Consider the following 57,671-nt stretch of genomic DNA (forward strand, 5'->3'; position numbering starts at 1 on the left):
TAATTTATGGTTCTTATTGTCTTAAAAGTTTATAAACGAATAATTAAAATTATACAAAAAACTTTCTCTACTATTTATTTTATTCAAATCTTTAGATGTGCAAAAAATGGCCGTGCAATTTCTCCTTATAATTCTCTTTTTTTGATAAAACTTTTATCTCTTACTATCAAACATTTCCTTAAATTTGCTACCGTTATTATAAAAGTTAGCGTTTAAAAAATCAAGCTATGTTACAAATTGCATTTATTAGAGAGAATCAAGAAAAAGTAATCAATGCTTTGGCCAAAAAAAATTTTGATGCCAAGAGTGTTGTTGAAGAAGTGGTACAACTAGATGAAAAACGTCGCACTGCGCAAGTAGAGCTTGACACTATTTTATCTGAATCTAATAAATTATCCAAAGACATTGGCGAATTGATGAAAGCGGGTGAGAAATCAAAAGCCGCAATCCTAAAAGAAAAAACAGTTTTAAACAAAGAAAAAAGCAAAGCACTAGCCGAAACCGCTGAGGCACTTGCCGCTGAACTTTTAGAAAAATTATACACACTTCCTAATCTTCCAGCTGATATTGTTCCTGAGGGAAAAACTCCAGAGGAAAACTTAAACGTTTTTGAAGAAGGCGCTGTTCCAGTTTTGCATGAAGGAGCACAACCACATTGGGATTTGGTAAAAAAATACGACATCATTGATTTTGAATTGGGAGTAAAAATCACTGGAGCAGGTTTTCCAGTTTATAAAGGTAAAGGTGCTCGTTTGCAACGTGCCTTAATCAATTATTTCTTAGATAAAAATACGGCAGCGGGTTACAATGAAGTTCAGGTTCCGCACATGGTCAATGAAGCATCTGCTTATGGAACTGGTCAATTGCCAGACAAAGAAGGGCAAATGTACCATGACAAAACCGATGATTTGTACTTGATTCCAACGGCTGAGGTTCCTGTTACTAATTTGTTTCGTGATGTAATCCTTAACGAAAATGAATTGCCAGTATTGACTACGGCTTATACGCCATGTTTCCGTCGTGAAGCAGGTTCTTACGGTGCGCATGTACGCGGTTTAAACCGTTTGCACCAGTTTGACAAAGTCGAAATTGTACGTGTAGAGCATCCTGACAAGTCTTACGAAGCACTTGACGGAATGGTAGAACATGTTAAAGATATCTTAAGAGATTTGAAATTACCGTATCGTATTTTACGTCTTTGTGGCGGTGATATGGGTTTTGCTTCAGCATTGACGTATGATTTTGAAGTTTTTTCTACTGCACAAGACCGTTGGTTAGAGATTAGTTCGGTTTCTAATTTTGAGACTTTTCAATCGAATCGTTTGAAATTGCGTTTCAAGGACAAAGACGGAAAAAACCAATTGGCACACACCTTAAACGGAAGCGCGCTGGCCTTACCAAGAGTTATGGCTGGAATATTAGAAAATTACCAAACTCCTGAGGGAATTGTAATACCAGAGGTATTACGTCCTTACTGCGGATTTGATATTATAAATTAATTAGTTTGCAGTTATCAGTCACAGTTGACAACGCTGTGACTGAAAACTGTGACTGCAACTAAACACGAATATTGACAATGAAAAAGCTCTTTCTATATATCACTTTGTCATTCTCGCTATTTGCTTTTGCCCAAAACGAGCAATTGGCACAGTATTATTATGACAAAGGCGATTTTGAAAAAGCCAAAATCAGTTATGAAGAACTTTTAAAAGAGACACCTCAAAATTCACTTTATTTTTTAAGATCAATAGATTGTTTGCAACAATTGCAGCAGTTTGAAAACGCTCAAAATGCACTTCAGCTGAGGTATGATAAGTACCAGCAGTCAACTATTTTAGTGGAACTTGGCTATAATTATCAGTTGCAAAAAAACGAAAGTAAAGCAACGCCATACTACGAAAGAGCTTTAGAATCCATAAAGAAAAATCCAAATGATGTTTATGGTGTTGCCAATGCGTTTGAACGTAAAGTGCTCCTTGAATATGCATTAAAGGCCTATAAAACGGTCTCTGGAAAGGATGAAAATTATAATTTCAATTATCAAATAGGGTTGCTCTACGGACAAATGGCAAATATGGAGCTCATGGTGGCTACTTTTCTAGACGAAGCGTATACAAATCCAGAAAACTCCATCCGAATTCAAAACCAATTAGTACGCTTTATGGTTGATGAAGGTGATGCTAATTTTAATGAAATTTTGCGTAAAGCATTGATAATAAGAACTCAAAAAACGCAAGATATTTTCTGGAATCGTTTTTTAAGTTGGTTTTATGTGCAGCAAAAAGAATTTGATAAGGCATTTATACAAGAAAAAGCTATTTACAAACGCAATCCCGAAACGCTTGCTAATATTGTAAGTCTAGGGCAACAAGCCATTCAAGAGGATAAAACCGATGCCGCTATTGAGATTTTAAATTTTGTGTTGCAAAACTCACAGGACAAGGAGTTATTGGTCCAAGCCAATACGTACTTAATTCGAATGAAAATTGAAAAAGCAACAGCTACTGATTACCCAGCAATCAATCTGGCACTAGAGGATTTGTTAAAACAATTTGGAATAAGTCCTTTTACGCTATCTTTGCAGCTTATTCAAGCTCATTTTACAGCATTCAATTTAAAAAAACCAGAAGAGGCTAAAAAAATTATTAAGTCTGCCCTAGAAATGCAACTTAATGAATATGAAATAGCACAAACAAAAATGGAGTTGGCTGATATTTTACTTTATGAAGAAAAATTTAACCAAGCATTATTGTACTATTCTCAAATTGAATTGGATTTAAAGAATGATGTTGTAGCTCATGAAGCCAGTTTGAAAGCAGCCAAAACAAGCTATTTTAAAACTGATTTTGAATGGGCCTTAAAACAATTTAAGGAGTTAAAAGCAGCTAGTACACAGTTGATCGCAAATGATGCCTTAGAGTATTACTTATTGATAAATGACAATACGGTTGCTGATTCTACTCAAACGGCCTTAAAACAATTTGCAAAAGGAGATTACCTTTTGTATCAAAATAGAGATGAGGAAGCCATTGTTCAATTTCAATCACTGTTACAAAAAAATACCGTGGAGCAAGCTAATGAGATTGAAGCGATTACGTTGTTGAGATTGGGTAAAATTTATGAAAAAAAATCCGATTTTGTTTTGGCTTTAAGCCAATACCAAAAAATAATAGAAGCACACAAAGAAAGCATTTACATTGACGAAGCCTTATTTTATGCCGCCGAGATAAACAATAAAAAACTACAACAACCTGAAATTGCAAAACCACTGTATGAGAAAATAATTTTTAACCATCAAGACAGTATTCATTTTGTTCCGGCCCGCAAAGAATATCGCATGCTAAGAGGAGACACTATAATACAGTAAATGAGGGTGCAAAACTAGGCTTTACAAGATGGCAACCGTTGTTCTAGAATATTAATTTTTTTTAACCCTACTATCCCTGGTAGGTTTTCCCTTTTTTTAGGGTCAGGGTCAGTTTATGATTATATACAATGTCACTACAAACATACATGAAAGTGTTCACGATCAATGGATGATCTGGATGCAACACAAACACATTCCTGAAATCCTTGCAACTGGATTGTTTTCATCAGCCCGATTGGTTCGCGTATTGGTTGAAGAAGAAATGGGAGGAGTAACCTACTCTGTACAATATGAAACAGAAAGTAAGGAGACCTTGCAGCGCTATTATCAAGAGCATGCACCTGGTTTCCGTGAAGAGGGCGCTCGATTATTTGGAGATAAAATGCTAGCTTTTAGAACTGAACTTGAGTTAATTGGGGATTATAAATAAGTAGCGTAATCTAGTAAACACGTAGTATCCAGACTATAAAACGGATCACAGATACAATATAAACTTTATGCCTCAGTGGCAAAACAAATACATACTGAAATAAGTTCAGCAAAAAAATGGAAAAAGTAACCGCCAAAAAACACTTAGGACAACACTTTCTCAAAGATGAAAGTATAGCTAAGGATATTGCTGACACGCTAAACCTAGAAGGGTATGAGGATGTCTTAGAAATAGGTCCGGGAATGGGAGTTTTGACAAAATATTTATTGGATAAACCTGTAAACACATACGTTATTGAAATTGATACCGAATCAGTAACTTATTTGGATGCAAATTATCCAAAATTGAAAGATAAAATTATCTCTAAAGATTTCTTGAAATACAACATCAATGAAATTTTTGAAGGGAAACAGTTTGCTATAATTGGGAACTTCCCGTATAATATTTCAACGCAAATTGTATTTAGAACATTAGAATACAAAGAACAAATACCAGAGTTTGCAGGTATGTTTCAAAAAGAAGTAGCACAACGTATTTGTGAAAAGAAAGGAACAAAGGCCTATGGAATTCTCTCGGTATTGGTACAAGCTTTTTATGATGCAGAGTATTTGTTTACCGTAGACGAAAATGTTTTTAATCCGCCACCCAAAGTCAAATCAGGAGTCTTAAGGTTACGCCGTAAAAAAGATTATAGTTTGCCTTGCGGCGAAAAATTATTTTTTACAGTAGTTAAAACCGCTTTTCAGCAAAGGCGAAAAACTTTACGAAACAGCTTAAAGACCTTAAATTTGTCAGATGCTTTACGTGAGGATGAAATTTTCAACCTTCGTCCAGAACAATTAGATGTAGCACAATTTATTTCCCTTACTCAAAAAATAGAAGCCGATGGAGTTTAAAATCAGCAAAGTACTAATACAAGAATTAGAGCAACTCATTCAAAACAAGAACGACCAGCAACTGGAAGTGTTATTGAATGACATGCACCATGCTGATATTGCCGAAATTCTGGACGAGCTGGACTTTAACGAGGCTACTTACATCTTTAAAGTTTTAGACAGTGAAAAAACCGCCGAAATTCTTCTGGAATTAGAAGATGATTTGCGTGAAAATATATTAAGCAGGCTTTCGCCAAAGGAAATTGCGGAGGAATTAGATGAACTAGAAACCAATGATGCTGCGGATATTATTGCAGAGCTTTCGCAAGACTTAAAAGCCGAAGTAATATCAGAGCTTCAGGATGTGGAGCATGCCAAAGATATTGTTGATTTATTGCGATATGATGAGGACACCGCGGGTGGAATCATGCACAAGGAGTTGGTTAAGGTCAATGAAAACTGGAATGTGCTTACATGCGTGAAAGAAATGCGCATTCAGGCCGAAAATATTTCCAGAGTACATTCAATTTATGTGGTAGATGATGAAGATCGTTTAAAAGGGCGTTTGTCACTTAAGGATTTGTTAACTACCTCGTCAAGAACACCTATCAATGATGTTTATATTCGAAAATTAAACTCGGTAAAAGTAGATACTGAGGATGTTGAGGTGGCTCGTATCATGCAAAAGTACGATTTAGAAGCCATTCCAGTTGTGGACGAATTAGGAAGGTTAGTAGGTAGAATTACCATTGATGACATTGTAGATGTAATTAAGGACGAAGCAGACGAGGATTATCAGTTAGCAGCGGGTATCTCACAAGACGTAGAAGCTGATGATAGCATATTTGAACACACAAAGGCGCGTTTGCCTTGGCTAGTTTTAGCTTTATTAGGTGGTTTTATTTCTGTAAAAGTATTGGGGCTTTTTGAAGGTGCCATGCTACAACACGGAAACTTGTTCTTTTTTACACCACTTATTGCGGCTATGGCGGGGAATGTAGGTGTACAATCTTCGGCTATTATTGTTCAAGGTTTGGCTAATAATACCTTGAGTGGTTCCTTGTTTAATAGGTTGATAAAAGAAGTTTCATTGAGCTTATTAAACGGCGTAATACTGGCGTCTATATTGTTTATAGGAAGTCATTTTTTATTAAATGTTGAGATTATTATTGGGGTTATTGTAACCACTGCACTCATATCAGTAATAATTATTGCGTCATTAATTGGAACTTCTATTCCGTTATTGCTTGATAAATTTGGGATTGATCCAGCTTTAGCAACAGGACCTTTTATTACCACTAGCAACGATATTTGCGGAATTTTAATTTATTTTTCCATAGCAAAAATGATTTTAGGATTCTAAAAAAGCTTAATCATTTAACTAAACAACACTTTTCCATGATAATTCCCTTTCTTTTGGATAGGGTTAGGGAGGGTAAAACCACAACTACTATGAAAGTACATATTATTGGAGGAGGAAACCTAGGTGTAGCAATCGCTTTGGGATTATCTCAATTCTCACCAGAAAACAAGATTACTATAACTAGAAGAAATGTGACTTCAATTACATATCTGGAAAAATTAGGTGCCACTGTTACCAGTAATAATGTGCATCAAATAGAAGAGGCTGATGTCATTATTTTGACCATAAAACCATACCAAGTAGATACGGTTTTGAGTGAAATTCTACCTTTTGTGTCTCAAAAAATTGTAGCATCAGCAGTGAGCGGATTATCCATTGAGAAATTACAAGAAAAAATAGGAAATACAAACAGTGCCATTCGAATCATGCCCAATATAGCGGCGCAATTTGGTGCATCGGCAACCTGTATTGCTTTTCATGAAAAAGATACGGATCAAGCGCAGCAAGTTGTATCGCTATTCCAAACATTAGGTACAGCACCTATTATTGATGAAAAATTGATGGATGCTGCAACTGTTCTTGCAGCAAGTGGAACTGCATTTGCCTTGCGCTACATTCGTGCTTCTATGCAAGCGGGTATCGAAATAGGATTTGATTGGCAAACTGCCCTTGCTATTTCGGCACAAACCGTTAAAGGTGCATCACAAATGCTTTTAGAAGAAAAAATACATCCTGAACAATTAATTGATAGAGTTACTACGCCTCAGGGTTGTACCATTGCCGGGTTAAATGAAATGGAAATGCATGGTTTTAGTTCGTCCTTAATCCGCGGAATTAAAACTTCTTTGAAACAAATTAAAGGATAAAATGTATTTGATTTCATTACGTAAGAAATCAAAAAAAACCTCATTTTTAGTTCAAAAAATGAGGTTTTTTGGTTTTGAAGCATATAGATAATCTTATATAGCTTTTTTAATTTTTAGGGGTTTCAAGTTAAATTTTAACCATAAAAACCCAATGGTTCCTGCAATAAAAGAGGCTATTAAAATGGCAATTTTTGAATAGGTAATGACTTCTTCACCATCGTTTTTAAAAGCCAGTAAGGTTATAAAAATAGACATGGTAAATCCTATGCCTCCTAGCATTCCTGCGCCCAGAATACTACTCCATTTTAAATCCTTGGGCAGAGTACAAATACCCAAACTTACCGCTAGAAAGGAGAACAACCATATTCCTAAAGGCTTTCCTACTACAAGTCCTAAGATGATTCCTATCGTGTTTGCATGATTTAAACCTTCTTGCCAGTTTGCACTAATTGCAATTCCTGTATTTGCAATAGCAAATAATGGTAGGATAAAAAACGCTACCGGATAATGCAAAAAGTGTTGCAAACGGTAAGAAGAAGTTTTTTTGCTTCCATCTCCAAACGGGATCACAAAGGCCAATAATACTCCTGTTATGGTAGCATGTACTCCTGAATTTAGCATGAAGTACCACATGGCTGCTCCTCCTATTAAGTATGGATAGAGTTGATGCACGTTGCGTCTGTTAAAAATGAATAAAACTCCCATAATGGCAAATGCAATTCCAAGATTGATGTAGTCAATACTTTCCGTGTAAAATACAGCAATGACTATTATGGCTCCTAAATCATCAATGACTGCCAATGCGGTTAAGAAAATTTTTAATGAAGTAGGAACTCTTTTGCCTAAAAGCGATAAAATTCCTATTGCAAACGCAATGTCTGTAGCCATAGGAATTCCGGCTCCGTTTTGTGTAACCGTACCAAAGTTTAGCAGTAAAAAAATTCCTGCCGGCACTAGCATTCCTCCCAAAGCCCCAAAAATGGGTAAAGCCGCATCTTTAATACTCGATAATTCTCCTTGATATATTTCTCGTTCTAATTCTAAACCTATCAATAAAAAGAAAATGGTCATTAAACCATCATTAATCCAGTGGGTAATGGAATGGCTTGCCACTTCGGTTTCCCAAAATGCAATATAATTGTTTTGTAAGGCTGAGTTGGCCAATGCAATGGATAGTAAAGTCACAAAAAGTAATAAGATACCTCCTGCTTTTTCACTTTCAAAAAAGGCTTTAAATGTTTTAGTTACTTTCATTATTTATTTTGAGTTTGTTTTGTAGGAGTGTAAAAAATACAAAGTACAAATTTACAATTTTAAAGGCTTATGGCATTCGTTTACTCCATAAACCGTATTTTTTTTGTTTATTTGAGTAATCAAATTTTAGAACATATGGCTATCAACATCCTTCACATAGACAGCAATCATCCTGTACTCTGGGATCAACTTCAAGCTGCTGGTTTTCATAATCACAGTGATTATGTTTCTTCAAAAGAGGAAATTGAATCAAAAATTGAGGATTATCATGGAATCGTGATTAGAAGTCGTTTTAAAATTGACAAAATATTTTTAGACAAGGCAATAAATTTACAGTTTATAGCTCGTGTTGGGGCTGGATTAGAAAGTATTGATTGTGAATATGCTACGCAAAAGGGTATTGTGCTTATTGCAGCTCCCGAAGGCAATAGGAATGCAGTTGCAGAGCATTCGTTAGGAATGATTCTGTCATTGTTCAATAACTTGAATCAAGCTGATCAAGAAATTAGAGCAGGGCAGTGGAATAGAGAAAGCAATAGAGGTCATGAGCTAGATGGTAAAACGGTAGGTATTATTGGCTACGGAAATATGGGGAAATCTTTTGCCAAAAAACTTCGAGGTTTTGATGTAAAAGTACTTTGCTACGACATTCTAGAAAACGTAGGCGATGTCAATGCGAAACAAGTAACACTCGATACTTTTCAGCAAGAAGTTGATGTGCTGAGCTTACACGTTCCTTGGACTCCAGAAACAGATAAAATGATCAACGCATCCTTTATCAATAACTTTGCAAAGCCATTTTGGATTATCAACACCTCACGCGGGAACAATCTAGTCACCCAAGATTTGGTAGCAGCTTTACAATCAGGAAAAATTCTTGGTGCTGGACTTGATGTTTTAGAATATGAAAAACTTTCCTTTGAAACTCTTTTCAGTGACAAAAATACTCCCGAAGCGTTTCAATATTTACTAGAAGCCAAAAATGTAATTTTAACACCTCATATTGCCGGTTGGACCTTAGAAAGTAAGGAACGATTGGCACAAGTTATTGTAGATAAAATAAAAGCAAAGTATTTTGGTCAAGCCAAAGATATCGAGCCAGAAGAGCGCGTAACTGGAATTGGAGGTTTCTTTTTTAAGTCCAATGACCCTAAAGGTTTAACGGCTTGGTACGAAAAGCATTTGGGTTTAAAAACAGATCAATACGGATCTACTTTTTGGTGGAAAGATAAGAACGGCGCGGATTGTTCTACCCAATGGTCTCCATTTGCGGCAGATACTACTTACTTTGAGCCAAGTAAAAAAGAGTATATGCAAAACTTTAGAGTGCTTGATTTAGAGGTGTTATTGAAAAAATTAATACAAGAAGGTGTAACAATTGTGGGTGATATGCAGACTTATGAGTACGGTAAATTTGCTTGGATACTGGATTGCGAAGGAAATAAAATTGAACTTTGGGAGCCTATTTAATCGGTATTTTTATAAACTAGAATACATAAACTACTTAATTAACCAATATTGACTAACAATGGAAAATCAAAAATACGAAGCTTGGAATCAACCCCAGCATAACCGACAAGATAATAAGAAAATCGCAGCTGGGTTGCTCGCTATTCTTTTAGGACCTTTAGCAATTCATAAGTTTTTTTTGGGTTACACCACCGAAGGGATAATTTGGTTGGTGATTAGTTTGTGTAGCTGTGGAACAGTAACTACTTTGTTAGGATTTATTGAAGGGATTATTTATTTAACAAAATCAGACGAGGAGTTTTATCAAACGTATCAACTAGGTAAAAAAGCATGGTTTTAAAACATAGAAAATCCCGGTTGTACCGGGATTTTTTTTATAGATTTTTCGAGTTTAGCTATCTAAAGGATCAAAACCTAATCTTCTTTGTCGTTAAGTTTGCGTTCTAGTTCAGCCTGAAATTCTTCCATTACCGGTTTCATAGTGCTTTCGGGAATGTCTGCTATCCTTATGTACATGAGGCCATCGACAGCATTATTAAACAATGGATCTACATTAAACGCAACAACTTTGGCGTTTTGTTTTATGTATTTTTTTATCAAAACAGGCAAGCGTAAACTTCCTGGTTCGAGTTCGTCAATTATTTTATCAAATTTATTCAAATCAGATTCGGCTTCATCAAAAATGAAATCTTTATCGGCATCTTTTAGCTTGACTTTATATGCTTTTTTAGGATGAATATATTGAGCAATATACGGATCGTAATAGTTTGATTTCATGAACTCAATCATCAACGATTTTGAAAAATCAGAAAATTGATTGCTGATACTTACCCCGCCCAATAAAAATTTATGCTCTGGATAACGTAATGTAGTATGCATAATTCCTTTCCATAGCAAGAAAAGCGGCATTGGTTTTTGTTGGTATTCTTTAATGATAAACGCACGACCCATCTCTATGGATTTATGCATCATATCATACAATTCAGGTTCAAATCTAAATAAATCGTTGAGGTAAAAACCATTTATACCGTATTTAGGGTAAATTTCGGCTCCTAATCCCATTCGGTATGCACCTGCAATTTTGTTAGCTTCGTTATCCCACAAAAATAAGTGGTGGTAATATTGATCATGCTTGTCAAGATCTATAGATTCATTGGTACCTTCGCCTACTTCTCTAAATGTAATTTCGCGAAGACGGCCTATTTCATGAAGAATATTTGGAATTTTTGAAGCTCTTGCAAAAAACACTTCATAGTTTTTGCTTTGCAGTAAGCGGCAATCTGTGGTGCGTAATCCTTCTACTTCCTTGATCATTTTGTCTTGGCTTGCAGCCGTGACAATCGTTTTTGGACTTTTAGGAATTTTTAAGGTAGGAGTAGGTAAAAATGGGCTTTCCTTTTCAAAAGGATTAGCCAGCATATAGGTCTTCTTTCTTAAAAACTCAGAGTATTCCTCAAGAGTAGTGTGCTCGTTTTGCTCATTTACAGAGATTGGTTTGCCTATACGTACTTTAATAACTCTACGTTTTTGACTAAAAACTTCAGAGGGTAATTTTGCGGTTCTAAAAGTCCCACTAATCTTAGAAAGCAAATAAAATAACCTGCTATTTTTAGCATGAAAATAGATAGGGACAACGGGAACTTGTGCTTTTCTGATGACTTTAATAGCACCTTCTTCCCACGGTTTGTCTACCATTAATTTTCCATCTTTGTAAGTAGAAACCTCACCTGCAGGAAACATACCTAAAGGCTTGCCATCACTTAAATGACGCAGTGTTTCTTTAATGCCAACCACACTTGATTTTACATCCTTATGATTTTCAAAAGGATTTACAGGCATGATGTATTTTTTTAGCGGAGCTATTCGGTGTAATAAAAAATTAGCTATAATTTTAAAATTGGGCTCGCGTTCTAGCATTAATTTTAATAACAAAACCCCATCAATTCCTCCAAGAGGGTGGTTTGAGATGGTTATATATGCGCCTTCTTTTGGTAATCTTTTTAAGTCTTCTTCGGGGATTTCGAATTTTATTTTTAAATCATCAAGAACTCCATTCAAAAAAGCGACCTCTTCTAAGTGTTTGTTTCTATTATACACTTTATTCAAAGTGGAGATTTTTAGCACCTTCATTAATATCCAGCCAGAAAAGGTACCCAAAACGCCGTACTTGTCTGCATTGATTGCTTTTGCAACTTCTTTTGCGGTAACTAGACCCATGTATTTTTTTTCTTTATTTTAGTGCAAGAAACAAAGATAGCAAAAAACTCCATTTTCTCTATTTTTCTACATCAAACTTCTACTTTTTTGTTACATTTGAAACGTATATTTTTAAACAAGATTTTAAAACTAGTACATTAAATAGGGTTTTAAGGTTGTAAATTAAGCCTGATGATTTTTAATGTTAATTTCAATTTTTTTTCCTGATGAGAATTATTTCATACAATGTAAATGGTATTAGAGCAGCCATTACAAAAGGTTTTCTAGAATGGTTGCAGCATGCAAATCCTGATGTTATTTGTCTGCAAGAAATTAAGGCTACTGAAGATCAAATTCCAGTTGATGCCATTACGCAAGCAGGTTATCCCTATCAATATTACTATCCAGCTACAAAAAAAGGGTACAGTGGTGTAGCCATTTTGTCTAAAACAAAACCTAATTCTGTTTTTTATGGTACCGGAATTGAGCATATGGATTTTGAGGGACGTAATCTTCGAGCTGATTTTGATTCAGTGTCTATTATGAGTTTATACTTGCCTTCTGGAACAAATATGGATAGATTGGATCATAAATTTATGTTTATGGATGATTTTCAAAACTACATCAATGAACTCAAAAAAGAGATTCCAAACCTAGTAATTTGCGGTGATTACAACATTTGTCATGAAGCAATAGATATTCATGATCCTGTTAGAAATAAAAATGTTTCTGGATTTCTGCCTCAAGAAAGAGCTTGGCTTGATCAGTTTATGAAATCAGGATTTGTAGATAGTTTTAGACATTTTAACAGTGAGCCGCATCAATATTCATGGTGGAGTTACCGTGCTGGAGCAAGAGGAAATAATAAAGGATGGCGGATTGATTACAATCTTGTAAGTGAAAATTTAAAACATAAATTAAAAAGAGCTTTAATTTTAGCCGATGCTGTTCACTCAGATCATTGTCCTATTTTGGTTGAAATCGACTAACAATCAGGAGCTTGTTCCAGTCATTCGATACAAATATAATTCACTGAACTCCTATGTAAATAAAGGTTGAGTGAAGTAATTTTATTGCTTTTAAAAAACAACAAAAAGGATTTTTACTGCTAACGGGGCTACAAGAATGCTCTTAGCTTAATGATTTCGGTCTATTAAACAATTGAATCAACATAAATACTAAAACAAATGATAAAAAAAATTTCAATCGGATTGTTGGTACTCGCATTATCAACATCTTGTGTTTCCAAGAAAATATACAATGATCTAGAAAGTAAATTTACAGATCTTAAAAAAGAAAATAGAACTTTAGCTGATGAAAACGCAACGTTATCGCAAGCTAAAAACCAACTTGAAATAGACCGAGACGCCTTAAAAGCTGATCTTGATAAATCTACAGTTGCTCTTGCCAAAGCAGCAGCAGATTTAGAAGCAAGTAAAAACAAGTATAAAGTGCTTCAAGATTCCTATACCGCTCTAGAGAAAAATAGTGGTGATGCGCTACAAAGCAACATGAAGAAAAATAGGGATTTGCTGGATCAACTAGATGAAAAAGGAAGAGCGCTAGCACTAGAGCAAGAACGTTTGAGTAAAAGCGCACAAAGACTTAAAGAGCTTGAAGATTTGATTGCTGCTAAGGAAGCGAGTATGAAAAAACTAAAAGAAACCTTGTCTAAGGCCTTGAATAGTTTTGAAGGAAAGGGTCTTACTGTTCAACAAAAAAACGGAAAAGTATATGTATCTATGGAGAATAAACTTCTTTTTAACTCTGGGAGTTGGGCAGTAGGATCTGAGGGTAAAAAAGCAGTTGTTGAATTAGGAAAAGTATTGGGAGATAATCCAGATATTTCCGTGCTAATTGAAGGTCATACAGATGATGATGCCTTTACAGCATCCGGTCCTATCGCAGATAACTGGGATTTGTCTACAAAAAGAGCTACAGCAATTGTGGGTATTTTGAGCGAGAATAAAAAAATCAACAAACAAAATCTAACTGCGGCGGGAAGAGGAGAGTTTTCACCTCTAGGAAGTAATTCCACTGCTGAGGGCAAAGCTAAAAACCGTAGAATTGAAATTATCTTAACGCCAAGATTAGATGCTATTGCAGATATGTTGAATGAGATTAATTAATTTGTCCACAGTCAAAAGTCATAAAGTCGTCAATTTAAATAACTGACTTTATGACTTTTGACTTTATAACGTTATGACTTTATGAAATACACTACTTTACCCAATTCTGATGTAAAAGTCAGTAAAATTTGTTTGGGTACAATGACTTTTGGTCAACAAAATACTGAGGCTGAGGGTCACGCCCAAATGGATTATGCACATGAAAAGGGAATTAATTTCTTTGATACAGCCGAGATGTACTCTGTTCCAGCACGCGAGGAAACTTATGGAAGTACCGAGAAAATCATTGGCTCTTGGTTCAAAAAAACAGGAAAGAGAGACGAGGTAATCTTGGCATCTAAAATAGCAGGTCCTAATGTCAATTTTGGTTATATGCGAGAGAACTTAGATTTTTCACCTGCAAGTTTAACCCATGCCTTAGAGGCAAGTCTTACGAGATTACAAACAGATTATATAGATCTCTACCAATTGCACTGGCCAGAAAGAAAAACTAATTTTTTTGGTCAACGTGGTTTTAAATCCCAAGATGATGCTTGGGAAGATAACATTCAAGCTGTACTAGAAACCCTGGACGGATTTATAAAACAAGGAAAAATCAAACACATTGGTCTTTCTAACGAAACTCCATGGGGAATTATGCGTTTCTTAGAAGAGGCGAAGTATAAAAACTTACCTAAAATAAAAACCATTCAAAATCCGTATTCTTTATTGAACAGACTTTTTGAAAATGGTTCAGCTGAGATTTGTACTAGAGAACAAGTAGGGTTGCTGGCTTATTCGCCAATGGCTTTTGGAGTTTTGTCAGGTAAGTTTCTTACTGGTGAAAGTCATCCAAATGCTAGACTTTCTTTGTTTCCACAGTTTTCAAGATATAACAGTGCACAAAGTACGCAAGCTACTCAAATGTATCAGGACATTGCGGTTAAAAACGGACTTACGCTTACGGAATTATCATTGGCATTTGTCGCGCAACAATCGTTTGTTACCAGCACCATTATTGGCGCGACCAGTCTAGATCAATTGAAAGAAAATTGTAATACCATACACGTAACACTTTCAGATGATATTTTAAAAGCTATTGATGAGGTACAAGCTTTAATTCCGGATCCGGCTCCTTAATTTAATATTAGTATTTTTTTAAGAACAACATTCGTGGTGAGTATTGCAAACTTTGTTTTATTACTTGCTATTCGAGCCTTCCTTAACAAAAACTCCAGCAGAAAAATGAATCTTTTTTGCTGGAGTTTTTTCATTTCTAGGAGAGATTTAAAAATCAAATTCAGTCCCTGCGGCAAGTGAATCTACTTTCATCAAGGTTGAATCTAGTACTTTGAACTTTATAAAAGAGCGTGCAGGTCCAGAGATAAAAATAGGTATTGAAGTATATAAGGTATCTTCTGGAGTCAAGAGTCCTCTTCGTAGCATTATTTTTGTCAATAAAAGTTCTTGTTTTGTAGCAAAATCTTTCAGTAATCCTTGATCGTTAAACTGATACATGAATTTCTTTGGACTTGGAATAATTCGAGCCAAGTATAGGCATTCGTTTAAAGACAACTCCGCAGGTGTTTTTTGGAAATAAAACTGACTCGCTTCGCCTATTCCATATACATTTGGACCCCATTCGATAATGTTAAAATACACTTCCAGCATGCGTTCTTTGCTCACAATCTTGTTGTTTTCAAGGATGTAAACTAATAATATTTCTTCAAGCTTTCGCGAAAGCGTTTTTTCTCTGCTCAAAAAAGCATTTTTCACGAGTTGCATACTGATAGTGCTTGCGCCACGAGCAAACTTTTTGGTTCTAATGTTTTTTACAATCGATTGTTTGAAGGCCTCACTGATAAAGCCGCGATGTGAGAAAAACGAAGGATCCTCAGTTGTTAAAACTGATTTTTGCAGGTAAGGCGAAATTTGATCTAATGGGGTGTAGTTAGGGTTTGCGGTACCCACAAGAACTGGTCTTTGTAAAACGTTATTAATCAAGGCTCGGTACACAAACTCTCCATTGAGCTTGGTTAAGTTCGCGTCGCCATATTTTGTAATTTTTAAGTTTTCTTTCTTTAAAGTACTATCAAAAACCAAGCGGTTGGGTTTGTTTTGATTGAAAGCAAAATCCAATTTATATGTAAACGTTCCGCTTGCTTCCATGCCTTTGAAATGCGTAAACAAGCCTTCGGGCAAAGAGGTTATGAAATCCTGAGCCTTCATTTTTGGGATGTTTACCTTGAGTTTGTAGAGCGTGTCAAGAGCAGTGTCATAGGCTAGGTAAGGATGGAATTTTATCTTATTGAGTTGTACGGTGGAGGTACTGTCAATAGAAATAAAATCAGATCCTAATAAAAAACGGTAGTCAAACTTAGCATTTTGCAACACTACATCTTTATTGGCTATTTTAGGATGATTGATTTTTAAATTGGCAATAGCCATAAAACCATCAATGTGTAGCTCATCACCATCTTTGTCAATGTTTTCAAGATTTAATCGTATGGTGTTGAAACTAGTTTTCAAGTTGAAACGTTCATCAAAATACGGGAGTTTAATGGCGCCAGTATCAATGTTTACAAACTGAATGTCTGCTTTTTTATTTCTTGGATCTGCAAAACCTTTAATTTTCCAACGTTGTGAGATGGTATTGGTTTCTACTTTTATGGATGTTTCCAATTGTTTATTGGCCAAACGTAGTTTTTGAAAATTGATGTTTGTTTTATTACCGTTATCATCTATTTTAAATGCAAGATTGTCCAGCACCATATCTGTAGGTACTAAATTCAATATTTTGGTGATAAGGGCATAAGCAAATTCGGCGTAATCCTTTTTTTCATTCGTTTTTTCGGTGGAGGGATCCTTTTTTAAGAACGCATCAAAGTTTCTTTTTTTTCCTTTTTTTACCAGTTGGATGTAACCGTTATGTATGTCTAATGTTCCCAGTTGCACCTCGCCCGAAATTAGTTTCAAGAGGTTCACCGTTGTTTTTATTTTTTCAATTTTAAAAAGCGTATCAGCATCTTTAGGAACTAGCGTAATTCCAGTCATGCTAAGGCCAGACAAACCATCAAATGAGGCTTTTTTAACGGTGAAACCACTGTTGTATTCTACCGTCATTTCATTTGAAATTTTATCTAGAGTTTGTTGTAAAACGGCATCTCTAAATACAAAAAACCCTCCAACAATAAGGCATATTACCACGAGGAGTATCTTAAAAAAAAGACCAATTTTTTGTTTTGTGGTTCTCATGTTTACTGTATTGATTTGGGGTGGCTAAAATAGCAACTTTTTTCATCAATAGTAGGTTTAATTGTAAAGATTAATAAACTATTAGCGATTTCGAAAATTACTTTTATTAATTCTGTTAGTTGTTTTTTTGTAATTATGAATTTTGGCAAATAGCCTAAAAAATTAAAAATATTTCATTAGGTTAGTTTAATGTTTTTGGATAATTAAAATCGTTCTGTATACTCAAAATACTTTATTACATGTTTTTTAAACAAACAAGTCTAGGTATAAGATACTTTAAATTTTTTTTTTTTTGTAATATTCATAACACGAATTTTTTGATTTTTTTAATTTTAATTATTTAAGGTTATTTTTACAATTTAAAAATCACCTATTTGTTTAATAGCATTTTTTTTAAAATTTATTATGATTATTCTTAATATATTTTTATAATTTTGCCTTTTCAAAAATGTATTAACTACAATAAAAAATGTAATGAGGTATCTAATTTTAATAGTAATAATTAATTTTAATTTTTTATGTTCTGCTCAAAATAAAATTGAATTTAGTTATGACGCAGCGGGTAATCAAATAAGAAGAGAAATTTGTCTTGGTTGTAAAATGGTTTCAGGTAAAGAAGTCAAAGACGAAAACACGGTTAATGATTCTGATATGATGCTTGTGGATCAAGATCAACTGGATATAAGTAGTTCAGATAAGATATCTTATTATCCTAATCCTGTAAGAGAAGAATTGTATCTAAGTTGGGAAGCCAACTCAAATAAAAGCGTAACAGCTATACAACTATTTAGTCTTAATGGGCAATTATTACAAACTTTCATTAAACTTAATGGTGTTAAACAAACCATACCTTTTTTTAATTATCCTACAGGAATGTATTTAGTAGTTTTTCAATATAGTAATGGAGAACAAAAATCTATTAAAATTATGAAAAAAAATGAATAGAACATTTTTTAGCAGTTTAGTTCACTCGTTTAAAATTATGAGAAATTTTCTTTTATTGTTGATACTTTTAATAGTTCCAACTTTTGTTCTATCTGCCCAACAAATAGGAGACGGTTATCAGAGTATAATACCAAATTTTGGTACACCGCTATTATCAGGGGGTTACAATGGTGTTAACGCTGAAGGTATGACTCCTGATACTTCACATCCTTGGCAACATTTATTTGCTTTAAGACATCCTAATCATACTAATCATCATCAAATGCAACTTTCATCTTCATTTGCAGAAAATGATCGATTGTTTTTTAGGAAAATTGCACAAGGTGGTTTACCAACTATTAATCCTGTGTGGAATGAAATAGCTACCAGAGGTGCTAATAATTTTTTAGGTAATCAAAGTATTAGTGGTAACCTTGCCGTAGGTGGTATTAAAAATAATAGCAACATTAATTTTGAATCTCAAGATGGTTTTCACAGAATAGCATTTCATGAATTACGTTTTTGGGATTGGCAAACGGGAGAATTAATGACTATTAATAATGGTAACATAGGTATTGGAACTACAAATCCCGCTCGAAAACTAGAAGTAAAAGGTAATCATTCAACTTCAACTTTTAGAGTGTATTACCCTGATGAAAATGTTAAAGGCCAAGATGCATCTATTGATATTTGGGCTTCTGAGCCTGGTGTAACTTATAATGGGTCAGGTATTGGCGCTAATGTAAATGGTCAACCCTATTACGGTAGAACAAATACTGCTTTAGGTCAGGAGTTTATTAGATTTATAGATGGGACTACTGCATTTCATAATAGTTCAGGTGATGCGGTCTATTCTGAACGAATGAGAATAATGCCAGCAGGCAATGTAGGAATTGGTACCACAAAGCCTGATGAGAAACTTACAGTAAATGGTAATATTCATGCTAAGGAAGTAAGAGTAGATTTAAACATACCGCCAGATTATGTTTTTGATCATTATTATTCTGGTATTTCAAAGCTTAAACCTTCTTATAAGATGCCATCGTTACTTGAGGTAGAAGAGTTTGTGAAACAAAATCATCACTTACCTGAAATTCCATCAGCCCAAGAAATAGTAGAAAATGGATTGCGTCTTGCGCAAATGAATGGTCTACTACTTCAAAAAGTTGAAGAACTTACCCTTTATGCTATCGAGCAGCAAAAAACGATATTGACTCATAATAAAATTATTGAAAACCAAAATTTAAAATTGCAACAAGTAGAGAAAGATTTATTGCTACTTAAAAAAAGCATAACTAGTAAAAAAAATAATAATGATAAATAAAAAAGAGTTTAGCAATTGTTTGTTACTTGGATTGATCCTAATAGCTAGTACACAAAGTTTAAATGCTCAAAATATTAATAGTAATGATTTTTTGAGTAAGAAATTACCATCGATTTCTTCAGGGGGGTGGGGAGGATTTACTTCTCCTGGTTCTGTTGATGATTTTGTAAATGGGTATACTTTCTCATATGCAACAAGTGGAAGTCCTTGGAATGGGTCATTGTTAAGTTTTGGAGGCTTTGGTAATCAATATGATACACAAATTAATTCAGATTACGGACCAAATGGAGGTAATAGAATGTCTTTTAGATCTAGAAATGGCGATATTGGCAAATGGAACAACTGGAATGAAATATGGCATTCTGGCAATTTGAATAATGTTTCAACTGATTTTAATGCACGTTCTATTTTTACTTCTGGCAACGTAGGTATTGGTACTAGTAGCCCTGAAAATTCAGAAAGTTGGGAAAAGGTTTTAGAGGTAAAAGGCAATAATCATGCTAAAATTATTTCAAGTTCGTCAACTGTACAAACAGGTGTCTTTTCGCACGATTCGGGTTATTACGGAGCTCCAGTTGGTGGTATTGTTGGTACCACTACCAATAATCCTTTTAGTATAATGACTAATAAAAGTACCAAATTAACAGTAGCGACTAATGGAGATATTGGTATTGGAACTACAAATCCTGAAAATTCAGAAGGTTGGGCAAAGGTTTTAGAGGTAAAAGGGAGCACTGATTCTAAAATAATTTCAAGTTCGTCAAGTGTACAAACAGGTATCTTTTCTCATAATTTTGGTTTTTACGGAGCTCCAGTTGGTGGTATTGTTGGTACCACTACCAATAATCCTTTTAGTATTATGACCAATAAAAGTACCAAATTAACAGTAGCAACTAATGGCAATGTTGGTATTGGTACCACAAATCCTGATGAGAAACTTACAGTAAACGGTAACATCCATGCTAAGGAAGTAAGAGTAGATCTAAAAATACCGCCAGATTATGTTTTTGATCATTATTATTCTGGAGTTTCAAAGCTTAAACCTTCTTATAAAATGCCATCGTTACTTGAGGTAGAAGAGTTTGTAAAACAAAATCATCATTTACCAGAAATTCCATCAGCCCAAGAAATAGTAGAAAATGGATTGCGTCTTGCGCAAATGAATGGTTTACTACTTCAAAAAGTTGAAGAACTTACTCTTTATGCTATCGAGCAGGAAAAGAAGCAAAAGTCTCTAGAACAAGAATTAGCTGAATTGAAAACACAAGTAAAGGCTATTTTGAAACAAAAGTAACTTTCTGTCAAGATTTTTAAATTATGAGGTTATTCATATCGCCTCTTTGATAATGATATGTTGTTTCCCAATACATTAGAACACTAAATTCCTTTAAATAAAGGTTTTAGTTCTATAAAAATAAATTCTATATGAAGTATTACTTTGCATTATTTTCATTATTGTGCTTACATTCAGGTTTCTCACAGCAAATACTTAATACAGCTGAGACCGCTTCACGAACAGTCTCCGATCCTAAAACTGTTATTTTATCCCCAGGATTTACAGCAAATTCGCAAACTGTGAATCCATTTATAGCCAAGATTGGAGAAAGTTCGGTTCAATCTGTAAATGCTGGAACTACAAATTCAACTGCTGGAGAGAATAACCTTTCGGGTCAAATTGGATTAGGAAATTTTCATGATACAAAAGGAGATATCTCTGTTAGTGGAGGTGGGCAATTATTGTTTTCATTACCAATTGCATTACCACCAAGTATTAATGGTGTAGCACCACAAATGAATTTATCTTATTCTAGTGGAAGCGGAGCAGGTATAGCTGGTATGGGGTTCTCTATTTCAGGGATTAACAATATTAGTAGAGTAGGTAAAAATATAGAAAAAGATGGCGAGTCTAAGGGGGTTCAACTTGATTACTCCGATTATTTTGAATTTAATGGGCAACGCTTATTATTGAAAACACCTGGAGATATTAATAGTTATGGCAAAGACGGTACAGAGTATGTAACAGAAAAATTATCAACCCTAAAAGTTAAATCAGTAGGGATGATTAATGATCAAAACTATACGGGACCCAACTCTTTTGAAGTAACTTTTGATAATGGTTCACAAGCGTGGTATGGTACAACTCCAGACTCTAAAAACCCTGTAGAGTACAATATTGTAAAATGGAAAGATGCACAAGGTAATTATATAACCTACAATTATTCAAAAACAAATAATGTAGTTGTTGTTTCAAGCGTAGAATGGGGAGGGAATGAAGTAATGGGAACGCCTCATTTTAACTCGATAATTTTTAATTATTCTAGTCGTAATACAAAGGAGGTTTCTTTCATACACGGTGTGAAATTCGTGCAGGATAAAATCCTTACAAGTGTTATTGTAAATGCTAATAATCAGCAATTTAAAAAATATGTAATAAGCCATGGTATAGATGAAGTTGTAAGTAATATCATTGAGTACAATTCTCAGAATCAAGCTGCAAATCCAGTCTATTTTTCTTATCAAAATTCATTAGATTCAAATCGTTCTGGTGTTAAAAATTACGATGATAATGAAAATAATAAAGTTGTAGGTGATTTTGATGGAGATGGTGTGTTAGATTATTTGAAATATTTTGATGGAAAACCAGAAACCACGATATGTCTAGATTTTGGTGAATCAAGCTCTAATAGACCTGAATGTACTAAATGGGGTACATCTCCAGCTATAGCAAAAGGTGTACAGCTAATTAAATCCTTTTTAGACGAAAAAACTGCTCAAATGTTAAGCGTAGATGTTACTCAATTCAGCAAAGAGGAGTTTAATAAAGCCGTTGCAATTACATTTAAAAATAGTAAAAATGAAATTAGTGCAAGGCAGGGAATCTTTATAACTAAAGAAAAAGAGGAGAACGGAGAATTTTTTATTGAAGGACAAATTTATGCGGTTAATGATAATAATCAATTAGTTCCTCAATTTGATAAGCCTTTTGTTTTCAAAAATTCACATAAAAATCTATTTACTGAAAATCAAAATGGGGATTATTATAGTAGTACAACTATAACCTCAATGTTGATGGAAACTAGACAACTTGATTTAGATGGTGATGGGGTTTCTGAAATAATTTTAAATTTCAATGATTTTACTTCTATTGAACATCGTTCAAATAGCGATGAGGTATTACAAAGAAAAGCATCTACCAAAAGAGTTGCAATTAATCAAGTTATTAATACATATAACTATTATCGATATTTAATTTTAAACCTAAATCCTACTTCAAGTCCTTCAAACACCTTTAAGGAAACCGCTACTTTTCATATTAATATCTTTGATAAACCATTAATTGGGGATTTTAAAGGTGATGGAAAAATATCAATACTTAAAATTCACGGTAATAGTAGTTATGCCCAATTATTTTCATTTAAAAAAGATAAAGTTTCAAATGATTTTTCATTGGAAACTACAGAAGTACCTTTTGTATTTAAAGGTTTGTTTGATAATGCTATAGTGGGCGATTTTAATGGAGATAAAAAATCTGATCTTATTATTCCGCAAGCAGATAATTCTGCAACTTGGAATTTATATTTAGCAAATGGTAAGGGTTTTAAAGAAGAGGTAAAAACAAACCTAGTAGTTTTTAATAAAACTATTGAAGCAAAAGATAGTTGTGGTTTTTTTGATCTACAATGTAAGAAATTCAACGAAAGAAAGGTCCAATCCTATCAGGCGCTAGATATAGACAAAGACGGAAAGAGTGAATTGATTCAATTTAAATACGATACAAGAAACTATGACAATACCAGAAAGCTATCCTATTCAGATAATACTGTTAGAGTATTTAGAAATAGTGGATTTAACGGGACAAGTGATGTTAATTTTAGTATGATGTATCAAGACTACTTTAGAGAAAGTGGTTTCCATATTTTTAGTGAATTGGTTGGTGATTTTCAAATAAATCAGGTTAATAACAGTATTGTTCTTATAGGTAGAGAAGCTTATAATGGTATTAGTGGTAAATTGTACACCTACAATTTTGCCGATAGGTCAAAAAAAGCACTTGTAAAATCTATTACTCAAGGAAATTTAACTACTACAATAGAGTATAAGGAATTAGATTCAAAAGTAAATCCTAGTTTTTATGCCCCTATTAAAAAGGAGAGGTATCCTATTGTAGAGTTAGAGAGAGTTTCGCAATCTTTTGCAGTAGCCCGTTTAACTCAATTAGACCGTAAACAAGATTTTATTTATCGAGGTCTTTTAGCTCATGTAAATGGGAGAGGAATGATAGGTTTTCGTAAAATAGCACGTTCTAATTGGTATGCCGACGGATTTGAAAATACTAAGGTATGGTCAGCCACAGAGATTGATCCTTTACAAAATGGGATGGTCATCAAAGAGTGGAATACTAGAAACGCAAGCGATATTTTTCCAGAAGATGTATCGCTTAATACTACTCAGTTACTATCCCTCAAACTAATGGAGTATACTACTGAAAAGTCAGTTACTGGTGTAGAGTCAATATTGCCTTATCGATCTATTGAAAAAGATTTTCTTAAAAACGTTACTAAGGAGTCTACTATATTTTATATTGGTAATTTTAAAGTGGTTGATAGAGTAGAAACAAGTATTAATGGAGGGTATGCTACAACTATTTCCAAAAATGAATATTTTAATGACAACCTGTCTGGTGTTGGAAAAGATTATTATGTTGGAAGAATAGATTCTAAATCAGAAACTATAAAAGCTTATGGCGACACTAAAAAATCTAAAACAGCCTTTACTTTTGAAAATAATTTACCTAAAACGATAACTACTTTTAATCAAGACGAATCGCAAACCACAACAGAAACCTATACATATGATGGTTTTGGAAATGTGATTGAAAAAAATGTGAGCAATAGTCAAGATGCTCAAACGCAAAACATCAAAAATCAATATGATTCTAAAGGATTATTTGTAATTAAAACTACTGATAATCTAGGTTTAATTGCAGAAACTACCTATAATAATTATGGGCAAGTACTCACACAGTCTGACCCACTAGGGAATATTAATACTAATACCTATGATGCTTGGGGTAAACTTACTAAGTCTAAAAGTAATCTTTCTGGTACAACCACTTACACTTATGAAAAACAAGGGGATGATATTGTTACGTCACAATATGATCCTACTGGCGATATAAAAGAAACCCGAACCAACAAATTAGGGCAACAATATCAATCAATGACAAAAGGCTTTGAAAACGGTACCTATGTGTTCAAGAAAGTAGAGTACGATCTTGTAGGGCGAAAAATCAAAGAAAGTGAGCCTTATTTTGCTAATGAAGCTCCAAAATGGAATACTATTACTTATGACGACTCTGTATTTCCAGCAAAAGCAACCGTCTCTAGTTTTAACGGAGCCATTACTGAAACTCAAGTTTTAGGTACAACAACTCTTATAAAAGAACTGAACGGATACAATCGTACTACTCGCAAAACAACTGATGTTCTTGGTAATCAAATGGAATCAGAGGACAAAGGGGGTATTATAAGTTTTACTTACAATGCAGCGGGACAAAATCTTAAGGCTATTTATGGCCAAAATGTAGTTACTACTAAGTATGACACTTGGGGTAGAAAATCAGAATTTCACGATCCTTCTAATGGTAAATATTCTTATGCTTACAATGGTTTTAGTCAATTGCTAAAAGAAACTAGCCCAAAAGGGATTAAAGAATATATTTATAACAACAAAGGACAGCTTACTGCACAAAAAGAAATGTCTACAGATGATAGTGCAAAGGCAACTAATAAATCAATAACCTTTACGTATAACTCTAAGGGGATGATTACTGATAAAAAAGGAACTGCTAATGGCAAAGACTATCTTACCTACCTTACCTATGATGCCAGTGGGCGAGTACTAACAGTTAGTGAAAATAGTAACGGCAAATACTACTTTAAAAAGAACATTGCCTATGATGACAAAGGCAGAGTAACGTCTTATGATAAAGGGCTTTATTCAAGTGGCATTTTAACTCAAACGACACTTGAGAACGTATACAGTTCTTGGAGTGGTGCACATTACCAGCTGAAAGACAAAAATGCCTCAAAAATTTTGTGGCAACTTAACACGGCCAAAGCTAACGGACTAGTTCTTAAAGCTAACTTGGGCAATGTAGCTATAGAAAACCAATATGATGGTAACAATTTCTTGACAAAAGTAGTACATGCATCAGCAGTACAGCCTAATGTTTTGCAGCTTACCTATGCATTTGATGCCATAAAAAACGAACTAAAAAGCCGTTCTAGAGCTGGTATAATAGCTATAAATGAAGTTTTTTCTTATGATGACAACAACCGTTTAACCAACTGGACCAACCCAAAAACGGGCTTGATCTCTAGCAATGGCTATGATGAAAAAGGTCGAATACTAAACAATGACCAAACAGGAACAACCACTTTTAAAAATGATAAGATATATCAAGCAGCATCCCAGCAGTTGAATGCAGCAGGAATACAAAACTTTAGTAATGATATACCGCAAATTATAACTTATAACGAGAACAATGACCCAGTCTATATAGATGGACAAAAAGGAGATGCTTTTTTTGGTTACGGACTTACAGAAATGCGCCAAAGCGTAACCTACGGTGGTAACTTTAATCCTGAACAAGGGCAACAAGGAAAGTTTACTAAATATTATAGTGAAGATGGCAGTTATGAAATAACAACAAATAATACTACAGGTCAAGAAAAACACATTTTATATCTAGAGGGCTCACCCTATGAGAGTGATATTGTTTTTGTAAAAAATTATAGTGACACCGCTGCAAAATACTTATTTTTACATAAGGACTACATAGGTAGTATTTTAGCCATTACTGATGAGGCTGGTACAGCAGTGGAACAACGCTATTTTGATGCTTGGGGTAACTTAAGCTCATACGCCACTGCAAATGGTCTCACTATGCCATCTACTGTTGCAGGCAGTATGCTTATTGACCGTGGCTACACAAGCCACGAGCATTTTACAGAGCTAGGTATTATACACATGAACGGTCGTTTGTATGATCCCTTGCAAAGGCGTTTTTTAAATGCAGATGAAAACATACAAGACCCTAACAATACACAGTGTTACAACAAGTATGGGTATGCCATGAACAACCCATTGTTGTATAACGATCCAAGTGGGGAAATAATACCTCTATTGGTAGCAGTAATTATTGGAGCTGCAGTGGGTGTTGCTAGTTACGCCATAGGAAGTTATTTTACTTATGGAAGTTGGGAAAAAGTAGGCTTATCAGGGGCACTCAAGGCAGCGTTTTGGGGCGCGGTATCAGGAGCAGTAACCTTTGGTATAGGAGAGTGTTTTACAACAGTTACTGGAGGAATTAAGGCAGCAACTGCTTTTTCAAAAACCTTTGGTGGAGTACTGGTTAAAGCCGCAGCTCATGGTATTTCTCAGGGTACACTAGCCATGATGCAAAATAACGGAGCAGGATTTTTGAGCGGTGCATCAGGAGGTTTTTTTGGTAGTCTTGGCGCAACGGCTTGGGGCGGTGCAGGCGGTAAATGGGGCGGTATTGGCGGCAAATATGCCAGCACTACAGTAGGTACCATAGCTTTTGGTTCACTTTCGGGAGGAGTAGGAGCAGAGCTTTCTGGAGGTAACTTTTGGAAAGGTGCTGTGACTGGTGGTATAGTTAGTGGACTGAATCACGCGTTGCATCAGATTGACCCACCAGGCAAAAAAAGAGACCCTTTAGTTAGAGCCGATGGTTCTCGAATTACAAATGCTGATGTTAATGGAGATGGAAAAGTTGCACTTATAGAATTAGAATACTGGTACAGAAATGGAGGAGGAACTGCAATTAATATAAATGCATCTTCTTTGAGTATGGAAGGCGTTGATCCAAATTTATTTAAAGGGATGGCTGTTGGAGATCATATTGGAATAAATTTATTGTTTTCAGATTTTTGGGGAGGAGAAGGTGCTTTATACGGAGAATTAGATTTTGAATATAGGGGAGGAAATCAGGTGCGAATTGCCTCTAATGAATATAATTTTGATGTTGGTGCTGATGTTGGTCATCCTTGGTTTAATTCTTGGTCTGGTTTTGCTAGAAATGTTAGTACTGTTCTTGGAAATATCGCCGCAGGTTTTGGGACTGGTTTTATGATAAACTTTAAAGGTAATGCAACATTAAATTTTAATCCAAACAAATAATTAAAAATGAAAAAGTCAATTCTAATTATTTATCTTTTATGCTGTTCATGTAAATTTAATAGTGATGATATTAATGTAAATCTTGGTAAAGATTATTTATGTATCAAAAAAGGAACTTTAACAGAAATATACGCAAATAATAGTTATGGATTTGGACAAGGAATTTATCCTTTTGTAAAGCAATATGCTTTTGATAAAGATTTCATTATAGTTAAACAAGAGACTAAAAAAAAGGAGATTGAAATTTCTTTTGCTGAAAAATTGAGAAGCTGTTACGGTACTTTACTTTACAACAAAGACTCTATAAAAATGACTAAAGATGTTGAAAAATTTATTCAATCAAAAATTTGGACAGATTCGATTTGGCATAAAGAAATATCTAGGGAAGTTTTACCTGAAAATAATGTGAGAAGTTTTGACACTTTGAGTATAATTGTTTCTAAAATAGTAAAGGAAGACCCTTATTTTAAAGAAATGTTTTCAAGAAAAATTAATTATTACATAATTGATAAGCAAAAGCAGGAGGTTTATGGACCTTTTTCAAAAGAAAATTATCTAACTAAAAGGAAAGAATTAAAAGTTTCTGAAACATTAGTTTTTGAATGAACACAGAAAAGCCGAGCATCGCTCGGCTTTTGTTATTTATATGCTAATCTAGTTTTAGCATCTCTTAAAAGTCCATCAAGAGTATAAAGAATGCATTTTTTGTTATCTTCTGGCAAAGCTTCTATATCCCCCCTGCTGGCGCAAGCATTAGGTAACACAATCGCTAGTGCGAGTTTCCAAACTCGTACCTGTCTCGTGTCTCGTCATAAAATAAGTTTACATATTTTAGGACGAGAGAGGGGGCGGTTTAGCTTCTGCTTCTGCAAATATTAGTGCTACTAAACTATATTATTCAGGTTCTAGTAATTTTAAACACGATGTTTTTATGGGGGGCACCCAACTGGCGCTCGTTTGTTCAGGTTATCTGGTGCTCGATTTCATCGAGTACCAACTTACCTTATGAAAATGAATTGTAGCGTTTGCAACGCGACTTTCCTTTGTAATTTGAGTCATGAACATTTCTAGGCTAAATCTAGCAGTAATAGATCTACTTTTTGTTTTTGTGTTCCGTATTTTATTTGCAGTGTAGAGCCTTCGCCCATTCGAGTGTAATATTCCAGTGCTTTATGGGCAAAAAAACGTTTGTGAAAATGAGATAGTTCGGGAACTTGCGGGTAATGTTCATGAAAAAGCATTTCATAATAGGCCTGCCATTCCCTTTCGTTTTTATCATGAATCGTGTTTTCAGGCGTTTTTTGTGCCACGTGAATCATCTCATGAAGGAGTAAGTTGAGCATTAAGGGAAGTGGATATTCAAAAGTATTCTCCGGTATCCGAATAATTTGTGGTTCACCCAAAGCACCTTCGGTAGTCATTAGGATGAATTCAGGCTTTGCTTTTTCTCTGAGTTCAAAACCTTTAAAGTTGGGGTGCGTAAGGCCGTATTCTTCCATCAAGAACTTTGCTGCAGCAATAGTTTCCCCCATTTCATGAAAGGAGTTTACAATTTGTAGTTGGTCTTGATAGATTTTCATTGTAAGGTAGTAGTGCGGTTTATTTCGGTTTTTATAGATGCCAAATGCATGGTAAATATACTTTATTTGTTTTTATTAAATAGGCTGCAATCAAAATGTAGTTGATTTTTATTCCTAGTCAAGTTATTATTTGATCTTCTCTGACTACAAATAAAAAAGCCTAACAAAGCAAAAGTTTGTTAGGCTGTCTTAGTATGTATTTTTGTAGGTTACAGGATCGCTTTGGCTCCAAAGTCAGCTACAAGGTGATCGTCTTCTACGGTGCTTCCGCTTACTCCAATAGCTCCTATTACTTCACCAGCATTGTTTTTAATAACAACACCTCCAGGAAATGTAATCAACCCGCCATTGCTGTGCTCAATGTTGTATAACGGAGCATCAGGTTTTACTAACGGTGTTAAAGTTGCAGTGTCCATAGTGAACCATGCTGATGTTTTTGCTTTTTTGAATGAAATGTCAATAGATCCTATCCATGCGCCATCCATTCTAGCAAAAGCAACTAAATTTGCACCTGCGTCTACTACGCAAATGTCCATTTTAGTTCCAATTTCTTCTGATTTGTTTTTTGCTGCAGCGATTACTGCTTCTGCTTGTTGTAATGTAATGTTCATTTTTGTATTCTTATTTAATTTTAAATTGGGTACGTAATTCAATTGGGGCAGCACTTAAAGCTTCGCTACTTGTGCATTTTAGTTTTAGTGCTTCGGCTAATTCGTTAAATTGTACTTCGGTCATTCTGCTGACTTCACCAGTTAAATATAGTTTGATTATGGAGATTTCAAATCTATCGCAAGCAGCGTCGAGAGCTGCTTTGACTTCACATTTATTATCTTTTATAGTGTGCTACAATAGTTGCTTTTGCAAGGGTGTTGGCCCATAAATTGTAACCAACTAACTCTGGGTTTGCAGTAGCGTCTAGTCCTAGTTTGTCTGTTTTTAGTGCGTAAACTGTAAAAATATAGGTGTGTATGCCATGACCAACTGGCGGACATGGACCTCCAAAACCAGTCGCTCCAAAGCTTGTAGTACTTTGTACAGTTCCCGCTGGCATTAAATTTAAGGCTGGATTTCCTGCTTTTGAAACAATTTCATTCACATTGGTAGGAATGTTAAATGCTACCCAATGCCACCATCCTGCTCCTGTAGGTGCATCTGGATCGTAACAAGTAATGGCAAAACTCTTTGTTCCCTCAGGAGCATTTTCCCAACTTAATTGTGGCGATGCATTGTTTCCGTTACAGCCAAATCCATTAAATTCATTTTGAATGGTAAAGGATCCGCCCATATCTTTACTGCTTAGTGTAAATGTTTTTTGAGCAAAAAGCGTACTTGTAAATAGAAGTACTGCTGATAAAAATAAAATTGATTTTTTCAAGGTGAATGTTTTTAAATTTCAATGCAAAAGTCATTAATATAGAGGTAAACTCTAAAACTAAAAAGTTCAAAAAATGTTGCTAAAAGTTCAAATATTGATTTGCGATTGTTTGGGAGTGGTTCCAAATTTATTTTTATACGCTTGTACAAAACTGGACAAATTTTCAAACCCTATTTGTTCGTACACATCAGACGCGCGCATTTTTTTGGTTTGCAACAAGTAAGCTGCATGTTCAAGTCTTTTTTCTTGAAACCATCGGATTGGGCTTGTTTGAAATTCTTTTTCAAAGTTGCGTTTAAAAGTAGAAACGCTCATGTTACATAAAAACGAAAGTTCTTGTATGCTTAAATTGTTCAAAGCGTTCTTGTGCATAGTATCTACAAATGTTTTTGCCGATGGGTTTTGATGATGAACAAAATTCAATAAAAAATCGATACCCTTCATTTGTACAAGATACAGTAGAATTTCCTCAAATTTTAACGGCAGCATTTTGTTGATAAAATCAATAGGTTGCGTCTGGAGGTGAATCAAACTCTTAACAATATTTTGAATCACACGATCATATTCTGTAATTATAAATGGATCGTTATTTTGAGTCGTATTGTTTTTATAATCATACTTTTTTAGAAAGTCTTCAACGGCTTTGTCCGAAAAAAACAGCAACATACTTCGGTAATTTTGACTCAAAGAAATGCTTTCGCTCATCAAACAATTACCTGCTTTAATAATCACAAATTTATCGTTTTCGATGCGCGTTGTGTGGTTTTGGGTAATGAGTTCTTTGGTTCCGTTGAGTAAAAAACTAAAAACATTTTTAGAAAGTTGCACCTTGTTTTTATTGATACTTTTTGAAATAAAATATTCATACAGTTGTAGTTCACTATCGCTGTTGGTTTCTATTTGCTCAGGTAAATATTGAATTTCCATTTTATAATTTAAATTTTTCTACAATAAATATAGTTATCCAAATAGCTCACTTGCCACATCTTCTATTTTAGCGACCATCCTAATTTGTATTCCTGTGTTTTTTAAAGTGATTTTATTGTATTTAGATACAAAAATGGTCGAAAATCCTAGTTTTTCTGCTTCCTGAATGCGCTGATCTACTCGGTTTACAGGACGTATTTCGCCCGAAAGTCCTACTTCGCCAGCAAAACAAAAATCTTTGTTGACTGCAATATCTTCATTTGAAGATAGAATGGCAGCAACAACTGCCAAGTCAATAGCGGGATCGTCTACCGAGATTCCTCCCGTGATGTTCAAGAAAACGTCTTTGGCGCCAAGCCTAAAACCAGCTCTTTTTTCGAGTACTGCCAAAATCATATTGAGCCTTTTAGCATTATAACCCGTGGTGCTTCGTTGCGGCGTTCCGTACACAGCGGTGCTCACGAGTGCTTGAATTTCAATCATTAAAGGACGCATTCCTTCAAGGGTTGAGGCAATTGCGGTACCTGATAATTCCTCGTTTTTGTGCGAAATTAATATTTCTGATGGGTTAGCCACTTCGCGCAGGCCGCTACCTAGCATTTCATAAATTCCTATTTCGGCCGTAGAGCCAAAACGGTTTTTCAGAGAGCGTAAAATACGGTATACGTGATTGCGGTCTCCTTCAAACTGCAACACCGTGTCTACCATGTGCTCCAAAATTTTAGGACCTGCAATGTTTCCGTCTTTGGTAATGTGCCCAATTAGAATGACAGGAATATTGGTTTCTTTGGCAAATTTGATCAATTCGGCGGTAGTTTCCCTAATTTGAGAAATACTCCCAGGTGTTGATTCAATATAGTCCGTATGCAAAGTTTGAATGGAATCTATAATTACAATCTCTGGCTGAATGGCTTCAATTTGTTTGAAGATGTTTTGTGTCTTGGTTTCGGTCAAGATGTAGCAATTGTCTCCGCTAGGCGTAATCCTCTCGGCACGCATTTTTATTTGTTTCTGACTTTCTTCGCCTGATACGTATAGCGTTTTGTAGGGTAATTTTAAGGAAATTTGCAGCAAAAGTGTACTTTTTCCAATGCCTGGTTCACCGCCTAAAAGAATTAAAGAACCAGGTACAATACCACCACCTAAAACGCGGTTCAATTCGCCATCAGTAGTATCCATGCGAATCTCTTGAGCTGAATCAATTTCATTTATACGCAGTGGTCTTGGTGCTTTGCTAGTAGGAGTGGGTTCTCTCTTCCAAGCTACTTTTTCTTGTTTTTGAACAATTTCTTCAGCAATAGTGTTCCATTCTTTACAGGAGTTGCACTGTCCTTGCCATTTGGCATATTGAGCACCACAGTTTTGGCAAAAAAAAGTTGTTTTTACTTTTGACATTATTTTTTTGGTATTTGAGTAGTCATATCCTCGTATTTTTCAAGCATCATCGTTTTAGTCAAATCCCCTATCTCTTCTTGTTGTGAAGCTGTTTGATAGTATTTTGCTGCTCTTTTGGGCTCACCTAATTTTTCATACATCAAACCTAGTTCATAATCTGAAAGCATGGATTTTGGGTAATTAACAGTTGCAATTTCTGCTAATTGTCCCAGTTCTGAGTAGGCTTTATTTTTTAGTATTGCGGCTTCAATGGCTTTAAAATCATTGAGTCTTACTAGAGTTCTTAAACCTAAATTTTCATAAAGAGTGTCATAGCGTGCCACTAAATAGTCTACATAACCAGAGGGTAAAGTGGCTATTTTTTCACTAAATTCTAATGAAGAAATTGGTTTGTAAGATTCAAAGAAATGGTAAAGCGCATTAGGAATTGCTTGAAGTACCACAGCATAATGTGATGTGTTTTTAAAATTATCAAATTTATAGTGTACCAATGGGTTTTTAACCTCCTGTAAGCCAGCATCTAGGTTTTTGATTCCATTTTGAATTTTGCGGATGTCACCATCTCCATTTGCCTGATAATAGAAAATAGATTTTTTGGTTTTTGAAAGTTCATCCGGTAATCTTTCCTGCATGCCTTTTGTAAGTTCAGGTGCAAGTGAAATATAGGCTTGAAATAGCGGATTTTCTTTGTACAAAAAATAGTTTAAAAAACCTGCGGTAGTGTCATGTCCAGCAATGATTCTAAACGGTGCTGTGGGATATTTTTTTTCAAGATATGGGATTAATTCGCCTCCTATAAAATTAAAAAATTTGGCACCTTTACCGGTTAGTTCATCCTCTACGTCATCATGCATACAGTCATCTATGCGTTCGTTTTTTTGATTTTGATGAATGCCTACAATAATGGTTTCTGGCAGGTCATCCCAGTAGGCGCCATATTGTAACGCGCCATAAAAGGGATCAAATAGATAATCTCCATCTAGAAGTATCAAGATCGGGTATTTTTTATTTGGATTTTTTTCTATTGATAGCGGCAGGCTTATGGTCATTTCTCTCTTTTCGCCAAGTATTTGAGAATCGAATGTGAAGGGTGTTTTTTGAGAAAAAACGGTTACGCTAAACAACAATAATAATAGTGTTTTTTTCATTATAAGGTTAGATTTGGTAGGGTCTTACGTCGTATACAATTTACAAAGCAAGATACTATAATATTTGTTTTTTATAGCAGGTGTTCTCTTTTTTTATGTTGTAAGTCTTAATGTGGCTGTGATTTTAGGTTTTTAATTGGTTAACGTTTCAATTAGTTTTCTCTATTTTTTTTACAAAAAAACCACAAACACTGCCTATAACTAAGGTGCGTGTTTGTGGTAGTGTCATTATAACCTACTTGTGCTAGCGGGTTTATGTTAGTGAATTGTCGTTTTCGTTAGGGAAAATAACCCATGGTTTAAATGTTTTTGCTTCCTCAAAGTCCATGCCTGCATACGAAATAATAATAATGATATCATCTTTTTGTACCTTTCTGGCAGCGGGACCGTTTAGTGTAATGGTTCCGGAGTTTTTTTCTCCTTTGATGGCGTAGGTTTCAAAACGTTCTCCGTTATTGATGTTTACAATTGAAACTTTCTCACCTTCAATAATATTAGATGCTTCTAACAGGGATTCGTCAATAGTAATAGAGCCGATATAATTTAAATCTGCTCCGGTTACCTTAACGCGGTGAATTTTTGATTTTAAGACTTGGATTTGCATGCTACAAAGGTAAATTAATTTAATGAAATGGTATCAATCAATCTAATATTGTTGACTATTACCGCTATAAAAGCTCTGTATTTTTTATTTTTGTTTTTTCGAGTGCAGTTTAAAAGTGTAGCTTCGTCTGCAATAGTAAAATATTCAAGAGTGAATTGAGTGTTATTTTCAAACGCTTTTTGAACCCATTTAGAAATCGTAAGCGTGCTGTCTTTTGAGAATTTTTCTTTTGCAGTTCTCAAAATTTTGTAAATCAGTGAGGCTTGCTCTCGTTCTTGTGGCGTTAAACGTTCGTTTCTAGAACTCATAGCAAGATTGTTGGCTTCTCTGTGTATGGGACAACCTACAACTTTTACTTGAAGTTTATTTTTAGAAACCATTTTTTTTACAATTTGTAGTTGTTGGAAATCTTTTTCGCCAAAATAAGCATTGTTAGGAGTAACAATCTCAAACAAACGTTTTACGATGGTTCCTACGCCATTAAAATGACCAGGTCTAAACTTGCCTTCCATTTGGTTTTCTAGTCCATCAAAATCAAATGATTGGGAAGTTGGTTTTCCGTCATAAATATCTTCAACAGTTGGCGCGTACAAAATAATGCTGTCGTCTAGATTTGTAAGCTTTTTAATATCTTCTTCCAGTGTCCTAGGATATTTTTCTAGGTCCTCTGGATTGTTAAACTGTGTTGGATTTACAAAAATACTAACCACTGTAGTGTCATTTTCTTGCAATGATTTTTTCATCAAAGCTAGGTGTCCTTCATGCAAAGCGCCCATTGTAGGAACAAATCCAATAGTCTTCTGACTATCTTTAATAGATTTTAAATAGTCCATCAAAGGTGCTTTTCCATAGAAAATTGGCATGGTAGTATTATTAAAATTAAATGCAAACTTACTATTTTAGTTAATAACTGCATAAATTTTTGTAATTTTGCATGGTTTTTATTGCCAATAAATAAAGTAAATTACAATATGAAAGATAAGAGGATATTATATGTATCATCTGAAGTGGTGCCGTATCTCGCTGAAAACGAGGTCTCTTTAATGTCTTATGACGTTCCAAAAATGATTAATGATCAAGGTGGACAGATAAGAATTTTTATGCCAAGGTATGGAAATATTAACGAGAGAAGACATCAATTACACGAGGTAATTAGACTTTCGGGGATGAATTTGGTAGTAAATGATTTGGATATGCCCTTAATTATTAAGGTTGCATCCATACCAAAAGAGCGTATACAAGTTTATTTTATTGATAATGATGACTACTTTAAACGTAAAGCAACTTTTGCTGACGAAGAGGGTGTTATGTATCCTGATAATGATGAGCGTGCAATTTTCTTTGCAAAAGGTGTAGTAGAAACAGTAAAAAAACTCAACTGGGTTCCAGACATCATTCACGTTCATGGATGGTTAGCAGCGATGTTGCCGGTTTATATGAAGCATTTTTATAAAAACGAAGCTTTATTTTCAGAAACAAAGATTGTAACATCTGTGTACAGTCAGTCTTTTGATGGTACTCTTGATGTTGAAATGATCAATAAAGTGAAATTTGATGGTGTTCCAGAAGAAGCAATATCTGATCTTGAAATCCCTAACTACGAGAATATTATTAAAACCACCATAAAGCATTCTGATGCAGTGATTATTGCTTCTGATTCACTGACGCCAAGTTTAACAAAATTTATAGAATCTTCAGGAAAACCTTTTTTACCTTTCGCACCGAAAGATGCATTCGCCGAGGCGTATACAAATTTCTACATAAACGAAATGCTTTAAATTAACCCTTTTTAATACATATGATTAATAATTCTTTATTCAAGAAAGTTTTCCTTGGTTTAACTGTTATTTTTATGGCTTCATGCGATAAAGATTTCAATGAAATAGGTGGTGATTTATTAGGAGATAACAATTTTGAACTCAACAAACAATCGTTCGGTGTAACTGGCTACAATCAAAAAACAGGTGTTGTACAGTCGAATAATTTAGATGTAAATGCGCTTGGAATTTATAACAGTAGCAATTTTGGTGAAACTACTGCTAATTTTAATACTCAACTTACATTAGCTACAGCGGTAACCTCAGTTAGTACAAATCCTTATGTAGAAAGCGTAGTTCTAACGGTTCCTTATTTTGTTGATAATAGCCAAACAAAAAATAATACTAATGGTTCTCCTACGTATGTATTAGATTCTATTTACGGTCCTGAAAAAGCTATTATGAAACTAAGCGTTTATGAGTCGGGTTTTTTTATGAGAGATGCTGATCCTAGCGGAGGTTTTCAGCAACAACAACGATATTTTTCAGATCAAAATTCAGATTTTGATAACTTTAAAAAACCAAATCGTTTAAATGATAGTTCAGAGAAAGTGCAAAACGATGAGTTTTTCTTTGATGCTACTGCAAAAAAGACTACTACTAAAGACACGGTTACAAAGGTTGAAACAACTACTTATGGTCCGCCTGAAATTCAGTTGAATTTGAATAAAAGTTATTTTAAAACCCGAATTATTGACGCAATTAACTCCGGGAAATTAGCTAATAATGATGTTTTCAAAAATTATTTTAGAGGTTTGTATTTTAAAATTGAAAAAGCAGGAACTAGTCCAGGAAATCTAGCTATGCTTAATTTTAAAAGTGGTAAGATTACCATTAAATACAATGAGGATTTAGTCACTACAACAGGCGGAGTAACCACAACTACTCGTATTAAAAAGACAATCGAACTTAACATGACGGGTAATACCGTTAGTTTATTGAGTAATGATTTTTCTACTAGTGGTTCTGTTTATAATAATTTGCCTTTTACTGGAAACACTACTACTGGTGATGATAAGCTTTTCTTAAGAGGAGGAGAAGGTTCGCTTGCTGTAGTAGAACTTTTTGATAAAACAGATGTAAAAGGATATACCGCTACGGGTGCTCTTACGGGTCCAAACAATATTTCGGATCAATTAGATGACCTAAGATTTCCTGCTGATGGAAAAAAATTATTGGTCAATGAAGCTAATTTAGTTTTTCATATAGATGCGGCTTCAATGGCTAGTAGTGTAGAACCTCAAAGAATATATTTGTATGACTTTACAAACAACCGAGTAATGTTTGATTATGCTGTAGACGATTCTGGTAATACTTTGGATGCCAAGAAAGGAAAAGTTATTTATGGCGGTCAATTAGTTAAAAATGCAACCACAAAAAGAGGTGTTTCTTATAAGATTAGAATTACAAACCATATTCGGAATTTAATCAACAACAAAGACTCTACTAATGTGAAACTTGGACTTGTTGTTACTGAGGATATAATTAAATCTACCTCATACAAAGTAAAATCAGCCAATTCATTTGTACGTGAAGTACCTGTTGGATCAGTTATGAATCCTTTAGGCACTATTTTATTTGGAGGGAATAGTTCTGTTCCGGCAGATAAGAGGTTGAAATTTGAAATTTATTTTACAAAACCTAATTAAGAAAAAAATATGTGTGGAATCGTTGGATATATTGGATTTAGAGAAGCTTACCCTATAGTAATTAAAGGACTGAAAAGACTAGAATATAGAGGTTATGATAGTGCTGGTGTTATGCTTTTTGATGGAGAAAATTTAAAAGTTTCAAAAACGAAAGGTAAAGTAGCAGATCTAGAACAAAAAGCATCTCAAGAAATAACAACCAACGGAAGTATAGGTATAGGGCATACACGTTGGGCTACACACGGTGTTCCTAATGATGTGAACTCTCATCCACATCTTTCAAATTCAGGGGATTTGGCAATTGTTCATAATGGAATTATTGAAAATTATGCTCCCTTAAAATCAGAGCTGACAAAAAGAGGATATATATTTCATTCAGATACTGATACGGAAGTTTTGGTTAATTTGATTGAAGAAGTGCAAAAAAAGGACAAACTAAAACTAGGTAAAGCAGTTCAAGTGGCTTTAAATCAAGTGGTAGGAGCCTATGCTATTGCTGTATTCGACAAAAAGAATCCTAATGAAATTGTTGCAGCCCGTTTGGGTAGTCCACTTGCTATCGGTGTAGGCGAAGGCGAATTTTTTGTTGCCTCAGATGCATCTCCATTTATAGAATTTACATCTAATGCTGTTTATTTAGAAGATGGTGAAATGGCTAACATAAGGTTGCATAAACCTATGAAAGTTCGAAAAATAAAAGATGATTCACTTGTAAATCCTACCATTCAGGAGCTCCAAATGAATTTAGAGCAAATTGAAAAAGGAGGTTATGATCATTTCATGATGAAAGAGATTTATGAACAGCCTAGTGTAATAAAAGACACCTACCGTGGTCGTTTACATGCTAATGAAGGGTTGATTCAAATGGCTGGTATTGAGGATAATTTAGAAAAATTTTTAAACGCAGATCGTATTATCATCGTAGCTTGCGGAACTTCATGGCATGCTGGATTGGTTGCTGAATATGTTTTTGAAGAATTTGCAAGGATACCTGTAGAAGTGGAATACGCTTCTGAATTTAGATATAGAAACCCCATTATAAACAAAAAAGATATTGTTATTGCAATTTCACAATCTGGTGAAACAGCAGACACTATGGCTGCCATAAAATTAGCCAAAGAAAATGGTGCTTTTGTTTTTGGAGTTTGTAATGTTGTTGGTTCGTCTATATCAAGGGAAAGTCATGCTGGTGCTTATACACATGCTGGACCTGAGATTGGAGTAGCTTCTACCAAGGCTTTTACAACGCAAATTACAGTATTGACAATGATCGCTTTGAGACTAGCAAAGGCTAAGGGTACTTTATCTCACTCAGCTTTTCATGCATATTTAGAAGAGCTTGAAATTATACCTGAAAAAGTAAAAGAAGCTCTTGAAACAAATGCAAAAGCTCAAGAAATTGCTTCTATATTTAAAGATTCATCAAACTGTTTGTACCTTGGTCGTGGTTATAATTTCCCAGTAGCACTTGAAGGCGCTTTAAAGCTAAAGGAGATTTCGTATATTCATGCTGAAGGATATCCCGCTGCCGAAATGAAACACGGACCTATAGCATTGATTGATGAATCAATGCCGGTAATAGTTATTGCGCCTAAACAAGGTCATTATGATAAAATTGTAAGTAACATACAAGAAATTAAGTCTCGTAGTGGAAGAATTATAGCAGTTGTTACAAAAGGAGATACACAAGTTAGGGATCTCGCTGATTATGTAATTGAGATACCTGAAACTTCTGATGCGCTATCGCCTTTAATTACTACAATACCTTTGCAATTATTATCCTATCATATTGCAGTAATGCGTGGTTGTAATGTTGATCAACCTAGAAACCTAGCTAAATCTGTTACTGTTGAATAAGTAGTTTTTAACTAAACGTATACTAACCCTGAAATTAATTTTTCAGGGTTTTTTTATGGATTTGTATTTTTTACAACAAAGATGCGAAACGGTCTTTGATACATGATTTTTTATGGTTTTTGTTACTTTTATGAAATATTTAAAAATTAATAAAATAATTATCAAATATGTATTTTTTATATGCGTGCATAATGAATATCTTTTTTTTAAGCATAAAATTTAACATAAAAATAATAATAGCAAATATGAATTAACCTCAATTCTTTCTATTTAACTGCTGAATATGAAATTTATTCGTTCCTTTTTTAATAATATCAAAAATATTTGTACTTTGGCTACATAAACCAACTAATTATAGACTAATGAGAGTGTATTTACTTTTTTTGACATTGTTTTTTTGCAGCATATCGTTTGCACAAAGTACAATTTCAGGTGTTGTTACAGATAGTAACAACCAGCCAATTCCTGGAGCCAACATTAAGGTTGTTGGAGAGTCTGCAGGTACAACTAGTGATGTAACAGGTGCGTTTGCATTAAAGTCATCAAAAAGACCACCCTTTGTAATAGAGGTATCCACTGTTGGTTTTACTTCTCAAAGAGTATCTGTTACTTCAAGTAGCCAAAAAGTTACTGTTAAATTATTGGATGAGGAGAACAAGCTTGATGAAATTGTAATTTCTGCTTCAAGAACTCCAGAGCGTGTTCTTGAGTCTCCAGTTACTATTGAAAGAATGGGAATTGCTGAAATCAAGAAAACAGCATCGCCTTCTTTTTACGATGGGTTAGAGAATATGAAAGAAGTCCAAATGAATACTTCAAGTATGTCATTTAAGTCTATTAACACTAGAGGATTTGCAACAGTTGCAAACACGCGTTTCATGCAATTAGTTGATGGTATGGATAATTCTTCGCCTTTGTTAAATTTTGTATTGGGTAACTTGATTGGTGTTTCTGAAATTGATGTGCAGTCTGTGGAGTTGTTACCAGGGGCATCTTCTGCTTTGTATGGTGCTAATGCTTTCAACGGAATTTTGTTTATGACAAGTAAAAGTCCATTTACTAGTGAAGGGATTAGAGCTTACGCTAAATTTGGTCAAACCAGCCAAAAAGCAGCAGGTACAAATGACTATGTTGATTACGGAGTTCGTATGGCAAAAGCTTTTAATAAGTATTTTGCAGCCAAAGCAAATTTTGCTTATATGAGAGGAACGGAATGGCATGCTGTTAATTATGATGATAAAACAGTTGCAGGTAGAGATAGAACTCATTATGGATATGATGGAATCAATGTATATGGTGATGAAGTTGCAACAGTAATTCCTGCTCCTACTTTACCTAGCGATAGGGTTTCAAGAACAGGTTACAACGAAACTGATTTAACAGATAATAAAGTTTCTAATACTAAAATAGATTTCTCTTTACATTTACGTCCACTTGGAGATGAAAGATTAGAGGTTATTTGGCAAAGTAAATTTGGTTACGGTAATACGGTATACCAAGGTGCAAATCGTTATTATTTGAATAACTTTTTCATGCAACAGCATAAATTAGAATTTAAAGGTAAAAATTTCTTTTTAAGAGGTTATACTACTACTGAAGATGGTGGTCAATCATATGACATGTTGTTTACTGGTATTAACATAAATAGAAAGTGGAAGTCAGATCAACAATGGTTTACTGAATATGGTACTACATTTGCTAATTCTACACTTGGAGGTATGTTGCCAGCAGATGCACACAGAGCGGCTAGAGCAAGAGCGGATCAGGGAAGATTCTTGCCAGGTACTCCTGAGTTTAGAAATGCTTTTAATCAAGTGACTAATGAAGCAAGTGTTTTGTCTGGTTCTAAGTTAGTTGACAATTCAAGAATTTATCATTCTGATGTTAATTATAACTTTAAAGATTTAATCAAATTTGCAGAAATTCAAGTTGGTGGTTCTTACAGAGAATATAAGTTGAATTCATTTGGTCGTATTTATACAGATGCTAATGGTCCTATAAATTATAATGAATACGGAGGATATACTCAAGTAATGAAAAAAATGATGGACGATCGTTTAAAATTTACAGGATCTATTCGTTATGACAAAGCACAAAATTTTGATGGAAATATTTCTCCAAGAGTTTCGCTAGTCTATTCAGGTGGTCAAAATAAAAATCATAACTTTAGAGGTTCGTTCCAGACCGGTTTTAGAAACCCAACTACTCAAGATCAATACATAGGTTTTAATGTAGGTAGCGCTATCTTACTTGGTTCTGCGCCAGATAACCTAACTCGATTTACAGAGACATTACCTATATCTGGAGCAATAGGTCAAGGTTTTGCTGGAGGAAGTACAGTTACCATAAATGGTCTTAATGCATACAATAATTCGTATACGGCTTCTTCAGTATTAGCTTTTGCTTCAGCAGGAAATCCTGCATTATTGAGAAAAACAAATGCTGGTTTAGTAAAGCCTGAAGAGGTTAAGGCTTTTGAACTTGGATATCGTTCTTTTATTAATAGAACATCTATCGACATCAATGGGTATTATAATGTATATAATAACTTCATTGGAAACTTAAATGTGATCGCTCCATTATATGGAACAGCAACAGATGGAGGAGGATTAACAACTGCCGGAGGTCAACAATCTATACATGCTATACAAAATGGCAATACTAGAACCTTTCAATTGTATACAAACACGCCACTTGAAATTGAATCTATTGGTTTTGGTATTGGTTTGTCAAGAAAAGTATATAAAGAGTTTGAGATAGGTGCTAATTACAATTATGCTGAATTTAGTTTTGATCAATCTAAAGATCCAAGTTTTGAAGCTGGATTCAATACTCCAAAACACCGTATTAAAGCTTCAATAGGTAATGAAAAATTACTCCCTAATTTTGGGTTTAACATCAGCGGAAGATGGAATAGTGAATATTTATGGCAATCTTCTTTTGCAGACGGAACTATAGCTTCAGCCACGGTAATTGATGCTCAATTGAATTACAATTTCCCTTCTTTGAAATCAACTCTAAAAGTTGGAGCTTCAAACATAGGAGGTAAAGAGTATGGACAGGTATTAGGAGCGGGTCTTATTGGACAACAGTATTTTGCTTCATGGACTATTAACCCTTAAGGATTAGATTAACAGTAAAATCAAAGAAAAATGATAAAAAATTTCAAATGGTTACTATTTGCTTCCCTAGCATTTGTAGCGTGTAATAATGAGGATGAAGTTGTAGTAGATACTACGTCTTCTGATGGAAAAGCTTTGACTGCTGGTTCTGCAGTTGTAACAAAATATGTAGCGCTTGGAGATTCGTATGCTGCTGGTTTTAGTGATAATGCTTTGTTTATAGAAGCGCAAAAAGGTTCTTATGCTAATATTATAGCACAGCAATTTGCGTTAAAAGGTGGAGGAGAATTTAAGACGCCTTTGATGGCTGATAACATAGGTGGGTTGTTACTTGGTGGGAACGTAATTTTAAATCAACGATTGTTTTTTAATGGTGCTGCACCTGCTCTGGTAACAGGAAGACCTTCTACGGAAGTTACTACAAAGCTTACAGGTCCTTTTGGTAACTTGGGTGTTCCAGGTGCAAAAAGTTACCACTTAGTAGCGCCGGGATATGGTAATGTGGCTGGTGTAGCTACAGGTGCTGCAAACCCATACTTTGCTCGATTTGCTACATCAGCTTCAACAACAGTTGTGGCAGATGCAGTTGCTCAGGATCCTACCTTTTTCTCATTGTGGATTGGTGGTAATGATGTATTAAGTTATGCTACTTCTGGCGGTTCAGGAAGAAACCAAACCGGTAATACGAATCCTGCTACTTATGCGAGCAATGATATTACAGACCCAACTGTTTTTGCTGGTGTTTATAACAGTATCGTTAATGCAATGACAGCAAAGGGAGCGAAAGGTGTTGTGGCAAATTTACCTTATGTAACGGCTTTGCCTTATTTTACAACAGTTCCGTTTAATCCATTGACAGCATCAGTTTTAGGTCGTGGAAATGTTGCGGTTGGAACAGCAACGATTCAAGGTTTGAATTTGCAATTATACGGGCCATTAAAACAAGCTTTAACTGCATTTGGTGCCGGTTCTAGAATAGAATTGTTGTCTACTACTACTGCGAACCCTTTATTAATAGTTGATGAGAGTCTGCCTAATCTTGCGGCACAATTAACGGCTGCTTTTACACCTACATTAGGAGCTCAAACTGCTGCATTCTATGGTCAAGTTTTCGGTCAAGCTAGGCAAGCTACTAAGGAAGATCTTGTGGTGCTTACTGCACAAACTGTAATTGCATCAGCGCCTGTAGGTGTTCCTGCTCCGTTGAATGTTTTTGGGGTAACATATCCAATGCAAGACGTACATGTTTTAACTAAAGCTGAAGTGGCTGAAGTGAAAGTGGCTACAGATGCATACAATGCTACTATCAAATCTATAGCCGATTCAAAAGGTTTAGCGTTTGTAGAGTTAAAATCAGTAACAGATCAGTTAGCAAATGGTGGAATAATATATAATAACTATAGAGTTACTTCAGCTTTTGTTACTGGTGGAATGTTTTCCTTAGATGGAGTGCATCCAAGTCCAAGAGGATATGCAATTATTGCTAATTTGTTTACAGATGCTATAAATGCAAAGTTTGGATCTAATTTCAAAAATAAGGATGTAAGTTTATATAAAATACTTTATCCGGCTACTTTATAAGCTTTAAATCATGGAATAAAAAATAACCATCTGTTTTTGCAGGTGGTTATTTTTTTGAGGATATTGTTGTTATTGGATTGTTTTTAAGCCTTTTCTTTGTTAAGAAGTAAAAATATCCATTTTTTATAAAAAATAATTGATTTTATATTTTAAAAAATTATCTTTGCACACTGAAAAAAGCATTTAATCGATACGTTTCGATTGATACTATTTCATAAACCTAAATAGCTATTTAATAAATACATAAGTAATGTCGAAAGTAATAGGAAAAGTTGCCCAGATCATTGGACCAGTAGTTGACGTAGTTTTCAACGGTAAGGATGTTGAACTTCCAAAAATTTATGATTCGTTAGAAATCACAAAAAAAGATGGTACTTTACTAGTACTTGAAGTACAATCTCACATTGGTGAAAACACGGTTCGTACCATTTCGATGGACTCAACAGATGGTTTGAGTAGAGGTTATGAAGTAGTTGGAACAGGAAATCCTATTCAAATGCCAATTGGTGCCGATGTTTACGGAAGATTATTTAACGTAATTGGAGATGCTATTGACGGTTTGCCAGAATTGTCTAAAACGGGTGAAAACGGAATGTCAATTCACCGTCAGGCACCTAAATTCGAAGATTTATCAACTTCTTCTGAAGTTTTATTCACGGGTATCAAAGTAATTGATTTGATTGAGCCTTACTCAAAAGGGGGTAAAATTGGATTATTTGGTGGAGCCGGTGTTGGTAAAACAGTATTGATTCAGGAGTTGATTAACAATATTGCAAAAGGTCACGGTGGACTTTCAGTATTCGCAGGAGTAGGTGAAAGAACACGTGAAGGTAATGATTTGCTTCGCGAGATGTTAGAGTCAGGAATTATAAAATATGGTGATGAGTTCATGCATTCTATGGAAAATGGAGGATGGGATTTATCTAAAGTTGATTTACTAGGAATGAGAGAGTCTAAAGCTACTTTCGTTTTCGGACAAATGAATGAGCCTCCAGGAGCTCGTGCTCGTGTGGCACTTTCTGGATTATCTATTGCGGAGTATTTCCGTGATGGAGCAGGAACTGATCAAGGTAAAGATGTATTGTTCTTCGTGGATAATATCTTCCGTTTTACTCAGGCGGGTTCTGAGGTATCGGCACTTTTAGGTCGTATGCCATCTGCTGTAGGATACCAACCAACATTAGCTACAGAAATGGGAGCGATGCAAGAGCGTATCACATCTACTAATAAAGGTTCTATTACATCTGTACAAGCGGTTTACGTTCCTGCGGATGATTTAACAGATCCAGCTCCGGCTACAACTTTTGCTCACTTAGATGCAACAACAGTATTGTCTCGTAAAATTGCTGAGTTAGGTATTTATCCTGCGGTTGATCCATTGGATTCAACTTCAAGAATCCTTACTCCTCAAATCTTAGGTGATGAGCATTATGATTGCGCACAAAGAGTAAAAGAAATTTTACAAAAATACAAACAATTACAAGATATCATTGCGATTCTTGGTATGGAAGAGTTGTCTGAAGAAGATAAGTTAGCCGTTTCAAGAGCGCGTCGTGTACAACGTTTCTTATCTCAACCTTTCCACGTTGCTGAGCAATTTACAGGGTTAAAAGGAGTTTTAGTTGATATCAAAGATACTATCAAAGGTTTTAATATGATTATTGATGGTGAATTAGATCACTTGCCAGAATCAGCATTCAACCTTAAAGGTACTATTGAAGAGGCTATAGAAGCTGGAGAGAAAATGTTAGCGGAAGCATAAATTAGTATTCGGTGTTCAGTCTCAGCATTTTGTATTGAGACTGTTAACTGAGACTGTAAACTAAAAAATATGTTATTAGAAATAGTTTCACCAGAAGCAAAATTGTTCTCAGCAGAGGTTACCTCAGTAACGTTGCCAGGAGTTGACGGTAGTTTTCAAATATTGAATAATCACGCTCCAATAGTTTCTATTTTAGAAAAAGGACTTGTGAAAATTACAGCTTCAAATTTTAAATTTGCAAAAGAAGTTGCGGCTAAATTCACTATGGTAGATGCTCAAAACTATACTTTGGAAATTAACTCGGGTACCATTGAAATGAAAGACAATAAAGTAATTGTTTTAGTTGACTAAAATGATTTTAAAAAAAATAGAAAACCTCGCTACATGCGGGGTTTTTTTATAGCCAATCCCAAATCATAATATGCCAAGTAATGTCTTTCTCCTGATATGTTTTTAAAGTTGTAAACCCAACAGCTTGATGCGCGTTTAACGATCTCGCATTTATGGACGCTACTTCGGTAATAAGACAGTCATACTGATAACTCAATTCATCTTTGTAAAAATGGTACAGTTTTTTAAAGATACCTAATTCTCGATATTCTTTTGCAATACATATTTGCCCCATTATGATATAGTTTTTATTGCGCGGCACTAGGTTTTGAATTTCATCAAACAGTGGCTTTAAGGCTTTGATAGTGTCTTTAAAACTTGGTTTCATCACAAGTGCATAACCTATTACGGTATCATTTGCTTTCGAGATGCAATGCGGACATGCATTATTCATTTGTTCTAATAATTCAAAAGTATGCTGAATAGTAACAAAACCCTCTTTCTTTTTCTCCTCTACAGATATGTTATTGGATACATTTTGCTGTTGTAGGGTGATAATCTCTTGTAATTCTTTTGAAGTTGATGCTCTTGTGAATTGAATATTTTTCATGGTCTTACGGTTTAATAGATAGTGCCCATGCAAGTTAAAAATAATGAAGCTTGCTTTTATTTAATTATTGTTTTTTTGTTTAGATCAATTTAAGATGTTTATAGGCAAATGCTAGTTTTATTGGCATTATTTAAAATTTGCATCAAATGATTAAAATAAAAAAAATCGAAATCATAAAGTATACTTTACGATTTCGATTTTTTAATTAAAGAAATTAAATATTTTTAAAAATCTACATTATTTTCTTAACTCTTTTGGATCTATCTGCTATATATGATACTAACCAAGCTATTTGGCCTTCTTTACTGAAATACAATTTCTTGTTTTTGATATCTGGAATGTTTTCTAGTAGTGTAATTAAAATATTATTTCCAGATATCAAATGCTTTTGAGAATAAGTGTTTAGAACTCTTTCTATCTCTTTATCAGTGGCTGCCATTTGCTTGTATCGTGTATAATTGTTTTTGATTACTATATCATAATTAATAACGTCATCCATAGTAAATTCGCAAAAGTTATCGTCAGTTTTTGCCATACTTAATGTAAAGAAAGCCCAAACCGCACCACCGGAAAAGTATACAGAACTTTTGTCCATTGCTTTTGGCTTAGAATTAAACATTGCTTTTGTTTGTGCACGTAACTCAGGCATATATTCAAAAGATTTTGAATTGTAATCGCTTATTTCCTCTGATTTTGTTCTTTTGTTTACAATTTCAGTTAATGTGATAGAACCGTAATTTAAGCTTACAGGGAAAAATACAAATTCTTCCATAGCAGATACATCTACGTAACCTCCTTTTGTATTTCCACCTCCGATATCAAGTACCAATGAATTTTTGTATTTGTTAGGGGGAATTAATCCTTTCATGAGCATCTTTCCTTCTTGGCTTGCATCAATAAAATCCAAGTCTTTTCCTGTTTCGGCTTTCATTCGACCTATTAAGTCCTTGTGGTTTTTTGCCATTGCAACTCCAGATGAACCTATTAAGAAAACATTTTCGTTTGGTACTTTGAATTCGGTTTCTATTGTTTTTAAGTTTTCTTTTACCACTTTAATAGTCTTAAGAATTTCTTCCTCGCCAAGATTTCCATTGATAGAAATTCCTTTTGCAATACCTACATTTTCGGTCCAAAACTTTTTTACTTCATAATTTCCTCTTTTGATGTTGTCTACATCCAATACAGAAACTTTAACTCCTTTACTACCAATTTCGATCCCGGCATATAAATCTTTATTGGGTTGAGCATTAGCACTGTTTGTTATTACAAATACAACTATAGCAGTAACAGTTTTTATTTTATTTTTAATTGATGACATCCGCTTAATTTTCATTGTTTTCTAATTAGTCTTATTTTTAGATTGTATTTGTTTTATTTTTTAAAATATAGTTTTCGCAATTATTGCATTGTCACGATTGATAAATTATTTAATATGACTTTTTTTTAACAAAAAATAATAAATTTCTGCAAATGTATAGGTTTAAATCGATTGCATAAGAGGCATAGCTAAATAGTCGTTTAAGAAGAAATATTATCGATAAAATACATAATTAAATATTTTTTTTTTTAATTGTGTTTAATACGGTTTGTTTATTGTAAAACTAATCTTATTATTTAAAATATTTATGTAAAGTGTTTAAGAGATAATTATTAAGAAGTTGATTAATAATGTTTTGATATTTTGTAAAAGCCAAAAAAGCCCAACAATTTTAGAATTTGTTGGGCTTTTTTGTAAAAAAATTAAATTATTTACATTGGTCAAGAAAGCTACTCAGCTCCATCTGTACGGGCTCTTTCAACAACATAAAGGCCTACTTTGTGACCTAGTTCTAATCCTTTTTCACAATCGCTTCGGTAGTGGATACATCCAAACATTCGAGAATCTGACGCTTCTTTTGCCATAGCATCAAAAGTTTTTGATTTTGTTGGGATTAGATGGGTTAGTACCAAACTTGCTGCTCCACTAAAGGTAGAGTGTCCTGATACATAGGCAGGAAAATTTGGTGTTCCCGTGAGTGTTTTAATAGAAGGATCCATTTGCGAAGGTCTTGGATTGAAATAGGTGTACTTTGCGTCCCAGCAACTTATGGCAGCATCCATCATGGCAATGTTTAGTAAGGCGAGGTTTCGAGCCCAACGCACTTCACTGTAGCGTAAGGGAACAAATTCTTCGGCTGCAATTGCGTTCCAGTGGCCAGGTGGCGTGTAGGTTCCTATGCCATCAGCCCAAAAAGTTACTATTTTCATGTTTTTTTGGGTTGCATTCAATCCGTAATTTTTAACTTCAGCCAGTTCTTTTGCAAACTGCTCTGATTTTGTAGAGGGCGGTGGAACTGGGCGGCTAGCAATAACCATTTCTGGAGTCATTAAAAATGATTTTACTTTTCCAAATAATGGCAACATGGGAGGCCTTGCGGGGATATCTAATGACTTCCAAGGCATTTCTCCAGTTGCTGCAGTTTGAGTTTCTAGTTGTGTCCACAGTGTTTGATTGCCTACTGCAGCACCCATGCCATCTTGGGAGGCTCTGGTAATGAATTTGCTAGCAATTTTCCGACCTAAAGTGATACCAGCGTCAACATCAGTTCGAACGTTTGCACCACTTATGATGCGATATAATTTTTGTTCCTCGGCTTTTTCTTGAATAAAAGCGATCTCCGTTGGGAATAATAATTTTAATATTTCAACTGTGACACCTGCTAAAACCGCATCTTCTGATGGGTAAGAGGGCAGGTTACTTTTTGGGACCAAGACAGGTAAAGAGGTGTCAACGGTGTAAGGTGCGGCTCTATTGTAGAGTTTCTTGTAATGCCATGTTGCTACTAGTGCGTCGTACTGAGCTGTAGCCACATACGCATATGCTCTCGCGGCATAAGGAGGATTCGAAAATGGAAATTGAGGATTTGCGAAAGGGTTTGATGCTGATGGTGTTGGATAGCTCCCGTCAGGATTTTTGTAAGGTGGCCGATTGTGTTTAGCAACTAACGTTCGCATAATTTCATTCCATCGTAGTACACCTCCCGCACTCCAATACTCAATTATTTCTTTTTGCTCTCGCGTTATATTAGCTTGATAACTTTTTATTTCGTTAATTTCTCTGGTAAAAGCAGCTGTATTGGTTGCAATGGGTACATCCAGTGTGAATTCATCTGGGGTTGATAATACTATTGTTTTCCAGCTTCCAGCTTGAGCGTCGTCGTTTATTGGATTCAATGATGCAAGGTTCTTATTGCGCTCATGAATATCATCACTGCACGAAAAAAGGACTTGCGATAGCGCAATGCAAACTGTAATTCCTATTGTTTTTAGAACTTTATTTTTCATTTTCTTTTTTCGATTTAGTTGTTTTGATAATATAAAAAAGCCCACTATAAAAGGTATTTGATTGCCCTACATTGCGTCCGTCTGCCGTAAAGTTACATCCAGCAATAAGGGATAAACCTTCTATTTTTTGTAATGTATATTTAGAATTTAGACCAATTTTTAGAGCATTCATTGTGTTTGATGGGAAAGGCATATTGTTTGTGGTAATGTCAAACCCACCAGATTGTGTAACCCAATTTTCTAAGACTGCTTCGGCAATTAATCTTGAACTGCGGTACCCAATGCGGTAATTTATTGTTATTTGATCAGGCATGTCAACTTCATTGCTATAGTGTATTTCGTCAGTCAAGTATGCATTTCGTTCAATTTTAATGTTACTTCTTTTTAAATATGCAGCTGAAAATGTATAGAAAAGCCATCCTCTTTGATAATCAGTCATTATTCTAAAGGACGCTACCTTGCTTTTGGATCCAATACTAAGCGGTAAATAATCAGCGGCATAGTTTGAAATAGGTCCTGATAAGTTTCCCAAGACATAAAGAGAGAATGTGGAGTTGCCAAAGTTTTTCTCAATGGGCATGTATTTCAGTGTAAGTGTTAGGTCTTGAATTCCTTTTTGGCCTTTAAGTGTGCCTGCAGATGCCTCAGTTGATACATAGGGAATATTAAAAAGCATGTTTAGTTTATCTGAAATTCCGTAGTTACCCATAATTGATGCGGATTTTGTACTCACGGTGCCTAGGTTTAGATTTTCACGTTTAAAATTTCCTTCCCAATATTGACTCCATTGGCTGTATTGGTATATAGATCCAAAACAAAAGTTGTTTTTACTCATCATTATGGCATCAAGATCTGTTTGAGCATTCATAAGTAGAGGTGCCATCAGCAGCCAACTCAGATAAATTTTTTTCATCAAAAAAATGGTTTTTGGTTAATGGTTTAGTGTTTTACTGCATAAAAATTTATTGTTTCTAATTTGTTACTGCTACTAATTTTAAAATCTGGTTGAAATACCAATGTTAATGGTATAATCAGCAAATGCTGCATCACCCTGAACATGAGTTCCTGTTGTTACAGAATTTTCTTTGTCGGTTACACTTTGCGTACGGTTACGAACCACTGCAAACGGTACTGATGCAAACAGGATAACTTTTTTATATTCATAGTTTACGGAAGGTTCTACAGACCAGATGTAACCTGGGCGACGGAAATCTCCACTCCCGCCTACAAGATCATGTACAGGAATCCCTTCTAATCGTGCACCTACGGCTAGAGACAATCCTTTTATTTGATTTACTGAATAATTAAAGCCAGCTCTAAACATATATTGATCTGGCACACTCATAATCGCTTCGTTAGCAAGTCGCGATGCTAATGTTTCTCTGTAGGTCCTCGTTCCGTTTTGTTCACGTGGATTTATTAAGTAATAGAAATTACCGTAAACTCCAAAGTTTTGTATGAAGTTGTAAAATGTATTGACTTCAAAAGTAAATCCGGTACCTCCGTCTCCTAACTGGATAGATTGATCTACTGGGCGCTGTTCTTTTGTTCCGTTTGGACCTACATTATAAAAATAATCTTTATAGTTGTAATCACCGGTTGGTAATTTTATCCCTAGTCCTAGTTGTATGTTTCCTTTTGTATTTTTTGTTGGGTCTAACATCCATCTGTAAGCTGCAAATCTAATATCGCCAATGCCAAACGAGCTGGTCGAATTGCGTTCTCTTTTTACGTACGTGCCATTTACTAATCCATGTTCGTACAAGGAAGAACGAACATTGTTTGAAATAGGAAGATCGACCATAACGGACCAACGGTTGTTTAATATTCGGGTCAATGAAAGGTTGAAAACGGAAGTGTAATTGATGACTTCTGTTTTTTGCACTAATCTGTCTTTGTTTTCCTCTGTTCCAGAAAAGTGTCTGAATGATCTAAAATAGCGACCGCTGCTGGCGAATTGCCATCCTGCAACATTAGTACTATCAGCATGGATCGACATGCAACTTGTCGCATTACCTTTGATAGCGACACATCCTTGTGCTGATGTGTTTTGGGTATTAAAAGCAATTGTAATAATTAAGATAAAAATATAAACAGATTGTATAGCGGATAAATTTTTCATGTTTTAGTTTTTTAAAATGGTTAATTGTATAAAACAGCTTAACAACAACTTCTTGCTAAAAGAAGGTCGGTGTTAAAAATGATAATGTTTGTTTGATTGGTAGTGTCTCTTTATAACAACGTTTACTATTGGCTTTCGCCAAAAAAATTCGTTGGTTTTAAAAGGTGAAACGGGTAGAGTAAAGGTTGTCTTTGATATAAAGAACTGTTTTAAAATCGATTTTTGAATTTGTAAATCAATCTAAGTCATGATTTTGAAAGCCAGTTGTACAAAGTATACCAGAATAGAAATTCAAACTAGGCCTGTGAAATCATTCACAAAAAGTGAATTCAGAAAATACAAAAGACTATTTTGTATTTATAAAGGACATAATTTCTAAAGAAAGGTTACTAAATGGACAGATTTAGCTAAAAAAACAATCATGAATTATCTTGTCTTTACAAAACCAGATAAAAGCGAATGTTTGCACTACAAGGAGAGAATATTTAAACGAAATCGGGTGGTGAATACGATAAAGAAAGGTATCCAGAATTTAATGCTTGGTGGTTTGGCATAATGATAGTTTCAGTTGCAGGTAGGACTGCTTTTGGAGAAAAACCTATGCAATAAGCATTACTTGGAATATAATCTTGAAGAAATGACTTTATGAGTTTTTTTACTGGAGATTCTTTAGATGAAGATCCGTCAAATAATTGGTTGTTTACAATATCTTTTAAGTCTTGGCTCACTGCCACTTGATTTGAATTGTATAGATAGTATAAACTTAAAATGTTATTTTGAATCCTTTTTTTGAAAATATGATAGGTTACATGATTTATCGTTACATTTTCATTTACAAGTTCAAAATCAGTATCCTCAACAAAAGAATACAAACTCGCATTTAATTGAATGACTTTGAAATTTATATTTTTAGTATTCTCGATTTTATGAACCCATTCCTGTTCTTTTTGATCAGCAAACATTAAATAATAGCTGAGCGCGTTGTAAAACAACGTGACTATTATAAAAAGAATGGCAATTCGTTTACTCATTATATAAAAGTACTAAACTATTTATTTGATATTAACACAAAATATCAACTTATGTATATTTTTAACATAATATTATGAAATTAAAATAAATTGATTCTATATTATCATGAAGTACTCTTTGATTTTGTCAAAAATGGATCGTAAAATTTGTAATTTGTTTATTTGTAAGTTGCTGCGTTTAGGTTAATAGTAGCTTTCATTAATATTTTTTAAAGGATATATTTCAGGAATAAGGGATTCAGTTAAAATGATTAATTTTGTAGTCTATGAAAAAATTTCCAGAGCATTTATCTCAAAAAATTGAAATCAGAAAGGAGCAAAATGCCTTGCGCACATTACCCACTTTACGTAGAGAAGTTGATTTCTCTTCGAATGATTATTTAGGTTTTTCCCGGTCAGAATCTATTTTTACTGCCACTCATGATTTTTTGGTTTGTCATAACATGCTTCAAAACGGCGCTACGGGATCAAGACTAATTTCTGGAAATCACAAGCTTTATCAAACTACCGAGGATTTCATTGCTATTTTTCATCACGCTGAAACGGCATTGCTTTTCAATTCAGGATATGATGCTAATCTTGGTTTTTTTAGTTCGGTACCGCAAAAGGGAGATTTAATTCTATACGATGAGTTGTGTCATGCCTCCATACGTGATGGGATTCAGTTATCAAGAGCCAAGGCCTATAAATTCAATCATAATGATTTTGAAGATTTAGAAAATTTGATTCTACGAAATCCTAATACAGTTATTTATATCGTTACAGAATCAGTTTTTTCTATGGATGGGGATTGTCCTAATCTTGAAGAATTGGTAAAGGTTTCAAGTAAACACAATTGTTATCTTGTTGTTGATGAAGCGCATGCGCTAGGTGTTTTTGGAGATAAAGGAGAAGGATATGTGCAAATGCTTGGTTTGCAAGATCATGTTTTTGCCCGAATTATGACTTTCGGGAAAGGTTTGGGTTGTCACGGTGCGGCTATTTTAGGATCACAAAATTTACGGGATTATTTAGTAAACTTTGCCCGAAGTTTTATTTACACTACAGGACTTTCTCCACATGCTGTAGCGACCATTTTTATAGCGTACCAATGTTTGACAAACGATTCAGAGTCTATTGTTAAACTCAAAGAGAACATTGTACATTTCAATCAAGAAAAAAATCTCTTAGGATTAAAACCCCTCTTTGTTCGCAGTAAATCAGCAATTCAATCTGCTATTATTCCCGGGAATGAAAAAGTAAAAGCGATTGCAAGTCAATTGCAAGAAAAGGGATTTGATGTAAAAGCGATTCTCTCACCTACAGTGCCAGAGGGTCAAGAGCGGCTTCGTTTTTGTTTGCACAGTTATAATTCTACAGAACAAATTTCGGCTTTGATGCATTGTATCTACTCACTTTTATAATTTAGTTTCGTTTTTTTGTAACGTTTTGTAAATTTAATTACTTATTTCATGTAAATAGATAAACAAAAAAATAAAATGAAAAACATAATTAGAACATCATTATCAGCACTTGCAATGCTTTTAATGTCTCAAGTAAGCATAGCGCAAAACAATAAAAAATCAGCAATTCCAGAAAATGAAAACTCTTTATTATGGGAGATTTCAGGTAACGGAAATACAAAGCCGTCTTATCTTTATGGTACAGTACACATGATTTGCAATGATGATTATTTTCTTACAGATAAAACAAAAAAAGCGTTAAATAATGCCGAAAATTTGTTTCTTGAAATTGATTTGAACGATCCTAATGAAATGGCTTATTTGCAAAAATCGGCAATGGGTTCAGAGCCTTTAAGCAAAAGACTTACAGTTCAACAACTTGCAGACTTGGATTCTATCTTGAAAGAAAAAACAGGTATGACTGTTCAACAGGTAGACAATTTTAGTTTGTTTACGGTGATGAGTTTGATTACTATGAAATCTTTTGGGTGTGCTAATTTGAAATTCTATGAGATGGAACTATCAAGTATTGCTAAAGCGGCGAATAAAAAATTAGGAGGATTAGAAACGGGTGAGGCGCAAATGCAATTCATGGGTAAAGCCTATAATGATGACCAAATGATTGCTATGTTAAAGGAATCAAAACTTGAAGATACCCAGAAAATGGTTCAGTCTTATAAAAATGAAAATTTAGTAGAATTGTACAACCAAATTACAAATCCTAAATTCCTAAACGAAAACTCAAAAAAATGGTTGCTTGAAGAACGCAATACCAATTGGGTTGAGAAAATGCCGAGTCTTATGAAAGAGAAAAGTTCTTTTTTTGCAGTAGGTGCAGGACATTTGTTAGGTGAAAAAGGAGTGATCAACTTGCTAAAAAAAGCAGGATATACCGTAAAGCCGATATTGAACTAAAGTTGAATTTAAATCGAATAGTAATTTTTAGATTAGTAAAACAAAAACAATGATTTTCAATTTTTTGTGTTAATATAAGAGTTGAATGCTTACCAGCAATCTATGATAAGTGTTATAAGATTTAAAAGAATACTAGAAATAAGCCCATCTTTGTGATGGGTTTTCTATTTTTGTACAAATTCATAAATCATGAAACTATTTATAACAGGAATAGGAACCGATGTAGGTAAAACTATTGCAGCAGCTATTATTACAGAGGCGCTTGAGGCTGATTATTGGAAGCCCATTCAAGCCGGAGATTTAGACCATTCAGACAGTCATAAAGTGAAATCCTTTTTGTCAAATTCTAAAACAGTACTTCACCCGAATGCTTATGCCTTAAAAACTCCAGCAAGTCCGCATTATGCAGCAGCTTGTGAAGGTATTGTTATTGATTTACAAAAAATAGTAGAGCCACAAACTGAAAATCACCTTGTGGTAGAAGGTGCAGGTGGCGTATTTGTTCCAATAAATGATTCAGATTGTGTAATAGATTTGATTCAACCTGACTATAAAGTTATTGTGGTTTCTAGACACTATTTAGGGAGTATCAATCACACGTTATTAACGATTGAAGCGCTTCAAAACAGGAAAATTGAAGTGGCAGGAATTCTGTTTTCGGGTGATGAAAATAAAGCTACTGAAGCCATTATCCTTTCTAAAACAGGTTTAAACTGTATTGGTAGAATTGAACAAGAACCTTATTTTGATCAAAATGTAATTAAAGAATACGCTGACAGGTTTAGGGAAAAGCTATTGAGTTTGTAACATTTTTGTAAAACACGTTGCCTTCTCTATGTATCTTTGCGAAATATATTATTTGAAATGACATTAACTGAAAGAGACCAAAAACATCTTTGGCATCCTTACACACAACATAAAACGGCAGCCGTTCCTATTGCTATTAAAAGAGGAAAAGGAGCGTTACTTTGGGACGAAAATGACAATGAATACATCGATGCCATTGCCTCATGGTGGGTGAATCCTTATGGACACAGTAATACATTTATTGCCGATGCTATTTACAAGCAATTAACAACTTTGGAACATGTTCTTTTTGGCGGTTTTACACATGAACCTGCTATTGTTTTAGGGGAAAAGTTACTTGAGATTTTGCCAAAAAATCAACAAAAAGTATTCTTTTCTGATAACGGCTCTACTGCTGTTGAAGTAGGTATTAAAGTAGCGTTGCAATATTTTTTTAACAAAGGAGAGAAACGTACCACAATCATTGCATTTGAAAATGCGTTTCATGGTGATACTTTTGCGGCGATGGCTGCCAGCGGAATTTCATTTTACACGCAAGCATTTGAAGGAATGTTTATTGATGTAGTGAGAATTCCGGTGCCTGTTCCCGGAAAAGAGCAAGAAAGTTACCAAGCTTTACGCGAGCATGTAAAA

The 57,671-nt window shown here is 34.5% G+C and carries 43 protein-coding genes and 1 pseudogene (1 of these 44 only partly in view); 27 read left to right on the forward strand and 17 right to left on the reverse strand.

Annotated features, from left to right (window positions below; all coding sequences use genetic code 11):
* Positions 1-227: 227 nt before the first annotated feature.
* From serS to proC, 6 genes are all read left to right on the forward strand, one after another.
* Positions 228-1,499 (forward strand): serine--tRNA ligase, encoded by a 1,272-nt coding sequence (gene serS, locus AC061E_RS04415; protein WP_158730101.1) that lies wholly within the window; start codon positions 228-230, stop codon positions 1,497-1,499.
* Between the two features lie 77 nt (positions 1,500-1,576).
* Positions 1,577-3,367 (forward strand): tetratricopeptide repeat protein, encoded by a 1,791-nt coding sequence (locus AC061E_RS04420; RefSeq protein WP_478285186.1) that lies wholly within the window; start codon positions 1,577-1,579, stop codon positions 3,365-3,367.
* A gap of 115 nt (positions 3,368-3,482) precedes the next feature.
* A complete protein-coding gene (locus AC061E_RS04425; protein ID WP_182650150.1) occupies positions 3,483-3,797 on the forward strand; it encodes a DUF4286 family protein in 315 nt (104 codons plus the stop codon).
* A gap of 116 nt (positions 3,798-3,913) precedes the next feature.
* The gene (gene rsmA / locus AC061E_RS04430) at positions 3,914-4,693 is read left to right on the forward strand and encodes a 16S rRNA (adenine(1518)-N(6)/adenine(1519)-N(6))-dimethyltransferase RsmA (RefSeq protein WP_478285187.1); all 780 of its coding nucleotides are present in this window, start codon (positions 3,914-3,916) and stop codon (positions 4,691-4,693) included.
* Positions 4,683-6,035: a magnesium transporter gene (gene mgtE / locus AC061E_RS04435; RefSeq protein ID WP_144893444.1), complete on the forward strand. Its 1,353-nt coding sequence runs from the start codon at positions 4,683-4,685 to the stop codon at positions 6,033-6,035. The genes rsmA and mgtE overlap by 11 nt, the downstream gene beginning before the upstream one ends.
* Positions 6,036-6,124: 89 nt before the next feature.
* The gene (gene proC / locus AC061E_RS04440) at positions 6,125-6,901 is read left to right on the forward strand and encodes a pyrroline-5-carboxylate reductase (protein ID WP_478285188.1); all 777 of its coding nucleotides are present in this window, start codon (positions 6,125-6,127) and stop codon (positions 6,899-6,901) included.
* A gap of 93 nt (positions 6,902-6,994) precedes the next feature.
* On the opposite strand, the gene nhaA is transcribed toward proC, so the two are convergent.
* The gene (nhaA, locus tag AC061E_RS04445; protein ID WP_478285189.1) at positions 6,995-8,155 is read right to left on the reverse strand and encodes a Na+/H+ antiporter NhaA; all 1,161 of its coding nucleotides are present in this window, start codon (positions 8,153-8,155) and stop codon (positions 6,995-6,997) included.
* 135 nt (positions 8,156-8,290) lie between these two features.
* Between nhaA and AC061E_RS04450 the strand changes: the two are divergent.
* Together AC061E_RS04450 and AC061E_RS04455 are read left to right on the forward strand one after the other, a co-directional pair.
* Positions 8,291-9,229 (forward strand): annotated as a pseudogene (locus tag AC061E_RS04450) (2-hydroxyacid dehydrogenase); the annotation flags it as partial.
* Positions 9,230-9,683: 454 nt separating this feature from the next.
* The gene (locus AC061E_RS04455) at positions 9,684-9,965 is read left to right on the forward strand and encodes a TM2 domain-containing protein (RefSeq protein ID WP_478285190.1); all 282 of its coding nucleotides are present in this window, start codon (positions 9,684-9,686) and stop codon (positions 9,963-9,965) included.
* 74 nt (positions 9,966-10,039) lie between these two features.
* Here AC061E_RS04455 and AC061E_RS04460 read toward each other — a convergent pair whose 3' ends face one another.
* Complete coding sequence (locus tag AC061E_RS04460; RefSeq protein WP_478285191.1) at positions 10,040-11,842, reverse strand: GNAT family N-acyltransferase; 1,803 nt, start codon at positions 11,840-11,842, stop codon at positions 10,040-10,042.
* Between the two features lie 206 nt (positions 11,843-12,048).
* Between AC061E_RS04460 and AC061E_RS04465 the strand changes: the two genes are divergently transcribed.
* The 3 genes from AC061E_RS04465 (at position 12,049) to AC061E_RS04475 (ending at position 15,069) form a co-directional block, all read left to right on the forward strand.
* Positions 12,049-12,810, forward strand: a complete 762-nt coding sequence (locus tag AC061E_RS04465; protein ID WP_478285192.1) for an exodeoxyribonuclease III — start codon at positions 12,049-12,051, stop codon at positions 12,808-12,810.
* 198 nt (positions 12,811-13,008) lie between these two features.
* Positions 13,009-13,950: an OmpA family protein gene (locus AC061E_RS04470; protein ID WP_478285193.1), complete on the forward strand. Its 942-nt coding sequence runs from the start codon at positions 13,009-13,011 to the stop codon at positions 13,948-13,950.
* 81 nt (positions 13,951-14,031) lie between these two features.
* Positions 14,032-15,069, forward strand: coding sequence for an aldo/keto reductase (locus tag AC061E_RS04475; RefSeq protein WP_478285194.1), 1,038 nt, complete (start codon positions 14,032-14,034; stop codon positions 15,067-15,069).
* Between the two features lie 147 nt (positions 15,070-15,216).
* On the opposite strand, the gene AC061E_RS04480 is transcribed toward AC061E_RS04475, so the two are convergent.
* Positions 15,217-17,184, reverse strand: coding sequence for a transglycosylase domain-containing protein (locus AC061E_RS04480; RefSeq protein ID WP_478285195.1), 1,968 nt, complete (start codon positions 17,182-17,184; stop codon positions 15,217-15,219).
* A gap of 474 nt (positions 17,185-17,658) precedes the next feature.
* Here AC061E_RS04480 and AC061E_RS04485 point away from each other — a divergent pair, with 474 nt between their 5' ends.
* From AC061E_RS04485 to AC061E_RS04505, 5 genes are all read left to right on the forward strand, one after another.
* Positions 17,659-18,129 carry a T9SS type A sorting domain-containing protein gene (locus AC061E_RS04485; protein ID WP_478285196.1) on the forward strand — a complete coding sequence of 157 codons (471 nt, stop codon included), beginning with the start codon at positions 17,659-17,661 and terminating at the stop codon, positions 18,127-18,129.
* A gap of 37 nt (positions 18,130-18,166) precedes the next feature.
* Positions 18,167-19,432: a hypothetical protein gene (locus AC061E_RS04490; RefSeq protein WP_478285197.1), complete on the forward strand. Its 1,266-nt coding sequence runs from the start codon at positions 18,167-18,169 to the stop codon at positions 19,430-19,432.
* Complete coding sequence (locus AC061E_RS04495; RefSeq protein WP_478285198.1) at positions 19,422-20,726, forward strand: autotransporter outer membrane beta-barrel domain-containing protein; 1,305 nt, start codon at positions 19,422-19,424, stop codon at positions 20,724-20,726. The genes AC061E_RS04490 and AC061E_RS04495 overlap by 11 nt, the downstream gene beginning before the upstream one ends.
* Before the next feature lie 131 nt (positions 20,727-20,857).
* Complete coding sequence (locus tag AC061E_RS04500) at positions 20,858-27,640, forward strand: RHS repeat-associated core domain-containing protein (RefSeq protein WP_478285199.1); 6,783 nt, start codon at positions 20,858-20,860, stop codon at positions 27,638-27,640.
* A 6-nt stretch (positions 27,641-27,646) separates the two neighbouring features.
* Positions 27,647-28,246: a DUF3997 domain-containing protein gene (locus tag AC061E_RS04505; protein WP_478285200.1), complete on the forward strand. Its 600-nt coding sequence runs from the start codon at positions 27,647-27,649 to the stop codon at positions 28,244-28,246.
* 461 nt (positions 28,247-28,707) lie between these two features.
* On the opposite strand, the gene AC061E_RS04510 is transcribed toward AC061E_RS04505, so the two are convergent.
* The 8 genes from AC061E_RS04510 to panC form a co-directional block, all read right to left on the reverse strand.
* Positions 28,708-29,220: a hypothetical protein gene (locus tag AC061E_RS04510; RefSeq protein ID WP_478285201.1), complete on the reverse strand. Its 513-nt coding sequence runs from the start codon at positions 29,218-29,220 to the stop codon at positions 28,708-28,710.
* A gap of 209 nt (positions 29,221-29,429) precedes the next feature.
* Positions 29,430-29,831: a GlcG/HbpS family heme-binding protein gene (locus tag AC061E_RS04515; RefSeq protein WP_478285202.1), complete on the reverse strand. Its 402-nt coding sequence runs from the start codon at positions 29,829-29,831 to the stop codon at positions 29,430-29,432.
* A 215-nt stretch (positions 29,832-30,046) separates the two neighbouring features.
* The gene (locus AC061E_RS04520; RefSeq protein ID WP_478285203.1) at positions 30,047-30,595 is read right to left on the reverse strand and encodes a YbhB/YbcL family Raf kinase inhibitor-like protein; all 549 of its coding nucleotides are present in this window, start codon (positions 30,593-30,595) and stop codon (positions 30,047-30,049) included.
* A gap of 87 nt (positions 30,596-30,682) precedes the next feature.
* Entirely contained in the window at positions 30,683-31,522 is an 840-nt protein-coding gene (locus tag AC061E_RS04525) for a helix-turn-helix domain-containing protein (RefSeq protein WP_478285204.1), read from the reverse strand.
* Positions 31,523-31,555: 33 nt separating this feature from the next.
* Positions 31,556-32,917: a DNA repair protein RadA gene (gene radA / locus AC061E_RS04530; RefSeq protein ID WP_478285205.1), complete on the reverse strand. Its 1,362-nt coding sequence runs from the start codon at positions 32,915-32,917 to the stop codon at positions 31,556-31,558.
* A complete protein-coding gene (locus AC061E_RS04535) occupies positions 32,917-34,065 on the reverse strand; it encodes an alpha/beta hydrolase-fold protein (protein WP_478285206.1) in 1,149 nt (382 codons plus the stop codon). Before AC061E_RS04535 ends, radA begins: the two co-directional genes overlap by 1 nt.
* 253 nt (positions 34,066-34,318) lie before the next feature.
* A complete protein-coding gene (gene panD / locus AC061E_RS04540; protein ID WP_086453096.1) occupies positions 34,319-34,669 on the reverse strand; it encodes an aspartate 1-decarboxylase in 351 nt (116 codons plus the stop codon).
* Between the two features lie 14 nt (positions 34,670-34,683).
* Positions 34,684-35,532, reverse strand: coding sequence for a pantoate--beta-alanine ligase (panC, locus tag AC061E_RS04545; protein ID WP_478285207.1), 849 nt, complete (start codon positions 35,530-35,532; stop codon positions 34,684-34,686).
* 108 nt (positions 35,533-35,640) lie between these two features.
* Here panC and AC061E_RS04550 point away from each other — a divergent pair, with 108 nt between their 5' ends.
* The 7 genes from AC061E_RS04550 (at position 35,641) to AC061E_RS04580 (ending at position 46,808) form a co-directional block, all read left to right on the forward strand.
* Complete coding sequence (locus AC061E_RS04550; protein WP_478285208.1) at positions 35,641-36,447, forward strand: glycogen/starch synthase; 807 nt, start codon at positions 35,641-35,643, stop codon at positions 36,445-36,447.
* Positions 36,448-36,467: 20 nt separating this feature from the next.
* Positions 36,468-38,135 carry a BamH family beta-barrel-assembly machinery protein gene (gene bamH / locus AC061E_RS04555; RefSeq protein ID WP_502306421.1) on the forward strand — a complete coding sequence of 556 codons (1,668 nt, stop codon included), beginning with the start codon at positions 36,468-36,470 and terminating at the stop codon, positions 38,133-38,135.
* Positions 38,136-38,144: 9 nt separating this feature from the next.
* Positions 38,145-39,992 (forward strand): glutamine--fructose-6-phosphate transaminase (isomerizing), encoded by a 1,848-nt coding sequence (glmS, locus tag AC061E_RS04560; protein WP_478285210.1) that lies wholly within the window; start codon positions 38,145-38,147, stop codon positions 39,990-39,992.
* Between the two features lie 362 nt (positions 39,993-40,354).
* Entirely contained in the window at positions 40,355-43,114 is a 2,760-nt protein-coding gene (locus AC061E_RS04565; protein ID WP_478285211.1) for a TonB-dependent receptor domain-containing protein, read from the forward strand.
* Between the two features lie 30 nt (positions 43,115-43,144).
* Positions 43,145-44,695, forward strand: a complete 1,551-nt coding sequence (locus AC061E_RS04570) for an SGNH/GDSL hydrolase family protein (protein ID WP_478285212.1) — start codon at positions 43,145-43,147, stop codon at positions 44,693-44,695.
* 250 nt (positions 44,696-44,945) lie between these two features.
* Entirely contained in the window at positions 44,946-46,457 is a 1,512-nt protein-coding gene (gene atpD / locus AC061E_RS04575; protein ID WP_478285213.1) for a F0F1 ATP synthase subunit beta, read from the forward strand.
* 69 nt (positions 46,458-46,526) lie between these two features.
* A complete protein-coding gene (locus tag AC061E_RS04580) occupies positions 46,527-46,808 on the forward strand; it encodes a F0F1 ATP synthase subunit delta/epsilon (protein WP_144893406.1) in 282 nt (93 codons plus the stop codon).
* A 46-nt stretch (positions 46,809-46,854) separates the two neighbouring features.
* On the opposite strand, the gene AC061E_RS04585 is transcribed toward AC061E_RS04580, so the two are convergent.
* From AC061E_RS04585 to AC061E_RS04610, 6 genes are all read right to left on the reverse strand, one after another.
* Complete coding sequence (locus AC061E_RS04585) at positions 46,855-47,397, reverse strand: GNAT family N-acetyltransferase (RefSeq protein WP_478285214.1); 543 nt, start codon at positions 47,395-47,397, stop codon at positions 46,855-46,857.
* A 232-nt stretch (positions 47,398-47,629) separates the two neighbouring features.
* Positions 47,630-48,715, reverse strand: coding sequence for a Ppx/GppA phosphatase family protein (locus AC061E_RS04590; RefSeq protein WP_478285215.1), 1,086 nt, complete (start codon positions 48,713-48,715; stop codon positions 47,630-47,632).
* 449 nt (positions 48,716-49,164) lie between these two features.
* Positions 49,165-50,721, reverse strand: coding sequence for a vanadium-dependent haloperoxidase (locus tag AC061E_RS04595; RefSeq protein WP_478285216.1), 1,557 nt, complete (start codon positions 50,719-50,721; stop codon positions 49,165-49,167).
* Positions 50,711-51,634, reverse strand: coding sequence for a hypothetical protein (locus AC061E_RS04600; protein ID WP_478285217.1), 924 nt, complete (start codon positions 51,632-51,634; stop codon positions 50,711-50,713). The genes AC061E_RS04595 and AC061E_RS04600 overlap by 11 nt, the downstream gene beginning before the upstream one ends.
* Before the next feature lie 81 nt (positions 51,635-51,715).
* Positions 51,716-52,843, reverse strand: coding sequence for a hypothetical protein (locus AC061E_RS04605; protein WP_478285218.1), 1,128 nt, complete (start codon positions 52,841-52,843; stop codon positions 51,716-51,718).
* 485 nt (positions 52,844-53,328) lie between these two features.
* Positions 53,329-53,874, reverse strand: a complete 546-nt coding sequence (locus AC061E_RS04610) for a hypothetical protein (protein ID WP_478285219.1) — start codon at positions 53,872-53,874, stop codon at positions 53,329-53,331.
* Positions 53,875-54,140: 266 nt separating this feature from the next.
* Between AC061E_RS04610 and AC061E_RS04615 the strand changes: the two genes are divergently transcribed.
* The 4 genes from AC061E_RS04615 to bioA form a co-directional block, all read left to right on the forward strand.
* Positions 54,141-55,277: an aminotransferase class I/II-fold pyridoxal phosphate-dependent enzyme gene (locus tag AC061E_RS04615; RefSeq protein WP_478285220.1), complete on the forward strand. Its 1,137-nt coding sequence runs from the start codon at positions 54,141-54,143 to the stop codon at positions 55,275-55,277.
* Between the two features lie 75 nt (positions 55,278-55,352).
* Complete coding sequence (locus AC061E_RS04620; protein ID WP_478285221.1) at positions 55,353-56,231, forward strand: TraB/GumN family protein; 879 nt, start codon at positions 55,353-55,355, stop codon at positions 56,229-56,231.
* A gap of 189 nt (positions 56,232-56,420) precedes the next feature.
* A complete protein-coding gene (gene bioD, locus AC061E_RS04625; protein WP_478285222.1) occupies positions 56,421-57,038 on the forward strand; it encodes a dethiobiotin synthase in 618 nt (205 codons plus the stop codon).
* A 57-nt stretch (positions 57,039-57,095) separates the two neighbouring features.
* On the forward strand, positions 57,096-57,671 hold the start of the coding sequence (gene bioA, locus AC061E_RS04630; protein ID WP_478285223.1) for an adenosylmethionine--8-amino-7-oxononanoate transaminase. Its footprint extends 696 nt past the window's final position; only the first 576 of its 1,272 coding nucleotides appear in the window; it begins with the start codon at positions 57,096-57,098; its stop codon lies beyond the right edge, outside the window.

Source organism: Flavobacterium sp. GNP011, from assembly GCF_056428925.1.

What these genes read in the sequence shown, in the direction of transcription:
- serS (WP_158730101.1), top strand. Translation starts at nt 228, where the DNA reads ATGTTACAAATTGCATTTATTAGAGAGAATCAAGAAAAAGTAATCAAT.
- AC061E_RS04420 (WP_478285186.1), top strand. Translation starts at nt 1,577, where the DNA reads ATGAAAAAGCTCTTTCTATATATCACTTTGTCATTCTCGCTATTTGCT.
- AC061E_RS04425 (WP_182650150.1), top strand. Translation starts at nt 3,483, where the DNA reads ATGATTATATACAATGTCACTACAAACATACATGAAAGTGTTCACGAT.
- rsmA (WP_478285187.1), top strand. Translation starts at nt 3,914, where the DNA reads ATGGAAAAAGTAACCGCCAAAAAACACTTAGGACAACACTTTCTCAAA.
- mgtE (WP_144893444.1), top strand. Translation starts at nt 4,683, where the DNA reads ATGGAGTTTAAAATCAGCAAAGTACTAATACAAGAATTAGAGCAACTC.
- proC (WP_478285188.1), top strand. Translation starts at nt 6,125, where the DNA reads ATGAAAGTACATATTATTGGAGGAGGAAACCTAGGTGTAGCAATCGCT.
- nhaA (WP_478285189.1), bottom strand. Translation starts at nt 8,155, where the DNA reads ATGAAAGTAACTAAAACATTTAAAGCCTTTTTTGAAAGTGAAAAAGCA.
- AC061E_RS04455 (WP_478285190.1), top strand. Translation starts at nt 9,684, where the DNA reads ATGGAAAATCAAAAATACGAAGCTTGGAATCAACCCCAGCATAACCGA.
- AC061E_RS04460 (WP_478285191.1), bottom strand. Translation starts at nt 11,842, where the DNA reads ATGGGTCTAGTTACCGCAAAAGAAGTTGCAAAAGCAATCAATGCAGAC.
- AC061E_RS04465 (WP_478285192.1), top strand. Translation starts at nt 12,049, where the DNA reads ATGAGAATTATTTCATACAATGTAAATGGTATTAGAGCAGCCATTACA.
- AC061E_RS04470 (WP_478285193.1), top strand. Translation starts at nt 13,009, where the DNA reads ATGATAAAAAAAATTTCAATCGGATTGTTGGTACTCGCATTATCAACA.
- AC061E_RS04475 (WP_478285194.1), top strand. Translation starts at nt 14,032, where the DNA reads ATGAAATACACTACTTTACCCAATTCTGATGTAAAAGTCAGTAAAATT.
- AC061E_RS04480 (WP_478285195.1), bottom strand. Translation starts at nt 17,184, where the DNA reads ATGAGAACCACAAAACAAAAAATTGGTCTTTTTTTTAAGATACTCCTC.
- AC061E_RS04485 (WP_478285196.1), top strand. Translation starts at nt 17,659, where the DNA reads ATGAGGTATCTAATTTTAATAGTAATAATTAATTTTAATTTTTTATGT.
- AC061E_RS04490 (WP_478285197.1), top strand. Translation starts at nt 18,167, where the DNA reads ATGAGAAATTTTCTTTTATTGTTGATACTTTTAATAGTTCCAACTTTT.
- AC061E_RS04495 (WP_478285198.1), top strand. Translation starts at nt 19,422, where the DNA reads ATGATAAATAAAAAAGAGTTTAGCAATTGTTTGTTACTTGGATTGATC.
- AC061E_RS04500 (WP_478285199.1), top strand. Translation starts at nt 20,858, where the DNA reads ATGAAGTATTACTTTGCATTATTTTCATTATTGTGCTTACATTCAGGT.
- AC061E_RS04505 (WP_478285200.1), top strand. Translation starts at nt 27,647, where the DNA reads ATGAAAAAGTCAATTCTAATTATTTATCTTTTATGCTGTTCATGTAAA.
- AC061E_RS04510 (WP_478285201.1), bottom strand. Translation starts at nt 29,220, where the DNA reads ATGAAAATCTATCAAGACCAACTACAAATTGTAAACTCCTTTCATGAA.
- AC061E_RS04515 (WP_478285202.1), bottom strand. Translation starts at nt 29,831, where the DNA reads ATGAACATTACATTACAACAAGCAGAAGCAGTAATCGCTGCAGCAAAA.
- AC061E_RS04525 (WP_478285204.1), bottom strand. Translation starts at nt 31,522, where the DNA reads ATGGAAATTCAATATTTACCTGAGCAAATAGAAACCAACAGCGATAGT.
- radA (WP_478285205.1), bottom strand. Translation starts at nt 32,917, where the DNA reads ATGTCAAAAGTAAAAACAACTTTTTTTTGCCAAAACTGTGGTGCTCAA.
- AC061E_RS04535 (WP_478285206.1), bottom strand. Translation starts at nt 34,065, where the DNA reads ATGAAAAAAACACTATTATTATTGTTGTTTAGCGTAACCGTTTTTTCT.
- panD (WP_086453096.1), bottom strand. Translation starts at nt 34,669, where the DNA reads ATGCAAATCCAAGTCTTAAAATCAAAAATTCACCGCGTTAAGGTAACC.
- panC (WP_478285207.1), bottom strand. Translation starts at nt 35,532, where the DNA reads ATGCCAATTTTCTATGGAAAAGCACCTTTGATGGACTATTTAAAATCT.
- AC061E_RS04550 (WP_478285208.1), top strand. Translation starts at nt 35,641, where the DNA reads ATGAAAGATAAGAGGATATTATATGTATCATCTGAAGTGGTGCCGTAT.
- bamH (WP_502306421.1), top strand. Translation starts at nt 36,468, where the DNA reads ATGATTAATAATTCTTTATTCAAGAAAGTTTTCCTTGGTTTAACTGTT.
- glmS (WP_478285210.1), top strand. Translation starts at nt 38,145, where the DNA reads ATGTGTGGAATCGTTGGATATATTGGATTTAGAGAAGCTTACCCTATA.
- AC061E_RS04565 (WP_478285211.1), top strand. Translation starts at nt 40,355, where the DNA reads ATGAGAGTGTATTTACTTTTTTTGACATTGTTTTTTTGCAGCATATCG.
- AC061E_RS04570 (WP_478285212.1), top strand. Translation starts at nt 43,145, where the DNA reads ATGATAAAAAATTTCAAATGGTTACTATTTGCTTCCCTAGCATTTGTA.
- atpD (WP_478285213.1), top strand. Translation starts at nt 44,946, where the DNA reads ATGTCGAAAGTAATAGGAAAAGTTGCCCAGATCATTGGACCAGTAGTT.
- AC061E_RS04580 (WP_144893406.1), top strand. Translation starts at nt 46,527, where the DNA reads ATGTTATTAGAAATAGTTTCACCAGAAGCAAAATTGTTCTCAGCAGAG.
- AC061E_RS04585 (WP_478285214.1), bottom strand. Translation starts at nt 47,397, where the DNA reads ATGAAAAATATTCAATTCACAAGAGCATCAACTTCAAAAGAATTACAA.
- AC061E_RS04590 (WP_478285215.1), bottom strand. Translation starts at nt 48,715, where the DNA reads ATGTCATCAATTAAAAATAAAATAAAAACTGTTACTGCTATAGTTGTA.
- AC061E_RS04595 (WP_478285216.1), bottom strand. Translation starts at nt 50,721, where the DNA reads ATGAAAAATAAAGTTCTAAAAACAATAGGAATTACAGTTTGCATTGCG.
- AC061E_RS04600 (WP_478285217.1), bottom strand. Translation starts at nt 51,634, where the DNA reads ATGAAAAAAATTTATCTGAGTTGGCTGCTGATGGCACCTCTACTTATG.
- AC061E_RS04605 (WP_478285218.1), bottom strand. Translation starts at nt 52,843, where the DNA reads ATGAAAAATTTATCCGCTATACAATCTGTTTATATTTTTATCTTAATT.
- AC061E_RS04610 (WP_478285219.1), bottom strand. Translation starts at nt 53,874, where the DNA reads ATGAGTAAACGAATTGCCATTCTTTTTATAATAGTCACGTTGTTTTAC.
- AC061E_RS04615 (WP_478285220.1), top strand. Translation starts at nt 54,141, where the DNA reads ATGAAAAAATTTCCAGAGCATTTATCTCAAAAAATTGAAATCAGAAAG.
- AC061E_RS04620 (WP_478285221.1), top strand. Translation starts at nt 55,353, where the DNA reads ATGAAAAACATAATTAGAACATCATTATCAGCACTTGCAATGCTTTTA.
- bioD (WP_478285222.1), top strand. Translation starts at nt 56,421, where the DNA reads ATGAAACTATTTATAACAGGAATAGGAACCGATGTAGGTAAAACTATT.